This is a genomic window from Paenibacillus cymbidii, from assembly GCF_004764705.1.
GTDB lineage: Bacteria > Bacillota > Bacilli > Paenibacillales > NBRC-103111 > Paenibacillus_AN > Paenibacillus_AN cymbidii.
Map to the genome: position 1 here is coordinate 229333 of NZ_SHLX01000008.1, position 57065 is coordinate 286397.

A 57065-nucleotide genomic window follows, 5' to 3' on the forward strand; every position below is an offset into this window, starting at 1 on the left:
ACTGGTCCGGTAGACGGAAAACCGCAAGTCTGCTATCCGGGCAATGACGAACCACCAAACGGCAGCGCAAGCCGCAACACGAATGTCGAGCGGTACGCGGCGCAGCGGATGGTTATTTCGGATCGATTTTATAACCAATGCCCCACACCACCTTCAAATATTTCGGCTCTTTCGGGTTGATTTCGATTTTTTCGCGAATGTTGCGGATGTGGACGGCGACCGTATTTTCCGATAAATAAAACGGTTCATTCCATACTTTGTCATAAATTTCTTCTATGGAGAACACCCTGCCCTTGTTTTCCATCAGCAGTTCCAGTATTTTATACTCTTTGGGCGTCAATCTGACTTCATCGTCGTCTACGCTTACCATTTTCATGTCTCGGTCCAGCACGAGCCCTTTAATGACGATTCGGTCGCGCCGGGCGGACTCGGCTGCCCCCAGGTTCGTATACCTGCGAAGCTGCGAGCGCACTCTGGCAATCAACTCCATCGGGTTGAACGGTTTCGTCATGTAGTCGTCCGCACCGATATTGAGACCCATGATTTTATCGGTATCCTCGGATTTGGCGGACAGCATCATAATCGGGATGTTGCGCGTTTCCCGGATTTTGAAGGTCGCTTTAATCCCGTCCATTTGCGGCATCATGACATCCATAATAATAAGGTGGATCGTCTCGCGCTCCAAAATATCGAGCGCTTCCGCGCCGCTTGCCGCGGCGAATACATGAATGCCCTCGCTCTTCAGGTAAATGATCAGGGCTTCCCGGATTTCCGGTTCGTCGTCGACGACCAGAACGTTATTATTCGGCATCTGCGTCACCTTCTCTTTTTGAATCAGGCAGCCGCCTGCTTGCGTTTTCGCAGCAGTCTGCCGCAAACAAATCCCATGCCCAGCAGCAGCATTGCTTCGCCGCGCTGTCCGTTATCCAGCATGGCAAGCAGCGCGTCAGGCCCGCGCGACTCCTCCGTATAGAACCCGTAAGCACCGGCTTTCTGCAGCCAACGCATCATCACGGGATTGTTGACCGTATGAACGTAACTTTTGACACCGAGCTTGTTTAACCGATGAAGCAGTGTCGGGCTGACGACAGTTCGCGATACGGGCATGGCGACCGCCGTTATTTGACGATCTTTCACAAACGCCACGATGCTGTCAGCGGAAGCATGCGTCCGGTACAACGAATACAGGAAGTGCGGAAACGGAATCTCGGCCATCACGACTGTGTACATCTCAGGAGTAAAAATTTCGGGAACGACACGCTGCAAAATCGCAGGATCCACAACAGCCGCATCCGCGATCATCGTAGCGAAAAGTTGGGACAGGAGTGGAAGATCCGTTTCTTTCGCGTCGACGACGACATACACGTCCGGGTACTTGGCCATGAGGGTTATTATATCCTTCCAGGATAACGGTTGATACTTCCCATAGATTCGGGCTTGTTTGAACTGCGACAACGTCGGCGTCTCGCCGGCTCCCGCAGGCAAACCGGGCTGCATCGCGTGCGTCCAGTCGTGTCTCGCTGCGATTTCGCCATCCGACGTCATCGTCAAATCGACCTCAAACAGCCGGTAACCTCTATTATAGTTGGTCATGAACGCTTCATACGAATTTGTGTATGCTTTTCCATCGATCGATCCCATCGCATGGGCGATCATGCGATGGTTCATCCAGCCCGCTTCGTCAACGGCAGCGGCATAACCGCTGCTTTCCCCTCCGAACCCGAAACTGACGATCATGGCGAACCCGATCGCAATGAGCGCCATGCCGGCAACATAGCGGCTCCTCTTCATGACGCCATCCTCCTCTCGTTTCCCGATGAAGGCATCTTATCAACCGGTCATGAAGAGCAGGCGGGGAAAAAACGAAGGAATTTATGAAGAAAGGCCGGCATCCCTCTTTGGGACGATGATTCATCTGCTTCTTCCCGTTATAATGGAGGGAATGACTGTCCAAATCAGCCTTACGGAGGTAAGCTATGCAGCGAATGAAGCCGGGCTCATCGTCGGCCGATTGTATCCCGCCCCGCCGTTGTCTCGATCTGATGAACCGGGAATCGTATCGCCCGCTGCTGGCTCTGATCGCTCCGACCGGATATGGCAAAACGGCGCTTCTGCAAAAATGGGCTCTTTCGCCAGGTGTTGACGGCATTGTCGTTCGGCTTTTGTTGGATGAGGGAGACAACGAACCGGGCCGGTTATTTGCCAGGCTGCTGACGGAGCTGCTCTCGTCCAAAGGCGAAGCCCGGACCGTAACATCCGATACTCCGGTTCGGCGGATCCTGGACGAAATTGCGGATACGCTTCAATCGGCGGAAACCGAAGGCTGGATTCTGTTGTTCGATCGTTATGAAGCGATTGCCGAGCCTTCCGTCCATGCCGCTTTCGAGTCGCTCATTCTCCATGCAGGCCCGAACGTGCGCATCCGGATCGCCAGCAGGGAACCGCTTCCCTTCTACCCGAATCTTCACGTCCTGTATCCCGGCCCTTTCGTCTTGACGCAGGAACACTTGCGGCTGAACGCCGAGGAAACGGGGCAATTCGTGCGCAATCGTACCCGCCGTCCGCTTGCCGCCGCCGATCTGGATCGGCTGGACCGTTTGGCAAAAGGCTGGCCGCTGGCGCTGGAGCGCTACGTTTCATTGCTCGACGGCAGCCGGGCGGAGTTGATTGACGAACAAGCGGCGATAGCCGCCCTCGCGGCGGAAATGCACGTTTTTCTGCTCGACCACGTATTGCTTCAACTGCCGGAAGAGCTTCAGCGTTTTATGCAGCGAACGTCGCTCCCCGATTTTTTCGATTATGAGCTGGGGGTGCTGTTGAACGAAAATGCGCCTGCGGGCGAAATGATCGAACGGCTCCTGCGAAAAAATATGTTTCTGACGCAAGACAACAACGGCTTTTACCGCTACCATCCGCTGGTGCTGCAGTTTCTGCGCACGCGCCTCCACCAGACGGCCAGCGCCGCCGACATCGCCGGCTTGCACGTACAGATCAGCCGCTGGTCGGAGCGCAGCGGCTCCCTTGCGGAAGCGGCGCAGCACGCGCTGCAAGTGCCGGACTATGAGCGCGCTGCGGCTTTGCTGCTGGCGGATGTCGCTGCCACGGTCGTCTGCCCGGCGCCGGCACTCATCCGGCTGATGGAACAATTCCCGGCAGCGGAGTTGAACCGCCGGCCATCGCTCGCGATGTTCTATGCGTGGATATTGACGGCCGAACATCGCATCGCCGCGGCGGAGACGGTGCTGAATCAACTGGAGCCGCATCTGACGGAGGAAACCGTCGTTTTTGCTCCTACGGGCGAAAACTTGCGGGGATACTTGGCGACCATCCGTTCCCGCATCCATCTGATGCGGCGGGACTCGGAGCGCGGCATCGCGCTTATGCACGAAGCCGCTTCGTTGTTGAACGGGCCGGGGTATTTGTACGCCCACGCCAACTTATTCGATCCGTGCGGAAGCTCGCTGCTGCGAAGCAGCGTCGGTTATTGGGGGGCCATCGATCAATCGATTGAAATTTACGGTTATGCCGAACCGCTGTGGAGCGGGGTCAATCAAGGGCTTGGCATAATCCATACGTTATTGGGCGAGTGTTATTACGAACGCAATCAGTTGATCCGTGCGGAACAATCGCTGCTCAGCGGCCGCCGGATCGGCATCGATCTGCAGAATACCGGGATCGTTCTCCCGGCTTCCATCGCGCTCATTCAGTTGAAATGGTTCCGGGGCGAACATCAGGCCGCCCAAATATTGCTGGAGGAAACCCGGCGGCTGATTCCGCTGCAGATCGGGGATAAAGGACAAGCCGTGCTGGACGCATGCCAGGCTCAACTGCATATGAAGGCCGGCGAAACGAACCGGGTGAATCGGTGGCGGCAACTTGCAGCGCCAGGCGCCGACACCAGCCTCGACATTGGCCGCATGTTTGAATACGTGACGCTGATCCGCTCCTGCCGCTTCCTTGACCAGTACCGGCAAGGCATCGCGTTCGGCGAGCGGCTGCTGCATGTTGCCGAAGCGTGGTATCTGCATTATTATGTGGCCGAAATCAACATGCTGCTGGCGCTTCTCTACGAAGGGAGCGGGGACAGGGGCACCGCGCTGCTGCGGCTGGAAAATGCGACGGAAATCGGCCGAAAAGAAACGTATATGAGGCTGTTCCTGAACGATTGGGAGGATGTCGAGCCTTTGCTCCAGCTTCTGGAGAAAACGCTGCAGCTCCGGAAACCTTCCACTTTGCCGGAAACCGCTGCCTATTTGAAACAATTGTCGCGCCTGTACAACGAGCAGGAATTGTTCGCCAACAAGGACCGTTTCGCCGAGCAGAAGCTGACGGCCAAGGAATACAAGGTGCTGCAAGCGTTGATCGCGGGCAAATCGAATGCCGTCGTGGCGGCAGAGCTGTCCATCCGTTTGGAGACAGTCAAAACGCACTGCAAAAACATTTACCGCAAACTGGGGCTGAAAAGTCGCAAATCTGTGGTGCAAATGTTCGCGGCAATGGACAAGGGATAAACGGAAACAGAGCCCGGGGAGGGCTCTGTTTGATTCATTCGTTGGCGAAATCGGCGATCCCGGTTTGGACGACGGTCCCCCAGCCGAACATGCCTTCCAAATTCGTTATTTCCGCCCGAATCGTGTTTCTCCCCGCGTTCCATCGAACGGGAAACGAAGCTTGGTTCGCCCGAATTCGCCCGTCGCTCTGCGGCGGATCCCATACGGTAGTCCCCGTATAAACTTCCCGATCGTTGATCCAAAGCTTAATCCGATCGCTGTACCCGCAAGACAAAGTCGTTTCCCTTTCGTCCGCCAGTACGAACGAAGCTCTCGCCTGGACAACATTCCCCTTACTCTCGGCGGCATACAGCCGATTCAGGTTCAGGCATCCGTTTTCTTCTACGACCGCCTTCCTCCATATCCCGGTGTACTCACTGTGTTCCTCGGGATTGTAGGGCTCCGAAACTTCCCATTCCGTCACGAACGAATCGTTGACTGGCTTCCGCAAGATCGGTTCCGTATCCGGCAAGGAAGACGGTTCGATTTCCTCCACGCTCATATTGCGTATGTATCCGGGAAAATTCCCCCACGCACCGATCCGGCCGTTCGCTTTTCCATGCTGCAACTGGTTGATCGTGAGCCGGGGAACCGTCTCGTCGCCAACGAATATCGCCGCCCGATACGGATGAACTTCAATGGCGATCGTATTCCACCGGCCAGCCGGGAATGGAGCGGACGCTTGGTAAGCCGGACCATTGTAAATTTGCCACGTGCTGGACCCGTTCATGATCGGATCGTACTGAATTTCTCCGGGTTCGGTATCGGTGCCGGGCCACCAATAAACCAACTCGTAATTTTCCCTGTCGCGCGCGCCAAACGCCAGACCGATAAAACCTTCCGAACCGGGAATGCAAACTTCCGCCTGCAACCGAAAGCTGTCAAACGGAAGCGATTCGCGCAGCAAAACCGGCACGGTATGAAAGCCTTCCAGACGCAACGCCTCCTGGCCATCCCAAATTTCCAGCCTGGCCCCGGTTCCTTCCCATTCGAATTGCTCCAAATCGTCCGTCATGTTCCACTGTATCCGCTTCATACGACACCTCCATTGGAAATGGCAGGCTGATATTTTACAAGCCTTGTTAAAACATCCGGATAATATTCGGTATCCGCGTCGAAATTCCTTTAAGGTGCTGCTTCACCGGGAAAGTTGACCTTGTGAGGGAGGATCGCCTGGCATGGAGCAGACACGTTGCTTCATGCGCGCCATCCCCCCAACCGCCAATTAGCACCCTGCCAAATAAGCCATGTTTTCTAGCCTATTTCTCCAAAAACGGGCGGCCTCTTCAAAATAACCAGCGAAATCACTGGCTATTTCGCTTGAAAGGCCGATTTGAAGGCAATCTGGGGTAAATAACCAGTGTTTTCACTATTGCAGGCGGGCCGGGCAATAGGAGGCAAATAGGCCATTTTTCATGGGCTATTTTACGCTCATATTCCGAGATGTCAACGAGATAACGCTAACTTAATCGCTGCACAGAAAATAGTTGTTTAGCCGTAAGGTCCGTGTTGGTGGAAGCCGAGCAGCCGCCGCTGCCGAGGATTGAGCACATCAACAATGTGCTGCGGCATCACATAGCCCACGAACGGGTAGAACCGTTGCGACACCCATCTTCTGCCGTAGGTGACGCCTTGTACGAGCCGCGTGGTGTCGCTTTCGTTACGAGCACCGCGATGCCACAATTGAGAGCTGAAGATGACGCAATCCCCGGCCTTGGTCAACAGACTGACCGGGCCTTGACCCTTGTAGTTGGGCGGCGCATCAGCCGTCGCGTTCGGCTTCCTTCCGCTGCGATGACTGCCAGGGACTACTTGGGTCGGGCCGTTGTCCTCGTTCACATCGACGAGTGAATACAGGCAATTGAAAAAGATTGGCGGAACTTGCACACGCTCATCCCATTCCACTTCACCCGGCAAAGGGAAGATCAGCTCGTCATCAACGTGCCAGCCGTCCACCCCCGTCCCCTTCGGGGTGCGAAGCGCGTTCATCGCGATGATGTGACAGTTTGGCCCGAGCACCGCCTCGGCAAACTCGGCGATCGGCGACACTTCCGTCAGTTCCAGCAATGCTCCTCCTCGCTCGAACATGCGTGCGCGCACGATTGGGCTGTATGCCGGATCGGATTCCTCCTCGAAAGCTTGCTCCACCTGTTTCCCGACTGCCTGCAGCATGTCCTGCGAAAGCGCCTGGCGAAATACGGTATAGCCATCCTGATGAAACTGATCGATATGCGACAACAATGAGGTCATTGCAGTTCCTCCGGTTCCTGTTATCATTGTATACTGCAAATAGAGTTCGAAATTTGTACGCGAAAGGCATGTTGAACATGACCGCAATCGATAATTCTGCCTTCCCCCGCCAAAAATTGACCTCTTATTTCGAGCTCGCGCCAAGCTTGCATTTGGCTGTCCGGGCACCGCTTCCACCCGATTTTCGAATCAAACGACGCATTTACGACTTCTTCTTATGTTACGTGCTGCAAGGCGAGCTTCACGTCTCCATCGATGCGAACGAGCCGGTGGCCGTCCCCGAAAGGACGATGGTTTATTTTCCTGCGGGCGTGTGGCATGAAACTTGGGTCGCATCCCCGCAGAACGTTTACTATATCGGCATACATTTCGACTATTTTTCCGAGACGGCACCCTTTCTCCCGGAAGATATTACGGTCAACGAGAGGAATGTGCGGGATATCCGATTCGGAGCCGAGCCGATCATCGACGGTGTTGCTCCATTCCCGGCCCGAACTGCCATGTCTCTCTCCGGACAATCGGAATTGTTGTTGGACGCGATTGTGAACGAGTATCACAACCAGTCTCCTACTTATCCGATCAGCAGCCGAGGGCTGTTGCTGCAATTGTTTGCACTGCTCTGGAAGGAGCGGGATCGCCAACGACTCTTGAGCCCGAACGCCAAGTACAAGGAGCAGCTGTCCGAGCTCGCCGGCAAGATGGAGCTGTCCTATCACGAGCCCTGGACGAACGAGCGAATGGCCCGGATCTTGAACATGCATGAAGATTATGTGCCCAAGCTGTTTAAGTTGGCATTCGGAACAACACCGTTCCACTATTTGCAGCATCTTCGACTGCAGGAGGCGAAACGACTGCTTCGGGAAACCGACATGAAGGTGGAAACGATCGGCAGGCGCGTCGGTTATTGCGATCTGCACTACTTCAGCCGGCTGTTCCATAAAGCGATTGGATTATCGCCGTCGGAATACCGCAAATCGCTGCACGTGTTTTAGTAAGAGGTTGAATAACTCATGGATCGGGATAAGCAACATTCCTCTCCCGAGGGTGACCCTTATTCACCGGACTTTTACACTCCTTTCCTGCGAAGTCAACCATAATATAGCATTGCCCGGACAGCCTTGGCGTTGAACGATGCCGCGATTCGGTTGGACATTCCCGCAAAGCTTCAAGATCGCAAAAGGGTAGATAAAAGCCGCTATCGGAGTCATTTAGAGGAAACGCGACAAGTAGTGTTTAGCGGGAGTATTTCATGCGAGAAAAGCGGAGCATTTCGTGACCGCCCGGTTCCCGGACGGTCTTTTTTAATGCGCAATATTCTGGACTGTGGCTGGCTCCGGGGTTCTTGGACCTGATTTACAAGCTTTTTACATAAAGGCCCAAAAAGGGATGAGACAGGTTACTTACCCCTATTCTTTCGGTTCATACGCGCCTAATTCATTCCCAAACGGATCCACGAACTTAATTACCCAACCAAAGCCTTCATCTTGGTACATTCTGATCATCGAATTGTCCTCGGTTAATGCGGCGTGCAATGCTTCAATATTTTTGGTCAAAAACATAAAAGCAGGCATTGGAAAATCATCTTCCGATAACCATGAAACTTTCGTGTTTTTACTACTATGATGAAGCATCAGTAGCGGTCCCTGATTAAATTTTAACCATCCCGGGGCCATAACCTCCAATCCAAGCACTTTGGAGTACCACTCGGTTCCTTTTTCAATATCGTTTACAGGTAACTGAACATGATCTACGTATTCGATCAACCTATTCTCCATTCGATTAGTCACGTTGTTCATTTGCTCCGCCATATTCGCTTCCTCCTTACTTTGGTTAAAGTGAAGCAATTTGAATGCATTCGGAACAAGGCTGGGCTTATAACCTTCGGAGTTCTTCCCTCGATCGCGTTCCGTCGAACGCATTCTTGCATTTTGGCTCATGTTTATCACCCCGAACAATACACTGTTCGTGCGTTTCTACACAATTTTATCATAGGAATACATAATTCCTATGTCATTTTTTATCAACTTTGTTATCGGTTCATCATTTTCATCGCGTATTCACAGCCAACGTCGGCTCGCAAAATGTCACAAGCCCTCAACTCCGCTTTCTGCCTGTAAGCCTTGATCAGTTGCGCTAACGCATTCCTGTCGCCTGCGGCAGCATAAGCAATCAATTGGAACGCTAACAAAAGGCCTGGTGAAGCAAGGCAGCACCCTAAAGGATGAATTGGCTGGGTTGTTATTGTTTGCAAGTTGTTGGCAGTTGTTTGCTTAATGCAAGAGTTACATAAAGTTGTATGCGTTCTCATCTAAATTTGATATAATTCCACTTGATGAAGCTTATCGGTCATTGAATAGGAGATGGTTCCAAGTGGCAAACGAAAAATTCGAAACGGTTGGGGCGTATTTTACGTCTTTTTCAGAGGACATTCAGCATGGGCTAGCAAGTATCCGTGACACGATAAAAAAATCCGTGCCGCAGGCAGAAGAAGTGCTAAGCTATCAATTGCCTGCATTTAAATACCATGGCATGCTCATTTACTACTCTGCGTATAAAAGTCATTACTCTATCTCATTTCCACCCCCATTTAAGGTGTTTGAAGTGTTCAAAGAACATTTATTGCCGTATCAAATGTCCAAGACAACCGTCCAGTTTCCGATGGACAAGCCGCTCCCGTTAGAACTCATTGGCGAAATGGCAAAGTATCGGGCTAATGAAAACATCGAATCTGAAAATAAGAAAAAGAAAAAGTGACTAAAACCGTGGTACCTTAGCCCGGTGTAATGTCTATTTATGTTATGAAAATATAATTTGTCCACTTAGATTTATCGACCTTATAATATACCGCCGCATGGCGGTTTTTTGCATCCATTTTGAGTGGAGCGATCCATATTAACGGCTCCTACTCTTCTCCTGTAACAATCGGGTTATCCTTGTAGCTAATCCAATCACTCCAACTTCCCGCATACAGCTTAACGTTGCGAAAACCCGCTTCCGTCAGCGCGAGCACATTCGGGCAGGCGGAGATGCCCGAACCGCAGTAGACGATCACTTCCTCCGCGTCGGCCAGCCCCGCGAACCGCTCCTGGAGCCGCTCCGTCGGCAGCCAGCCGCCGTCTTCCGCCAGCGCATCCTTCCAGAAGTAATTCACCGCGCCGGGAATATGCCCGGCAACCGGATCGAACGGCGCCTCCGCCCCCTTGTACTGGTTCGCGTCACGCGAGTCGACGAGCGCCGTGCCGCCCGAGGCGCGGCCGGAAACCGCGCGCACGTCGTCCATGCCGACCAGCAGTTCGCTTCGCACCTGCGGCACGAACAGACGTTGCGCCGGCTCCGGCCGCTCCGCCGTCACGGGATACCCCGCCGCCACCCAAGCGCGGTAGCCGTCGTCCAACACATACACGGCCTCGTGCCCGAGGTACTTCAGCACCCACCACAACCGCGCCGCCGCCGGACCGTTGCCGTCCTCGTACACGACGACCGGCGTGGAACGGTCGATGCCAAGCGCGCCGAACCGCGCGGCCAGCCGCTCCGGCGATGGCAGCGGACTGCGCCCCCCATGCTCCTGCGCCGGGTCCGTCAGATCGCCCTTAAAATCGACAAACACCGCTCCCGGCAAATGTCCCTGCTCGTACGCCCGGATGCCATGCTGCCCATCCTTCGGCGAAAACCGGACGTCGGCCAGCACGAGATTGTCCTGCGCCAGCCGCTCGTGAACCCAAGCGGCGGATACAATATTCGAATTCGCCATGCCTCTATCAGCACCTCTCTCCCGTCATCTAAATCGTAAATTCCAAATCCTGCTGCGTTTTCACTTCATGAATCGCCGCGTAAATTTCATGCTGAATGTGCAGCAGTTCCACGTCGTCCCGCTTGCGCGGACGCTTGTGCCGCACCGGAAACACCCGGTTGATCCGCCCCGGCCGCGGCGACAGCAGTACGACCCGGTCCCCGAGGTAAACGGCTTCCGACACGTCGTGCGTGACGAAAACGACCGTCTTCCGCTCCCCCGACCAAATCGTCAGCAAGTCGTCCTGCAGCTGCAGCCGGGTCAAATGATCGACAGCGCCGAACGGCTCATCCATCAACAGCACTTCCGGCCGGTTCGCCAGCGCCCGGGCAATGCCGGCGCGCTGCCGCATGCCGCCCGACAGCTGGTGCGGATACTTGTGCTCGAAGCCGCGCAAGCCAACGAGCTCGAGATAACGCAGCGCTTCGGTTCGCCGCTCCGCCCGGGACGCGCCGCGGATTTCGAGCCCCAGCTCGACGTTCTGGGCAACCGTCCGCCACGGGTAGAGCGACGGATCCTGAAATACGACGCCGCGCTCCTTCCCCGTTCCGCGCAGAGGCTTGCCGTCGAACGTCACTTCGCCGCGGCTTGCCGTCTGCAGGCCGGCCAATATTTCCAGCAGCGTGCTTTTGCCGCAGCCGCTCGGCCCGAGGATGCAGAGAAATTCGCCATCCTCAATCGTCAGCTCGATATCGCGCAGCGTCTCGACCGCCGCGGTGCCGCCGCTGCCCGCGAACACTTTGGACACACCCATGATTGCAAATCCCGCCATAACGCGCACCTCGTCACATCGTCAGTTCTTTTTCGGAATAAAGCGCAGATCGAGGATTTTGTCCACGTCGTAAATTTGGTCCTGGAAGCCAAGATCCTTCTGAATTTGCTGCGTTTCCAGCAGCGACTGTTTGTCTACGTTCGGCACGTTCTCCCACAGCACAAGCTCGCGTTCGAACGCCTTATCCACCGCCGCCGGATCGATTTTGATTTTCGACAGGAAGTAAGCTTTGTACTCGTCCAGATGGCTCTTCGCATATTCCTGCGACTTGAAATACGCCCGCAGCAGCTTCTCGACCCCGTCCGGATGCTTCTCGATGTAATCGTTGCGCGAGATCAGCACGCCGGTGTGGAAATTCGGCAAGTAGTCCCAGCCTTTGGCCAGCAGCTTGCCTTTGCCGGTAATTTCGGCGAGCGACGCGAACGGCTCGTGAATGATCGTTGCGTCGACCTGCCCGCTCGTCAGGCTGGCGAACGCCGCGTCGTTGACGCCGTTGGCGATCAGGGTGACATCGTTTTTGCCAAGCCCGTTTTTCTTCAGAATCGTTTGGGTGTACACGTCGAGCCCGCTGCCGAAAGCGGCGGCGCCGACTTTTTTCCCCTTCAGATCGGCGATGCTGTTGATGCCCGGCGCCCCGATCAGGTAGAACGGGCCTTTCGTGCGGAACATCGACGACACGATTTTGATCGGCGCGCCTTTGCCGGCGGCGATGATCGCCGATGTGGTGGCAATATCGGCGATGTCGATATCCTTACTCGTCAACCCCGCAATCGGGTCCTGGTTGACGACGAACTCGACGTCGAGCCCTTCTTCCTTGAAAAAGCCTTTTTCATTGCCGAATTGCACCGCCAACCCGCTTACGCCGGCGAACGCCGCGTAGCGAATTTTTTGCAGCGGCTGCGCCGATTGCGCCGGTTTCGCCGAGCCGCCGGATGGGCTCGCGCTGCCACCGGCGCCGTTCGCCGGTTTATCCTTGGCGCCGCAGCCCGCCAGCACCGTCGTCAAAATAAGTGCCGCCACCGTTGTCGTTTTCCATCCCCATCGTTTCATCGCGCTTACTCCCCCGCTTCGGTCGAATTGTTCAAGATGATTTCCATTTCAGAAACACTTTTTTCTCCAGCAGGTCGATCAGCCAAATAATCAGCACCGATACGACCGTCACGATCGTGATAATGGCAAAAGCTTGCGCCGTATCGTAAAGCGACGTCGCTTTGACCAGCAAGTTGCCGAGCCCGTTTTTCGACGCGATCATTTCCCCGTACAGCGCCCCGACAAGCCCCGTTGCCGCGGATACGCGCAAACCGACGAAGATGGTCGGCGCCGCCGACGGAAGAATGACCTTCGTCACAAGCTGCAGCTGCGAGGCCTCGAATACGCGCGCCACTTTCAGATGATTGTCCTGCGTCTGTTTGACGCCGGTGATCGTGTTGTACGCCACCGTAAAGAAGCAGAACAGGATGATGATCGCCACTTTATGCGTCTGCCCGATGCCGAGCCAGAGCATCAGCAGCGGAATGATCGTTACCTTCGGAATCGCCATCAGCGAGGAGAGGAACGGCTGGAAAAACCGCTCCGCCCCGGGCACCAGCACCAGCGCCAGCCCAACGGCCACGCCGGCGACCGCCGAAATGACGTAGCCAAAAGCGAATTCCTTCAGCGTCGTCCATAAATTCGGAAAAATCGTGCCGTCCGCAAACAGCTTGACGATTTCCTCGACAATTTTGGTCGGCCGGGACAAATACAGCATGCCGACCGTGCCGCTCGCGACGAGCCATTCGCACAGGCCCAGTACGAGCAGGAGCAGCGCGATTTGCCCGGCAAGCGTCCAGCCGTAGCGCCCGGATGAGTTTTGATTGCCCATGCGTTTTCCCCGTCCCCCGTTTCCGCGTTATTTCGTCTGCAGCTCGCGCTCCTCGGCGAAACGGTTCGCCGGACGCGTCAAGCCGAAATGATCGCGAAACGTGTTTCCTTCATACTCGGTCCGGAACAGGCCGCGCCGCTGCAGCACCGGCACCACGTGCTCCGCGAACAGGTCGAGGCCGCCCGGCATGTACGGCGGGCAAATGTTGAACCCGTCTGCCGCCTCTTCCTTGAACCACAGCTCGATTTTGTCCGCGATCTGCTCGGGATCGCCAACGATGAGCAAATGCCCGCGCGCCGTCGCCGCAAAATAATGAAACAATTCCCTCACCGTGATGTCTTCGTGCCCCGACGCGTCCTGCGCCAGCCGAACGAACTTGCGCGCATCGTCAGGCCGCGACGACAGCCCCAGATCCGGCAGCGGACCGTCCAGCGGGTAACCGGACAAGTCGAGCCCGATGCGTGCCGACAGCGGCTGCAGATTGAAGTCTGTGACGAGCAGCGCCGACAGCTCCCGGTATTTCGCCCGCGCTTCCGCTTCGGTGCGTCCCACCAGCGGCACCAGGCCCGGCATGATGAACAGGTCGTCCGGCGTGCGCCCGTATTGGAACGTTTTCGCTTTGATCCCGGCGTAGAAGCGTTTTGCTTCGTCGATCACGATTTGGCCGGTGAAGATGACGTTGGAAAACCGCGCCCCCAGCTCCTGGCTGCGCTCGGACGTACCGGCGGACAGCAGCGGTATTTGCCCTTGCGGCGGCCGAGCGACGTTCAGCGGTCCGGCGACGGAAAACTGCTCGCCGACATGACGCAGCGCATGCACCTTGCTGCCGTCGACGAAGACGCCGGTCTCCTTGTTGCGTACGAACGCCTCGTCCTCCCACGAATCCCACAGCCGTTTGACGACGTCGACGAATTCGTTCGCATAGTCGTAGCGCTTCTCGTTGTCCCAATGCTTCTCCCGGCTGAAATTGTGCGCGGCGCGCGCGTCTGCGCCGGTCACAACGTTCCATGCCGTGCGCCCGCTGCTGAGATGATCGAGCGAAGCGGTTTGCCGCGCGACATGGTAAGGCTCTGCGTAAGTCGTGTTCACCGTGACGATCAGGCCGATTTTCTCCGTCACCGCCGCGATGTTCGCGATCATCGTAAACGGCTCGAGCCGCACCATCTGCGACGGGAATTGGTATTGCATGTCCGCGCTGCTGGCCAGAGCGTCGCCAAGGAAGAAGAAGTCGAACTTCGCCCGCTCCAGCGTCTGCGCCACCGAGTGCAGAAACTTGGCGTCGAATGCGCCGTCCGTGCGCGCTTCGGGCAGCCGCCACCCCGCCGGATGATACCCGGTGGAAAATAAAAACAACCCCAAATGCAACTGCCGCTTCTTTTGACTCATACTTCCCGCCTCCATGTTATGTTTTCAGATGCGAATAGTTGGTTATTGGCTAGAAAAAAAGACCGGCCGACCGCGATACCTCGTCGATCTGTTGCAGCTCTTCGTCACTCAGGCGATGATCGGCGAATTGCAGCGCATCGGTAATATGCTCCGGCCGGGATGCGCCGATAATCGCCGAGGTGATGTGCGGATGGCTAAGCACCCACGCCAGCGCCAGCTGCGCCGTCGTTAAGCTGCGCCGCAACGCCAGCGGCTTGAGCGCCTCTACCAGCGCGTACGCCGGGTTAGCCTGCAGCAGTTGCTGCAGCCGTTTCTCCCCCGCCGCGAGCCGGGATCCTTCCGGAGGCGCTTCGTCCGGCCGATACTTGCCGGTGAGAATGCCGCGTCCAAGCGGGCTGTACACGATGACGCCGACCTGCTCCGACCTCGCGAACGGCGCCAGCTCCCGCTCGATGCCGCGCGCGATCAGGCTGTACTCGGGCTGCACGCTCTCGAACCGGTGCAGTCCGTGCACAGCGCTGATGCCGTGCGCCTTGGCGATTTGCCAGGCGGCGTAGTTGGAGCAGCCGATGTAACGGATCTTCCCTTGACGGACGAGATCGTCCAGCCCGCGCAGCGTTTCGTCGAGCGGCGTTTCGGCGTCGAAGCCGTGCACCTGATACAGATCGATGTGATCGGTTTGCAGCCGCTGCAAGCTGCGATCGATCGCCCGGTACAGATGATAGCGGCTCTGACCCGCGTCGTTAACGCCAGTGCCGACCCGCGCGTGAAACTTGGTCGCAAGCACCACTTGATCGCGCCTACCCTTCAGCACTCGGCCGATGATCGCTTCGGACTCGCCGGTCAAGCTCGGATCGCCGACGTCCATGCCCCTGCCGTACACGTCGGCCGTATCGATCAGATTGATGCCGGCGTCGAGCGCCCGGTCGAGCACCGCGGCGGACGCCTTTTCGTCGATCCAGCGGCCGAACGCCATCGTGCCGAGACTGACTTCCGATACGCGCAGCCCCGTTCTTCCCAGCTTGCGATAGTTCATCTTGTTGTTCTCCCCTCCCGTTCGTACAACAAAAAACAACCGGAACACGTCATCTGCTCGGCATGAGCAGGTGTCGTCTCCAGTTGTCTGGTTGATGGCGGATATTATTATTCCCGACTAATTCTATCGGATAAAATGAATATAACACGCCGTTTGCAAAAAAGCAATCTTATTTTTATCCCTCTGCCTCGCCCTTCACCGTAAAATAAAACACGCTTCCTTGCCCGGCCCGGCTTTCCGCCCATAACTTCCCGCCGCTTTGCTCCACGAACTGCCGGCTGACGAGCAAGCCAAGTCCCGAGCCTTTTTCCCCCCAAGTGCCCGGAGATGAGTTCAGCGGCTTCTCCTCGAATAATCGTTGGACTTGCTCCGCTTCCATCCCCACCCCGTCATCGCGGACCGCAATCGTCGCCATGCCGGCGGATACCCGGGCCTCCACGCAAATGGAGCCTTCCATCCCGGTAAATTTAATCGCGTTGGACAACAAGTTGCGGAGAATCAGTCCAAGCGCTTCCCGGTCCGCATATACGCGAGTGCCGGCAGGAACTGTGTTCTCCACGCCGATCCGTTTGGCTTCGCTTAACGCATGCAGCACCTGGCAACAATCGTCCGCGACTTCGGACAAAACCAGCCATTCCGGACGAAGCGCCATATCCTCCCGCTGGCTGCGAAACCATTCCAGCAAATTATTCGTCATGCCCAAGGTTTGCCGGATCTGGCCACCCAGCATAGCGATGATTTCCCGATGCTCCTCGCCGAACCGGTCCCGATCCTCCTCCAGCATCGCAATCAGTTGATACTGCGCCGCGAGCGGACTGCGGATATCGTGCGACACGGTCGTAAACAACTGATCCTTCATCCGATTCAGATGGGCAATCTGCTCGAGATGCTTCTCTTTCTCCGTCATGTCGACGATCAGGGAAACACTGCCTTGATTGCGCAAATGACGAATGGGAGACACATTCACGTGATAAATTTTTCGTTCCCCGTCCAGCCCGGCCTCGATTACAACTCGTCCCTCTTGCATCGACTCGCACAAACGATGCCATACCGGCCAAGGCCGCAGCAGCTCTTTCACGTCCCGACCGGAAATGGCCGTATGCCCCATCTCCGCGAACCACCGGGCAGCCTGTTGGTTGCTGTCGATAATTTTCCCCGAGCTATTGGCGATGACGATGCTTTCCTGTATCGTATCGAGCACAATATTGCGGGCAATGGGAACAATCGCAAAAAACTTGATCCGCAGCGTAATCGCCAGCATCAACGTTCCCGTAAGGCCGCAATAAACCGACAACGGCTGCAGCCAGGGCGTTCCGTCGGGTTTTACGAGTTTGGCGATCTCGAGAAGGAACGGAAACGTGCTCAGAAACAGCACCCACATGCCGGGCTTGCGAAAATCATTGCGAATATTCCGTATGTAGTGAAACAGAAAATAAAGACACGCCGCGATAATGCCGAAGCAAACAAGACCAAACAAGATGGAATAAGCCGTTCTCGCCGTGACCAGCTGGCCGTTTACGAGCGCGGCGGAGCGATAGATCACATGAAGCTCGGCATCGAACCAGGACAGCAGCGACCAAAACACGAATACCGCAATCAGCGCAATCTTCCACCCTAGTTTGACCGGCTTCTCTCTACCGACCAGCTGATAGACGAAGAGGAGAAAGAAGGGTACGATCAAATTAATCGCTGTGACCTGCATATGGCGAAAGATCAGCTTGTCGGCAATCACATCACTGCTTTTCTCCATAATAATACTGCCGGAGTAAATCATCCGGCAGACGATTACGCCGAGGAGATAGCGTACTCCCCGCTCTTTTCTGTATCCGTAGACGAACCATAAAATGATGCCTGACAAGACCACCGAAACGACCATCAGGACAAGTTCCAACGTGGCATTCATATTTTCAGTATACCTGACATTTCGAGGACCGGCAAAAGGCCAATGGTGCTGACTATCTGTCTATTCTGACCAGCGCATCCGCCCCCTGCTCATAGTGAAATTCGCTAACGGCAGCTTCCCCTTCTGCAGCATTGACATGCAGCGCAAATATGCCCTTGGCAGGGTCATACTGTATGCTATCGTCCTGTTTTGCCCCCAAAGCCTCTCTTACGCTCGCCCAGAGGAGTTGCCCCGCCTTTTCTTTGAAGATGTAAATATTGTTTTGCTTATGGGTAACAACCACCGCCTCTTCTTTTCCGTCACCATCCAAATCAAATTCATAGCTGGCGGCGTCAAGATCCATGTAAGAGGAGACCTGTCCACCAGCATCCTTCTTCAAATACCAAACGCACGTTTCTCCGTCCGTTCTGCAAACCGGTTGTTCGATCCTTAGCGCCTCTTGTCCGAACAGTCGCGTCATGCCAAACTGCAGGCCGTACATATGCCCCGTGCCATAATGGTACAACGTTCCCGGCTGGGAGGAACCGTCTACGGTAAATCCGAAGTAATCCGGATCCCCTTTTATTTCATGAGGGGTCACCGAATCGGGCTTCAAGGTGTAATGCAAGGCCATGCCAAAACCATCGATTCGTTTTTCGCCAATCAATTGGATATCGCTGAACGGAATCTGCGCGATATACCCGTTGGTTTTATTTTTCAACGGATTGTACTTATTGGATAAACCCGGAAGAATATCCGGATCCGCATCGGCGATAACTTGCCCCAATTCCCACGTTCTTGCCTGCAGCGGCGTGAATGCAACAGGCAGCTTCATCTCGTCCGATAAACCGGTGGCTGCTTGGTGGCTGGAGTCGAAGGGCCAATTTATCATCAGAATCGCCGATAGGATGCTTAGGACGATCGCTCCCGCAAGCGGCTTCCATAACCGAAAGAAATCACTGGCGTGACGATCTGCAGCTTCCATTACCGCTCGCTTCATTTCTCCTGTGAACACTTCCTCCGGAAACAATCCTTGTTTCACTTTGCTTTCCCAACCCATCGATCGTTCGTTCACGGCTCTATCCCCCTCCACTTCTTGCCGACGATTTTTCGCGCCCGGTGCAATCTCGATTTAACCGTTCCTTCCGATACGTTCATCAGGGTGGCGATCTCATTCATCGTCAGTTCATGTTCCAGGGTCAATAGAAGAACTTCCCGCAGCTTGGTCGGCAAACTCATGACGATCGCCCGAATCTCTCGAACCGATTGTTCCGCAAAATAATTCGTCTCCGCCGACCGTTCACTCTCTTGCGGTTTTACCCAACCGAACAGCACGATGCGACGCACATAGCCGGATTTCAATTCGTTGATGGCCAGGTTTCTTGTAATGGCGAATAGCCATGTTTTCAGCGAGGACTGGCCTTTGAACGAGCCTACGCTGCGGAATGCTTTCAGAAACACTTCCTGGGCAATATCTTTGGACTGTTCCCTGTTTCTGGTGATGGCATAAGCGTATTTCCTTACATCGTCGCCATATGCGGTCATCATACGGTGCAGCTCCGCCTTGTCCATCCGATCCGTATTCACCAGATATTGAAACTCCATACGGGATTCCATGTATTCACCTCCACCCTATTAGACAAGATTGATGGCGAATCGTTCCCTGTAAATTAAAAAGCAGGGCATCAAGCTTCTTCTGCGTTAAGCCACGCTTCCAATTCCAAGATCGTATCCGCATAGCGGGTTATGGAATGAATCGTCGCGATTGCTTGTGAAGTCCCCATGCTTTGTTCCGCTTCGTCCGTGCATTCGATCCATAAGGAACGTTTCAGATTATATTCCAGCCAATCCAACTTCCCCAGAAACCCGCTCGCCAAGATCATGGACCAATTTGCTTGCAATGGTGCCCGCGACTTTCGGTAACCTGCCATAAAAGCGAAAAATTTCTCTTTATCAATCTTCCCCAACTCATTTTCAGACCAGTAGATCGCCGTTTCAAGTAAATCTTGCTTGGGGTTTCGGTAGCCGGCCGATTCCCAGTCAATAAGAGCGGGAGTATGTTGATGCCACATCACATTTTTAGGGTCCAAATCCCCGTGACTGATAACCCATTCAGCGGATAACCGCTTCGTCGATTCAATCGCCGTAACATTCCACTCATTCAGCTTGTCGATGATTTCCAGCAGCAGGTTTGCCCATTCCGACTGACTTTCCTGCCCCTTCTCCAAATAGTGTTGCCAGTTGGTTGGCCGGCTGTCATTTGTCCAATGATTTGCTATTGCCGGCTCTGCAAAATCGATCTTATGCAAATCCGAAAGAATGCCGCCTATTTTTTCGCAATGGACCGTGTCAATTTCACTTGGCCGCAGCACTTCGCCATCGATCCAATCAAAAACGAGGTAATATTGCTCGTCTACTTTATGAATCGAATCCCCGTTGAACACTTTAGCCGGCAGGGCAGGCACATAGCGTGCGGCAACATTGGCAATCCGCTCCGAATCGATAAAGTTTCTCATGGCGGTAGGCCTGCGCATGATCTCGGGGTTCAGCGCTTTGACCGCGTATCTCCCGAGAGTGGTTTGCAGCGCATACATTCGATGCATAAACCCGCCGCTTACCGCTACAGGCCCTTCTACGATCTCGCCGAGCCTTAAATACTCGCATAACTTGCCAAATTGTACGATCTCGCCCAAGTTTGCAGCTCCTTTTATCCGAATCGTTCGGCTCCGGGCAAAATAGGCCATAAAAAATGGCCTATTCCCCCGATTTCGGGGGCTTCATCGAAAATAGCCAGTGAAAACACTGGTTATTTCCGCCAAACAGCCCTAATCACCGCAGATTGACACGAATAGCCAGTGAAATCATTGGCTATTTTGTGGTGACTGCCTATTTTAGACCCAATAGGCCATAAAACATGGCCTATTTCGCTATCCCCTTGCGGTTCCACGTTCAGTTGACAACATTGCCTCAGCGAATTCGACCTGATCGATCATCATCTACCTCTGATAATCCCATCGCGTTAGCCCATTTCCCTTTTAAATCCAGTCTTTCACTATTTCTACGACCTCAATTTTTCCATTTAGCAAAGTTTCGACCAATCGCTCTTTACCGAGTTTATTTGGTCGGTTGCTCCAATAATAATCTGCGTTTCTTTCATTTTCTAGAGCATCTTTGGTTCCATCAAAAACATTGTACGCATCGCCATCAAAAACACTGCCATCCGCCCGCAATTTAACGATCTGATACACGTTTCTGCCGCTAGTTTGGAATGAATTAGCCCACATCTCTGCATCCGATAAAGTTCTTGAAGTGTACAAGCAGGACATTCGGGAAGGAAAACTTGCATATTTCTCCCTTCTGACCTTCTCCAAAGCTAGTTCCCGCCATGTTCTAATAGCCCAATATTCCAAATTCGAATAAATAAATTTCGAAAAGTCATCAGCCGGCGCATCGCCATCCAACATTTTTTTACAGGCCATAACTCGATTGTAAACGCCATTATGATGATCATCGTCATAAATAATCATCTGTCCCAGTTCCATTGGTTTTTCAGTAACTACATGGTACACGTAAGTGTCGGTCATTAAAGTCTACTCCTTGCGCAACAGCATCAACGATACATTTGAACAAACCACATGGTAAACCCATGCTTTTCATAAAACCCAACGATTTTTTGCCACTGCTTGCTTGCAGAATATACAATAGAACGAGTTACGCCATTACCTTCTGCTGTCTGAAGAAGCTTATCCACCAACAAATGACCGATATTTCCGTTCCGATGCTGGGGATGGACGTACACCTCATCAACCTCGAGGTAACGTTCGCCTTTTGCAATGACCGCCAACCCGTCGCTTACGTGGATCTTGCCAGTGATATACCCAACTATGTCCGAACCGACCTCTGCCACCCAAAAATATTCTCCGATATAACTCTGCAAGAGTTCCTCGGTGTTCGCTCCCAACCCGTAGGTAATACATTCAGCGACCCATAGCTCGGATAACTCAACCACTTTACGGAGGTCAACTTCTCTCGCTTTTCTCACATTGATCATAAGAATATTCCTTCATCCTTTGGCGGATTTGCTCTGATTTCCGTTACCAGCCGTTGCTTCTCCTGCTCGGATATTCCGTCAGCGCCAAGCTTTCGTGCTGCAATAGGAACCATCCATACTCACTGATTTTCTTTGGTTGAGACAATGTCCAACAGATTTTGCACACAAGCGATACCTCGCACTTGCTCAACCAGTGTATTGTCAATGTATCGAAGCGATTGAAGAGCAATTTCTTTAGCTTGCGCAACATTATGTTTATCAAGCTCCGATACCACTTCGCGAACGATATTCAAGGAATACACTGCTCTTTGAACAATTCGGATAATAAGCACTTTGCGAATATCGGAAGAGCTATACATACGGAAACCGCTCTCTTGTTGACGCTCGGGCTTGAGTAACCCCTCCTTCTCCCAATGCCGAATCGCAGAAGCAGATACTTTCGCTTCTTCCGCTACCTCGCCAATCGTAAACGAGTTTTTATTGCGGTACTTCGGCAGGTCGTTCAGTTCTTTCAAATCAAGCATGTCAACTGTTCGTTGTACGGTTTCCTTTTCTGCATGCAAGTTTACTTGTGCCTTGTTAATTAGCCATAAGGCTTCAAGATGCTCGCCGCGAATGATGCGCGGCATCACCTCTCGAATCAAATCCATTCCAAAACCGGCATACATCGCTCGTATGCATTGGAAATACGCCTCATGTTCCTTTGTATAAACGCGATAGCCATTTGCCGCTCTGCCGACATGAGGAACAATTCCCCAAGCTTCATAATGCCTCAATGCGCTCGTGCTTATAGTTAATTTTTTGGCGATCTCAATCCCTTTCATCTCGCCCCCCTGGTTTAAGCCTATCATTTATCATTAAAGTATATGACGAGTTTATATCTCCCAGTCATTCTAACACAATAGTGTATTTCAATTAACCTTATCATTTGCATTAATGTGTTACGCTTGAGGCGTAGCTGAATTCACTTAAAAAGAGGTGGCTAGTAATGGTTAAAATGATACCGATTTTGCCGTGTCCATCCATAAAGGAACAGGTATCCTTTTATGAGAGTTTGGGGTTCGATGCCATTCAAATTTATACCCGACCAAATCCATATGCAGTTGTGGGTTATCGTACACTTGAATTGCACTTTTATGGAACCAAAAAAATAATGCCTAATGAAAATCCCCAGATGTGCTATATCCAAGTTGATGATGTAAACCGGGTGTATGAGGAGTTCACTACCAAATTGAAACGACACCTCGGGAAAATCCCTCGTTCCGGCATACCGCGAATATCGAAATTGAAACATTTAGTAGAAGATCGAAGGTTTTTGATGACAGATGTGGGTGGAAACACGTTTTACATTGGAACACCGAATGCCGATCCTGCTTTTTACAGAACCATCGAAAGCGTGGAGTATGCAAAACATTTCGAGACACTCTACGATTTACTCCATTCAAAAGAGGACAGCAAGTCAGCGTTCACTATGTTGGAAAAATTCTTTCATGCAGATGATTTGAATTCGATAAAAGTAGGAGATCTGGATCTGGCAAAAATATTGCTGGTTGCATTGGATATTCATTTACAACGGGATCAAGCAGTGAACCCAATCATTAACGATAAACTGCAAAAGTTGGTTAGCATTTACAACACGGAAAGCCCCGATTGGCATAAAATCGCGAAACAGTATCACGAAATTATTGGCGGTGAATAGTAAACTGGCGGGGCGATAGGTAATTTTTGAATAGCGAATCCTTTGGTATGGGAGTTACGCTATCCTTGATTTCCAGAATTTATGTATTCGTTAATCCCTCGGGGATATTTCCGTTAATATGGTATCATTCATGGGCAACGATCTCCCTTAACTACACTTAGGAGGACTTTTGGAGCAAGAAACCCGGGAAGACAGGGCTTGAGCGGCAATTTGGTTTGAGCCGGGGCAAGTCATCCATCTGTGGCTGGGTCAAGCCGAACGGCTGGGCTTCCCCAATATCAAAAAATATGTACAATGTATTTCCATCGCACATAAATTGCTTTACAATGTAAATAATATCGATAAAGGGGTGATGAGGGATGGCGCAAACCAATATCAATATTCGGATGGATGAAGAACTTAAAAAAGAAGCGGAATCTCTTTTTGCGGATTTAGGGCTAAACATGACGACGGCGGTAAATATCTTTGTTCGGCAGTCGGTACGACAAGGTGGAATTCCTTTTGAAATCACAACTCAAACCGATGCCTTTTATAACCCGTACAACCTCAAAAGGATAAAGCAATCGATTCAACAAATGGAGCAGGGAAAAATGATTGCCAAAACAATGAACGACTTAGTGCAAATGGCTGATGAGTAATCTTTTTTTTACAAGCATTTCCTGGGAAGACTACGTATATTGGCAAACCGAGGATAGAAAAACATTGAGAAGGATCAATCAACTCAATTAATGACATTGTGCGCAACGGCTATGAGCGGATTGGAAAGCCGGAGCCGCTGCGAGGGGATCTCACGGGATATTGGAGCCGCCGCATAGATGATACAAACCGCCTAGTTTACCGCCTTCATAATGGAATGATTGAATTTTATGCTTTTCGAACGCATTATGGCGATGAACGCATTATGGCGTAAATGAAACAAAGTGTTCTCAAGGTGTTCAAGCTCCTGCTACGCACAAAAGGTTACTGCACGCCTGTCTGTGGATGGCCGTAAGTATACTCAGTATGCCGTTCAATAACAACCTGCCCACCGGAAACCTGCCACGACCCCAAACCCGCGTCCGATGCGACTTCTTGGCTTTTACCGGAAACGATATATGAGCATTATGGGCTAAATGTGTCGCAACTTAAACCACAACCAGGAGGCTGGTCCTCACTTGCCTACAAGATGATTGCGGACAACCACTCATACTTTTTAAAAATTTACGAGAAAAACAGAGAATCCACCCCGAAATGGACTGCCTTGATAAACGAATATGCTCCCATCCCGATCTGGCTCCATCATTATAGCAGGTTAAATAGAAAAATCCCTGTTCCCCTTACGACAAGGGATGGCGATTACCAATGCACTAACTCTGATCGCATTTTTCTGCTCTATGATTACATTGACGGAGAAACAATTGGGCCTCGAGATTTAACAGAAAATCAGGTGGTACAACTATCGGAGGGTCGGTTGACATTCTGGAAATATCCATTATATAATTAGGATGCTAGTAATATCGACACGATCTCAGAATGGAGTCATACCGCATGTCTCAATCCATCCTTTACTTGAAAAGAACCTATATTATTATGCGCAAAGAGCTTGACGTGCGGTTAAGCGCATTCAATCTGACGACTTCGCAATTCGAGATCTTGGGCTATTTGGCTCAATCCGGGGGATTGGAGCAGCAGAAGCTCCAGCATCATAGTGGAATTACATCCGCGACTTTGACCGGAATATTAGATAAGCTGGAGGCTCGGGGATACATCTCCCGCAAGCCTAGCCATACGGACGGAAGGGCTAACGTTGTGACGCTCACGCAGCAGGGCAACGAGGTGTTCGGAAAGCTGGTCGGTCTTATTCTGGAATTCGAGAACGAGATGCTTAAAGGGTTCACGCAAGCCGAGAGAGATTTGCTGGGACAATGGCTGCAACGAGTGGCCAAGAATCTAGGGGATAAGGAATATTATTAAGAAGGGCTTTTCGCCTACGCCTATATCTAGGATCCTAACGATTAAAGAGGGGGTGAGTGCGATGGTGCGTTTATAAGAATGAAGATGAATAACGTTTGTTTTATAGCTAGCATCCTAATTAATACTGGGAGGCATTATGCGAATCGTAGTTACTGGAGGAACAAGCGGAATCGGTTACGGGACGGCGCGCTTTGCCGCGGAACGCGGTTGGGAGGTAACGATCGTCGGGCGTAATCGAACCCAAGGCGAGAAGATTGCCGCCGAGCTGGGGGCGGACTACCTCTATGCAGATCTGTCCAAGATGTCGGATGTACTTCGATTAGCGGAACAGCTAGAAGGACCGATTAATGCGTTGGCGCTGTGTGCGGGAGTAATATATACCGACAAAGAGGCACGGCTGACCAATGAAGGGTTGGAGACGACTTTCGCAACCAACTATTTGAGTAAATTCGCGTTATCGGAGATCCTTCTTCAGCAGAACAAGATCGTACCTGACGGATGCATCGTTATGGTAGGAGGTAATGGCGTCCACAAGAATGCTTCGACCTCTTGGGCTGAACCACAAGCCGGTCTATCATCCGCGATGAAGGCAGCGCTTGCGGTCGATCTCTATGCTTCCGAGCTCGCCAATCGATATCCGCAGTTGCGCGTGCACACCTGCTATCCGGGAATCGTTCGAACGAATTTGTTCCAAGAGGCATCGTTGCTGTTCCGATTGTTGTCTCGAATGTTCGGCCAGCCGATAGCTAAAGGCAGCGCTTATCTGGGGCGGCTGATCTTGGAGAAGCATTCGGGGGTGCATTGGAAGCAGGATCGCCCAATGCGTTTCCGCGTTCCTTTGCCCGTAGGCCATGAATCTGAGGCGCTATGGGCATATAGTCGACAATATATTTGACCACATAACAAAGGGGAGTTAAGCATGCGTTATAAAGCAGGGTGGCTGGTGCAAAATCATATTTTGGCTTTGACGCATTTTGAACCGGTGGTAACGATGGAGGATTTCCGGGATATCGCTGCGGATGCGCACATGGCTTTGCAAGAGGCGACGCAGCCACTTCACCTTCTGATCGATAATCGGATTATCGCTGAAAGGACGGTCGCCACTCTGGACTCGATGTTGAACGCTCTGCCTATCCTCCAACATGCGCACCTGCGATGGATTGTTGTCGTGCTGCCCGAAACCGTCAAAGAGACTGCAGCAGCTAGACAAGTCGAACGACATGGATCGATTCAATTAAAATTTACGGACAGTCTGGCTTCCGCATTCCAGCATCTTGCCCGTGAAGATGACCGTTTAGACGGGGCGGCCGGCATGGAATCTAGCTGGAGCGATTGGATCTCGTACGCGGACAATCCGGTAGCGACGGGGGAAGAGTAAAAGCCGAGAGGCCGTGTCGGACGCGGGTTTGGGGGCTGTGACAGGTCACTCGCTTCTAACCTGTCACAGCCCTAAGCCCGCATCAAACGCGGGTTCTCAGCTCTTACTCTTCGCCCGTAGCGATCTGGTTGTCCGCATAGCTAATCCAATCGCTCCAACTCCCCGCATACAGCTTGACGGAGTTGAAACCCGCCTCGGTCAACGCCAGAACGTTCGAGCAAGCCGTCACGCCGGAGCCGCAGTACACGATGAACTCCTCGGCTCCTTCAGCGTATACTGCGAACCGCTCGCGCAGCTGGTCGGCGGATTTCCAGGTGCCGTCGGCAGCGATGTTATCTTTCCAGAACAAATTCACCGCACCCGGAATGTGTCCGGCGACCGCATCGATGGGCTCCGTTTCGCCGCGATAGCGCGGCGCTTCCCGCGAATCGATCAGGACGACGCCTTGCTGATGCAGCTTCGCTTGCACTTGCGCAACGTCTGCGACCAGATCCGGCCGCAGCCGCGGTTCAAAATAAGCGGGCACTACGACCTTGCGATCGGCGGTAACCGGGAATCCGGCTTCTTGCCACGACTGGAATCCTTCGTCCAACACAAATACCGCTTCGTGCCCCAAATAACGCAGCATCCACCAAAACCGCGCAGCCATCGCTCCGCCTTGATCGTCATACGCGACAACTCGCGAGTCGTTGCCGATGCCCGCCTTGCGCACCGTTTGGACGAATGCATCGCGATCCGGTAGCGGTTGCCGTCCACCGAATGGACCAACCGGCCCGGATAGATCCCGCTCCAGGTCCAAGTAGACCGCACCCGGTATATGCGCCTCCAGATACGCCTCATATCCGGCTTCCCGCTCGCCAAGCTGAAACCGGCAATCGACGATGACGATATCCGGTTCAAACATTCGTGCAAGCAGCCATCTTTTCGAAACGATTGCTCCCATGTTCCATTACCTCGCTTCAGTCTGAAGGTTCTCCCTTGACCATATCATCTCGTTTTTCAATCATCACTTGAAAAAATTTCAGGGTGGCCTGGATTTCTGACTCCGACAATGAATTTAAAACCGTTATAAATCTTTCCTCTATCAATTTATGCATGGTGACATGCAATTCAAAAATCTTTTTGCCCTTGGGAGAGAGGGTAAAATAGACCTCTTTTTTATTATCAATCATCTGGCTTCGCTTGATAAAACCCTGTTGAAGTAGCTTATGGCTAATTTTTGAAATGCTGGCTTTGGATAAATTCATTTTTTCAGCGATCGACGTATTGTTAATCGGTTCATTGTTACCAATGCAGTCGATCACATGTACGCTTGTCAGATTGCTCGGAATGGCTGTTATGCCATGCAACTGCGCCAAGTCAGTAAACTCGCTGCTTTCTGCTGTAAACATTTGCTCGGTTAGATGGGCAAAGTGAAGGAAACGTTCGTACAACGTTCGCTTTAACCCCTCGGACATGATGATAACATCCCCTTTATATATTGTTCATCAGTAAATTATTTTATCATGCCCTTCCATAGGGATCAACCTTTAAATACCCGGTTTAAAAAGAAGTTGACAGCCACTACAATTGTATATTATAGTTTCAACGTTAACAATAATGCACGATGTGATCCGCATTACTCTTTTTAAGGCCAAAGCCTGTTTATTCTGCCACGGGAGGTAGGACTGTGAATTTTGCCAAAACGATAGCAGAACGCCGAACCATTCGCAAGTTTAAAGACGAGACCGTTCCATTCGAATTGTTGAATACCTTACTCAAGCAAGCTTCGAGCTTGTGGAAATCGGAGGAGCAGTCGCATTGGCGTTGCGTTTATTATGAGTCCGCAGCATCACGCTTGCGACTGGCAGAGAGTATGTTTGCCAAAGTAACAGGCAGCCAGCTTGGTAAATTTATTCCGTCAAAGCTAACGGACTTTCTTACAAAATCCGTTCTGAGCACGCCGGTTCACCTGGTTTTTATTGCGGAATCTGCAGCCAATCGGCGACAGTGTGACGAAAATTATGCCGCCGTCTGCAGCATCATGCAGAACCTTCAATTGCTTGGCTGGGAAAACGGTTTGGGGATGCTCTGGTACACGGATCCCATGCTGAACTATCCGTCATTTTTTAATGAGATCGGCCTGAAGGTTGGGGAAAAGTTTGCCGGCATCTTAAATATCGGCTACTTTGACAGGTCGCCTAAAGCCCGAAAAAGGACACCAGCGGAACAAAACTGGACAGAATTCATGACCGATACCAAACCGCGTATAAATACGAATGACCATTATGTATCTTCTCCAGACATCTTGGAAATAGTAAATATCGCTGTTTGGGCACCAAATGACGGCCTTCGTGAACCATGGCGTTTTATTTATGTAACCGATCCAGAATCAGTAGCCAAACTCCAGCCTTCACCTGCCAATACTTCGCCGTCATTTCTGATCGTAGTGGCAAAAAAAGAAGCTGACCCGCACAAACAGGAAGAAGATTATGCAGCAGTATGCTGCTTGATACAAAACTTTCAATTGTTGGCCAGCTGTAAAGGCTGGTATGTTCGTCGCACCATTCCGGAATGGGTATATGAGCGAAGGCTGCCTATCCCACTTAATTTAGATCCGCAAGAGCGAACGTTAGCTGTGCTGGAAGTTGGGACAGCGGAGCAAATTCCATCTTCGTCCTCCACTCCCTCAACATTAAATGTAATACGCCTTTGAAAAAAATGAAAAACACCGCTCCTTTACTGGTTTGCGAAAACCAATAAATAAGCGGTGTTCGTTACCTTCCCCTTATCCCGTCAGCACTTTCCCCCGTCTCAGCTCACCTTATGCTCGATCCGCAGCTTGTCCGCAACCATCGCGATAAACTCGCTATTCGTGGGTTTCGACTTCGAGATGTTGATCGTATACCCGAACAGATGCGAAATGCTGTCGATGTTGCCGCGCGTCCAAGCGACTTCGATCGCGTGGCGGATGGCGCGTTCGACGCGGCTCGGCGTCGTTTTGTAATGTTCGGCGATCGACGGGTACAGCGTCTTCGTAATCGCGCCAAGTATTTCGATGTTGTTGTAAACCATCGTAATCGCTTCGCGCAAATATTGATATCCTTTGATATGCGCCGGCACGCCGATTTCGTGGATGATGCTCGTAATATTCGCGTCCAGGTTGCGCCCCTTCGACAGCGGCACGACATTGGCTTTGTGCGACGATGAGAAAGACGACGAAGCGACCGACTGCGCACCGCCGCCAACCAACTGGCGGATCCGGTTCGTCAGTACTTCCATATCGAACGGCTTTAATATGTAATATGCGGCACCGAGCTGTACGGCTTTCTGCGTGATCGTTTCCTGCCCGAAAGCAGTCAGCATGATGATCTTCGGCTGCGGCGACAGGTTCATCTCGCGGAGGCGCTCCAGCACGCCCAAACCGTCAAGGTGCGGCATGATGATGTCGAGGATCAGAACATCGGGTACACGCTTGCTCTGCTCGATAAAACGCAGCACTTCATTGCCGTTATAAGCTACCCCCATTACTTCCATGTCCGTTTGATCATCGATAAACTCCGATAATAAGCTCGTAAATTCTCGGTTGTCATCGGCAAGCAAGACTTCGATTTTCTGCAATTTCATATCCTCCTTGAACGGGTTGTTGACTTCCTGATGTTTCCTTTTCGACACCCCCTATTCGAATTCCTCCTGTCGAAAATTATTTTTCTTTATTTTTTTTTGGTTTTGTTTTATAATGAATAATTTGCCTTATGTTTCAACAATTTTCGACAAAAGCATCAAGGACTACAGTTATACACAATCCCCCAATACGAAAAGAACCGAAGGCTAACTCGCCTTCAGCTCTTTCTGCGGCTTGTCCGCCGCTAAAATGCCGGCGTCCTGCAGCATCCACTCGATAAAACAGCCATAGCCGGAGGTGGGGTCATTGACGAATACGTGCGTGACGGCACCAATCAGCTTGCCATTCTGGATAATTGGGCTGCCGCTCATGCCTTGTACGATGCCGCCCGTTTTCTCCAGCAGCCGCGGATCGGTAATTTTGATCACGAGCCCCTTGGTTGCCGGATACTCCTGTTTGGCGATATGCGTAATTTCGATCGTAAACTTCTCGACTTTCTGCCCGCCAATCACCGTGTAAATTTCCGCCGGACCTTCCTTCACTTCTTCTGCAAAAGCGACCGGGATCGCCTGTCCGTCCACGCCGTGCTCCGGCGCTTCGGGCATGCGTCCGAATATGCCGAACGGGGTGTTCTTTTCAATATTGCCCAGCACGCCTTTGTTGAACTGCGCCCGCTTCTCGCCGGGTTCGCCGTTTTGGCTTTTGGAAATGGAAGTAACATTGGAATGAACGATTTCGCCGCTGCCGACAACGATCGGCGTTTGGGTGTCCATATCGGTAATGATATGACCGAGGGCGCCGTACATGCCTTGCTCGGGGGCGTAGAACGTCAACGTACCGACGCCGGCAGCCGAGTCGCGAATGTACAGCCCGAGGCGATACATCTTGTCCGTCTTGTCGTAAGCAGGCCTCAGCTGCAGCTTCAGCTTCTGATCGCCGCGCATAATGGACAATTCCAGCGCTCTTCCCTGTTCGCCCGCCTTGGCCGCAAGCTCGGACACTTTGGATACATCATTCAACGGTTTTCCGTCAATGCTTACAATAAGGTCGCCCACTTGCACCCGCGCCTCTTCGCCGGGCGATGTTTTGCGATCGTCCTGGACGGTGACCATATGATGGCCAACGACGAGAATACCCGCCGATTTCAATTTGACGCCGATCGTTTGCCCGCCGGGAACAACTTTCAAATCGGGCATGACGCTGACTTTTACAGTCTTGTACGGAATTTTGCCGAACAGCTTCACTTTCATTTCCGTCTGTCCCGACTGTTCGCTCTGCAGCGCGATCGGATGCTTCAAGTTGATTTTGAAGGTCGGATCGGCCGAACCGTTCACATGGACAATGTCCGGATCCTTCACCGTCACGCTGGCTCCTACCGGCATGGACAGCTGCAGCAGCTTGCCTTGTCCGGAAAACAGGCGCAATTCGTGCGGGAAAGTGGCAAAACAACGAAACGGCGCGGAGAAACAGGCCAAACAAAGAAAGAAGACGAGCATTAGGCCAATCCATCGTTTGCGGTTCTCGGAGGTCAAGCCATTCACGCTCCCTTAGCTGCTGTGCCCGACGAAAAAGTTCGTCAAAAGCGTACCTTTACGTTACCCCCGCCCGTTTTGTTTTATGACAGTAAATCATGTCACGCTTCGGCCTTATTACGCGGGAAAAGCTTTCTTTTCCTTGGCCAAATCGAGCATTTCCTCCGCATGGCGCCGCGTGGTGCCGGTTACTTCGACGCCCCCCAGCATCCGCGCCAACTCGGCGATACGTTCCGCTTCGTCCAGATCCTCGACCCGCGTAAACGTACGACCGTCCTCAACTTGCTTGCGGATGGCGTAATGCGTGTCCGCCATGCAGGCCACCTGAGGCAAATGGGTGATCGAAAACACCTGGCACGATGCGGACAACCGCGACAGCTTCTCGGCGATCGCTTGTGCGGCGCGGCCGCTGACTCCCGTATCGACTTCGTCGAATACGAGCACCGGAATCCGGTCCACCTTGGCGAAGATCGCCTTCATCGCCAGCATGATGCGCGACAGTTCGCCGCCGGAGGCGATTTTCGCCAACGGACGAAGCGGTTCGCCCGGGTTCGGCGAAATCAGAAACTCCACCTGGTCGCAGCCGTTCTTCGTCAGTTTGGCCGGTACGCCGCCGATTTCCGGTCCGCGGCTGTCGACGATCGTATCGACCTGCACGACCAGCCTTGTCCGCTCCATGTGCAAATCGCGCAGCTCGCGTTCAATTGAAGCGCCCAGTTCGGCGGCGCATTCGCGGCGAAGCGCGGACAGCTTGGCCGCCGCCGCGGCAAGAAGCTCGCGTTCGACAGCCGCTTCCTGTTCGAGTTGCTTCAATAAATCGTCCTTGTTGTCGATCAACGCAAGCTCCTGCTCGATCGTTTGCAAGTACGCCAAAATATCGGCTACCGTCTCCCCGTATTTGCGGCGGAAGCCGGCCAACACGTCAAGCCGCCGTTCGATCGCATCGAGGCGTGCCGGATTAAATTCGATCTGCTCCTGGTAATCGCGCAGTTGAAACGCCGCGTCCTCCAGCTGGTAAAAAGCCGACTGCATCTGCTCGGCAAGCGGCTGCAGCACGCCCGGGTCGTAATTCGCCACATCGCGAAGGCGCTGCGTCGCCTTATTGATCGAGTCGAGCCCCTTGCCGCCGTCGAACAAGGCACGATAAGCGCCGTCCACGTTTCCGGCCAGTTTTTCCGCATTGGCTAGTTTGCGCCGTTCTTCCAGAAGCGATTCATCTTCGTTCGGCTTTAATTTCGCCGCGGCGATTTCGTCCGCCTGGAAGCGGTACAAGTCGACTTTCTGCAGCGCTTGTTTGCTCGTCTCCTGCAGCTCCTGCAGCCGCTTCTGCACGGCGGAATACCGCTCGAACACGCCGTCGTATTCGCGCCTTGCTTCGGCAATACGCACGCCGCCGTACAGGTCGAGCCAATGCAGATGCTCTTCGGGTCGCAGCAGCGACTGGTGCTCATGCTGGCCGTGGATGTTGACGAGCCGCTCGCCAACTTCGCGCAGCATCGTCAAATTGACGATTTGGCCGTTGATGCGGCATGTGCTTTTTCCTTGCGCCGTCATTTCGCGGCGGATGACGAGCTGGTCGCCTTCCGCAGCGGAGATGCCGAGCCCGGCTAGCGTCTCCCCCACAGGATGGCCGACCGGCACATCGAACAGTGCCTCGATTTCCGCCTTGTCGCAGCCGTGGCGCACCAACTCCGACGAACCTCTGCCCCCGATCACAAGACCGAGCGCGTCGATAATAATCGACTTGCCCGCTCCGGTTTCCCCGGTCAACACGTGAAAGCCGCTGCGCATCGACAAGCGCACCGACTCGATGACCGCCAAGTGGCGGATTGCCAATTCAACCAACATGAATGTTCCCCCCATTCATTCGCTGCTGTGCGATAAAGTTCATGACTTAAGCGATCATCGCCATAATTTGTTCCACGACCTGCTCGCTGTTCTGCTTGGTACGGCAAATAATCAGGATCGTATCGTCGCCGCAAATGGTACCCATCACTTCCGGCCATTCCAGATTGTCGATCAGCGCGCCGATCGCGTTCGCCGTGCCGGGCATACATTTCATCACGATCAAATTGTCCGTGTAATCGATGCTGATAAAATGGTCGCTGAGCGCCCGCTTCAGCCGGTGCACCGGATTGAACCGTTGCTCCGCGGGCAAGGCGTATTTGTAGCGCCCGTCCGCTAGCGGCGTCTTGATCAGATGAAGCTCTTTAATATCGCGCGACACGGTCGCCTGGGTCACATGAAAACCGGCGCTGCGCAGCGCGTCAACCAGCTCGTCCTGTGTTTCGATTTCGCCGGCGGTCAGTATTTCCCTGATTTTGATATGGCGTTGCCCTTTCATCGAATCGACACCTCACCTTGAATGTGAAACCGGTACGTATGGATCGTCCGCAACAGCGGATCGACATAAACGATGCCGGCTGCGTCCGGATACAGCAAATGATAGACGAGCAGGTGGTCGCGCACGCCGCTGCCCGTCATGTCGAGCGGCTTGCGTTCGCGCGCCACTTTGACGACGTACACGCCGTCCTCCCGGGAGGCAAAATGGTCGACGAACAACCGGCTCTGCAGCTCGTCTTCCTCGTTAACGGTGATGCGAATCGACACTTTGCGCTTCTGCGTCAGCACCTCGAAGCCCGACTCCTCCAGCAACGCCACCGCGTCGGTGACGACGATTTCGCTGTCGGGACGCACGCTGAGCCGAAGCGTCGGAGGCTTGAGCAGCCATTTGCGCACGTAATAGCCGCCCCAAAATACGCTTGCCACAATAAGCAGAACCATGACCAAATTGTCGCCGTACTGCATATCCGCATCACCCCGGGTATAACTTCGCGCCGGAGGCAAAAAAATCCTTTTTACGGGGATAGATTCAAACCGATCCGCCGCTGAATGTGCGAGAAGCTTCTTTCACAACCGCTTCAATCGCTCCGTTATCGGGAGTGGCGAGCTCGCCATCCGGCGTACCGACCGTCCAGCAGGCGAGAAATTCGATATTGCCTTCGCCGCCGGTAATCGGCGAAAACGTCAAACCGCGGAGAACAAGACCGATTTCGCCGGCAAAAGCAAGCACGCTCCGCAGCACTTCACGATGCACGGCATGGTCGCGCACGACGCCGGACTTGCCGACCTTGTCCCGCCCGGCTTCGAACTGCGGCTTGATCAGCGCCACGATGGCGCTTCCCGGAGCAAGCAGCGGCAGCAGCGGCGGCAAAATGAGCTGCAGCGAAATAAACGACACGTCGATCGACGCCAGCGTCGGCACCGGTCCTTGCAGATCGGCCGGCTGCAAATAGCGGAAATTCGTCCGCTCCATCACGCAGACGCGCGGATCGCTCCGCAGCGACCAGTCGAGCTGGTTGTAGCCGACATCGATCGCATATATATAAGAAGCGCCGTGCTGCAGAGCGCAATCGGTGAACCCGCCCGTCGAAGCGCCGATGTCGACCATCACCGCTCCCGCCGCATCGATGGCAAAATGCTTCAACGCCTTCTCCAGCTTCAGTCCGCCGCGGCTGACATACGGATGCGGCGCTCCCTTGACGGAAAGCGCCGCGGTGCGGGGAAGCTTCGTCCCCGGTTTATCGATTTGTTCGGTGCCGGCATAAACGAGCCCCGCCATAATTGCGGCCTTCGCTTTCTCCCGGCTTTCGTAATAGCCTTGCTCCACCAGCATGACGTCGATCCGTTCTTTCTCCATCGCCGCCATCCGCTACGCCCGCTGCCGCTGCTTGCGGGTCGCCAGCAGCATCGCCTGCAGCTCCGCCGCCACCCGTTCGGCGGTAAGGCCGACTTCCGCGCGCTGCTCCTTGATGCTGCCATGCTCGACAAAATAATCCGGCACGGCCATCGGCTTGATGGCAAGGCCATAAACACCCTGCTGCGCGTAAAACTCCAGCACTGCACTGCCGAATCCGCCCGCCAGAGCGCCTTCCTCCAGCGTGACGATCGGCATGCGTTTCTCCCCGATCTCCGTCAGCATCCGCTCGTCCAGCGGCTTGATGAAACGGGCATTGACGATGCGCACACTGACGCCGTGAGGCCTCAGCATATCCGCCGCCTCTTCCGCTAGCTGAACCATCGGTCCAACCGCCATAATGACGCAGCGGTCGCCTTCGCGTACGGTTTCCCAGGTGCCGATCGGAATCGGCTTCAGCTCCGAATCCAGCTTGACGCCGGTTCCGTTGATGCGCGGGTAACGAACCGCTATCGGCCCGTCGTTGTATGCCGTCGCCGTCAGCAGCATGTGCCGCAACTCGTTTTCGTCCTTCGGCATCATCAGCGTCATGTTCGGAATGCTGCGCAAAAAGGCGATGTCGTAAACGCCCTGATGCGTTTCGCCGTCCGCTCCGACGAAACCGGCACGGTCGATCGCAAACGCGACATTCAGGTTTTGCCGGCAAATGTCATGCACGACTTGATCGTAAGCGCGCTGCAGGAAGGTGGAATAAACGGCAAATACGGGCTTCCTTCCTTCGACGGCAAGCGCGGCGCAAAGCGTCGCGGCATGCTGCTCGGCGATGCCGACGTCGATCATGCGATCCGGGAACTGTTCGGCGAATTTGAGCAAGCCGGAGCCTCCCGGCATGGCCGGCGTCACGGCAACGATGCGGGAATCGTGTTTGGCCAGCTCGATCAGCGTGTCGCCGAAAACTTCGGTGTACATAGGGGCGCCGACCGATTTGATCATTTTGCCGGACTCGATCTTGTACGGACTGGCGCCGTGCCAGGCGTAGGAGTCGGCCTCCGCAGGCGTATAACCTTTGCCTTTGACCGTCAATACGTGAAGCAGCACCGGACCTTGCGTCTTGTCCGCTTGTTTGAAAGCGTTGATGAGTTGTTCCGTGTCGTGGCCGTCAATCGGGCCTAGGTACGTAAAACCGAACTCCTCGAACAGAACGCCGGAGACAAGCAAATATTTCAAGCTGTCTTTGACCCGCTCCGCCGTTTTGGCAAGCGTGCCGCCGATCGCTGGAATTTTCTTCAGCAGGTGTTCGACTTCTTCTTTCATTTTGCGGTAATGCTTGTCTGTCCGGATTTTGTTCAAATAATTGTGCAAGGCGCCGACGTTCGGCGAAATCGACATCTCGTTGTCGTTCAGCACGACGAGCAGGTTCTTCTTCTCATGGCCGATATGGTTCATCGCTTCCAGCGCCATGCCGCCGGTAAGCGCGCCGTCGCCGATGACGGCGATGACCCGGTTGTTTTCGCCTTTCAAGTCGCGCGCCATCGCCATGCCCATCGCCGCCGACAGCGACGTGCTGCTGTGCCCCGCTTCCCAGACGTCGTGCTCGCTTTCCGCGCTTTTGACGAAGCCGCACAACCCTTTGTACTTGCGCAGCGTATCGAACCGGTCTTTGCGTCCGGTCAAAATTTTATGTACGTAGGACTGGTGTCCGACGTCGAAAATCAGTTTGTCCTCGGGACTGCGGAACAAATAATGAAGCACGATGGTGAGCTCGACTACCCCTAAATTGGAAGAAAGATGGCCGCCGGTTACCGACAGCTTCTCGATCAAAAACTTGCGGATGTCGGCGGCCAGAACATCGAGTTCCTGGACGCTAAGCTGCTTCAGGTCTTCAGGCCGGTTGATTCGTTCGAGCACGTTTGTTCCCTCGCTTTACGCTGTTCGTTTTTTGCTTGCGTTTCGTGCGGAGCAATCGCAGCTTGAACCGGCGCTCCAGAAAATAGAAGAGCTTGCCGATATAAAGAACGATATCCGTCGCATGATGGATCGAAAACGATTTGCCAAGCGCCTTCCCGCCCACCGTCATCGCCGATACGAGCGCCGTGAACACGACGCTGACCGCCGTGCTAAGCGCGCCGTTGCCGTCGCCGACCGTGCTCATCAGCTTGATTACAACGGCCGCGGTGGCCGCTCCGCTGATGACGCTGGCGACGTCGCCAACCACATCGTTGCAGAAGTTGGAAAAGCGGTCGGCGTTGCGCACGATCTGGATCGCCTGTTTGGCGCCGCGGACGCGCTCGGAAGCCATGCCGTGGAATGGCGCTTCGCTGGCGGCGGCAGCCGCAAGTCCCATCATATCGAACACGATACCGGTAATAACCAGAAAAATGACAATCAGCATGCCCACGCCCCAGCTAACCCCGACCAGAATGGACGTCGAAGCAACCGTGAACAGGCACGCCAACACGAAAGTGACGATTGATATGAAAATGCTCCAGCGAAACGAATTTCGCAGCGAAAATTTCATGCAGCAGATCACCCTTCAGCTAACGCATACTCCGCCTGGCCTTGACATGGCGGATGGCAACAGATCAATCAAATGAGTGGCAGCTTCCTGAGTAAACGCTGTGGCTTAGGTCCAGTAGGTTTTCCCAAGCGAGACACCCTAGCGTCGCCGGAAGGGCGGTTTCCCTTTACGCTCGCCTTGTTGCCGTCTCCGGACATCAGACTGGATTACCACTTAGTCCACACTATAATCCCCAAGAAGCCTCACGGCACGCGAACAGTCTAGGAGTTTTCCTCGGACAGCCCTTGAACCATTCCTTAGCCTCTTTTGCAGGACACGTTTCATGCGGCATCCGGCAACCGTCTTATTGGCCGATAATCCGGTTCCCTACCATCCGCAATCCCCGGTGCCCCACTCAAGGCAGGCTACGCTGCACACAGGTCGTTTTAGTATAAAGAGGATGTCCTTATACAGGTGAGATCCGCGCTTGCAGGTTCATACCCCAAGCCGTAACCGGGCGCTCGGTGGCGCAAAAGCTACGCACTTGGGCCTCCGCGGAAGCAGGGTCAACGCCCACATGCCATTGTGGATCGCCCTACAACCTTAACTCCCAGCATCAGCCCCCGACTGGGCGTCAGAAGCCAACACCAGGAACTTCATCGATGTGCCCTTTGGCGAATTTTTAGGCCCGCCTTCAGAATGGTAGGCCGACTAGAATACTGCGCCACTCAAAGATGGTTCCATTATAACACACGGGACAAAACGTTCTCAATGAAACTTCTTCCGCCCTTGTACCGGGCAGCTGCGATTGCATGTCACCGGTCGCGGTTCACCAGGTAACCGGCAAGCTCCAGCAAACGCCGCGGCTCGCGGAAACCGGCCGCCGCAATCGCATCCGTCGCCTCCTGCGTCAGCTTGCGCACCTTCTCCCGCGAGGTTTCGAGACCGATCAAATACGGATAAGTCACTTTTTTCTGGCGCTCGTCGCTCTTAACTGGCTTGCCGAGCTTGATTTCGTCGCCGACCAGGTCGAGAATGTCGTCCTGAATCTGGAACGCCAGCCCGATGCAACGGCCGAACGTCTCCAGCGCCGCCAGCTGCGCTTCGTTCGCCCCGGCGATATGGCCGCCGGCACGCAGCGAAAAGACGATGAGATCAGCCGTTTTGTGCAGATGGATGAATTCCAGCTCCTCCGGCCTCGTGATGCCTTGCTCGCCGAGCATGTCGGCCGCTTGTCCGCCGACCATGCCGGCGAATCCGGCGCGAACGGCAAGCTCTTCGACGATGGCCAGGCCGCGCTCCGCCGGCAGCCCGCTCTCGCGGAACGCCCGCGCGATCGCGAAGAAGGCGTGCGTCAGCAAACCGTCGCCGGCCAGAATCGCCATCGCTTCGCCGTATACCTTATGGTTCGTTGGCTTGCCGCGGCGGAAGTCGTCGTTGTCCATCGCCGGCAAGTCATCGTGGATGAGCGAATACGTATGCACCATCTCGATCGCGCATGCGACCGGCATGGCCGCCATCTTGCTGCCGCCAAGCGCTTCCGCCGCGGCGATGACAAGAATCGGCCGCAGCCGTTTGCCGCCGGCCATCAGGGAATAGTCCGCCGCGGCGCGCAAAGAGGCGGGAATGTCCCACGAGGCCGGCAAGGCGCCGGCCAGCTCGCGTTCGATTTCCGCCGCCGTATCCGCTATATAGGTTGCTATCGTATCGATGCCGATCCCGTCTTTCACCCTTCGTCCGTCCCCGCTGTAAATGGTTTTTTCGTATAAGTGCCGTTTTCTTCGATCAGCATTTCGATCTTGCGTTCGACGTTCTCCAGCTTGCCGCTGCACAGCTGGGACAGCCGCATGCCTTCCTGGAACAGCTCGATCGCCTGCTCGAGCGGAATGTCGCCGCTCTCGAGCTTGGACACGATCGTCTCCAGCTTGTCCATCGCCTGCTCGAAGCTAAGCTCCTCCGCCTTGGTTTCCTTCGTCACCGGCATTCTCCTCCATTTCCCACACGTGGCAACCGATCATTCCGTCGGTCACGCGCACTCGCACCATATCCCCGATCTGCACGTCGCCAAGCGATTTGATCAGCTTCTTGCGATTGTCGTCGTAGACGAGGCTGTAGCCGCGCTGCATCACCTTCAGCGGGCTGAGCGCGTCGAGCTGGCGCATGCGCGTATCCAGCGCGCTGCCGCTCGCCCGCAGCGCCGCCTGCATCGCCTGCACAAGCTGGCGGCGGTTCGTCTGCGTGCGCTGTCTTGCGGCGGCCAGTTGCTCCTTCGGGCTGTATGCCGACAGGCTGCGCTCGAGCCGCAGCTTGCGCTCCTTGCCGCGCACGTATAACGTCTGCATGCGGTAGCCGAGCTGCTCGCGCAGCCGGTCAAGCCGCTGCGACGGCTGCTGCACGAGCCGCCGCGGCTGGGCCAGCGCCGGCGAACGCACGAGCCGCGCCAGCCGCTCGCGCTGCAGCTGCGCCAGCTTCGCCAGGCTGCGGCGGCTGCGCTGGGCCAGCTGCGCCACTTGCAGGCGCAGCTCGGCCGCGTGCGGCACGGCCAGCTCCGCGGCAGCGGTTGGCGTGGCGGCGCGCAGGTCGGCAACGAAGTCGGCGATCGTGAAGTCGGTCTCGTGGCCAACGGCCGAGATGACGGGGATCGCCGAATGGTAGATCGCGCGCGCCACCGCTTCCTCGTTGAACGCCCACAGCTCTTCGAGCGAGCCGCCGCCGCGGCCGACGATCAGCACGTCGACTTCGGCGCGCTCGTTCATCGTGCGGATCGCCCGCGCGATCGCTGGCGCCGCTTGCGTGCCTTGCACGAGCACCGGATGCAGCAGCACCGGCACGGAAGGAAACCGCCGCTGCAGCGTAATGATGATGTCGCGCACGGCTGCGCCGGTAGGTGACGTAATGACGCCAATCGCCCGCGGGAAGCGCGGAATCGGCCGTTTGCGGTATTCGGCGAACAGTCCCTCCTCGTCGAGCTTCTTCTTCAGTTGCTCATAGGCGAGGTAGAGACTGCCGATGCCGTCCGGCTGCATGTGCGTTACATAAAACTGGTACGCCCCGTCGCGCTCGTACACCGAAATGTTGCCCCGGGCGATCACCTTCGTGCCTTCCTTCGGCAGGAAAGCGAGCCGCTGGTTGTGCGAAGCGAACATAATGCTTTTGACCCGGCTCGCTTCGTCCTTCAGCGTAAAATAGAAGTGGCCGCTCGTATGCCGCGTGAAATTGGAAATTTCCCCGCGCACCCAAACGTCCTGCAAGGTTGCGTCATTTTCAAGTCGGGCCTTGATGTAGCGGGTCAGCTGCTTGACCGACAACACATCCGCATCGTTCACGCGCATGGCGTTCTACCGGTTCGCCGCGCGGCGCGCCGATTGCAGCGTGTTGTTCAGCAGCATCGTAATCGTCATCGGACCGACGCAGCCCGGTACCGGCGTAATAAGGCCGGCTACCTCCGCCGCATCGGCGAAATCGACGTCGCCGCACAGCTTGCCGTCCGCACCGCGGTTCATGCCGACGTCGATGACGACGGCGCCCGGCTTCACATGCTCGCGCTTCACCAGACCGGCGCGGCCGACGGCGCTGATCAGAATATCCGCCTGGCGCGTGATATCCGCCAGGTTCGGCGTGCGCGAATGGCACACCGTTACCGTCGCATGCTCGCGCAACAGCAGCAGCGCCATCGGTTTGCCGACGATGTTGCTGCGGCCGATGACAACGGCATGTTTGCCGGCGAGCGGCACGCCGCACGTATGCAAAATTTCGATCACGCCGGCGGGCGTGCACGGCAGAAACCCTTCCTTGCCCAGCACCAGATTGCCGACGTTAACCGGATGGAAGCAGTCGACATCCTTCTCGGCGGCAATCGTTTCGTTCACTTCTTCTTCGCTGAGCCCCTTCGGCAGCGGCGACTGCACGAGAATGCCGTGAATGCGCGGATCCTCGTTCAGCTTCACGATCAGCGCCAGCAGCTCCGCCTGGCTCGTTGTCGCCGGCAAGCGATAAGCTTCCGACAGCATGCCGGCGTCCTCGCAGGCTTTGATTTTGTTGCGCACGTACACGGCCGAAGCCGGGTCGTCGCCGACGAGAACGACCGCCAAGCCCGGCTGGACGCCGCTTTCCTTCAGCGCCGCCGTCTCCTGCTTGATTCGTTCGCGGCGGCTGGCGACGATTTCTTTTCCATTCACTACTTGTGCCGTCATGGCGTTTCCCTCCGAATAATCGTTCGATTACAGCTGCTTGCTTTTTTGTTTGATGGCATCCAGCTCGCGAATCATTTTGCCCAGGACGCCGTTAACGAACTTGCCCGATTCTTCGGTCCCAAAATGTTTGGCCAAATCGATCGCTTCGTTGACGACGACTTTTGGCGGCACATCGTCGCGGTATATCATTTCGTACGTGGCCAGCCGCAGCACTTCGCGGTCGACTTTCGACAGCCGGTCGATGCGCCAGCTTTTCAAATACTCGCTTAGCAAATCGTCGATCACCAGCTTGTGCTTCAGCGTTCCTTCCACCAGTTCTTCAATATAATGAGGCGTAATTTTTTCGTCGTTCAAGTCGAGCTCCGCCTCGTTCTCGTGCTCGGCTTCTTCGATGGCCATGGCGATCGCATCCCGCGAAGCCCCATCGTTCATTTGCAGGTGGTACAAGCTTTGCAGCGCGATTTCACGCGCCAATCTGCGTCTCATGCGGACGTCCTCCTGTTCGTATTGCGCCAAAACCCGGGGGAAAAGAAGAAGAAACGGCACAACCGTCCGATAGCCCGGACGGTTCCGTTTCCCGCGATACGATGGCCGTGACGCTGGCCGGCATATCCGCCGGTAACGGCCTATCTGAACATGCGCCACTTCTCCGATAACCGTCTCCACAGCTGTTCCGCGTCTTCCAGCAACGATTCCTTCCGGTCGAGCTTCCTTCCGATATGATACCCGATAAAGACGATAAAGGCAAAAATGAGCATGTCCCAAAAGCCGACGATCAGATACAGCAAGCCAAACAAAATGCCGCCCGCCACTCCGATCGTTTTGCCGCGATGGCGCTCCCAAAGCTCGTTCCACATGGCCGGCGCCCACCTCTATTCCACTCTGCTTTTGAACGTATGCGAAGCTTGCGCCACATTGGCCACGTATACGGACACGCTGGCAACCGGAATGCCCGTAATGTCTTCCAGATGGGCTTTCACCGCACGCTGGATTTCTTCCGTCAATTCGGGAATGGACGTTTCGCCGTCCACGAGGGAACGAATGACGATTTCGATGCCGGCGCTGCCGACATTGACGCGCGCGCGCAAATCCTTCAAGCCGCGGGTGCGGCTCGCCGCCTTAAGCGCCAGGTTCTCCACCGTTTCGATCGAGATGCGGATGTCGCCGAACTCCGTACGTTGGTCGATCGACGGCACATTCGAACCGCCGCCGACACGAACCGATATGTAGAACAGCCGGATGCCGATCAGCAGCAGCACGAATACGGCGGCGATGAAAGGAACGGCAGTGTTCATCTCGCTATAGACCTTGTGCATGAACTCCACGGACGAGTCGTAAGAAATGGCGCCGAACGCCGCGAGCAGCAAACATACCGCGCCGGCGATCACCACAACGGTAAATATAAAAAGCAGCAGCCTGTCGATCATTTTCGCCACTACGGCCTGTCCCCTTCCTAATTGGAGGAAACCCCCTGCATATGACGAAGGGGGTTTAAACTTGCGTTATTATTTTACCCGCTGCGACGCGGTTTCGTCTTCTACCAACTTCTCGCTCGTCTTGAAGTGCACGTCGTGAATATGCACGTTCACTTCGACGACGCCGAGGCCGGTCATCGTTTCGATCGCTTGTTTGACGCTGCGTTGGATGTCGCTCGAGACGCGGGGAATTTTGCTGCCGTATTCGATAATGATCGAAACGTCGACAGCCGCTTCCTTCTGCCCAACCTCCACCTTGACGCCTTTGGACAAATTTTTGCGGCCGAGCAGCTCCGCGATGCCGCCGGCGAAACCGCCGCTCATGCCGGCAACGCCTTCCACCTCGATCGTGGCCAGCCCGGCGATCACTTCGATAACTTCAGGCGCGATCTGAATGTTGCCCATGTCCGTCCTAACATAATCGGGTACGATGGTACTCATGCGATTACCTCCCAAAGTCTTCTGGTTACCGGCTGCTTAAGCCCGTACCACATCTTCTTTTCATTACTATATCATTTCGCGACTTTTATGCAAAGTTTCGTTCGGCCGATCCGAGGGAATTGCTTCCAGCCGCCAGAATCAGGAATCCGGATCGTTCACGTCGTGCTCTTCGAGAAACTTGATGTCGAAGTCGCCGCGGATAAACCGCTTGTGCTGCATCAGCTTCTGATGGAACGGAATCGTCGTAAACACGCCGTCGACGGAAAACTCGCTCAGCGCCCGGCGCATGCGGGAAATGGCGTCGTCGCGCGTTTCGCCCCAGACGATCAGCTTGGCGATCATCGAGTCGTACGAAGGCGGAATGACGTAACCGCCGTAAGCCGCGCTGTCGACGCGCACGCCCGGCCCGCCGGCCGGCAAATAAAATTGAATCAGGCCCGGCGACGGCATAAAATTGCGATCCGGATCTTCCGCGTTGATCCGGCATTCGATCGCCCAACCGTTGATGCGCACGTCTTCCTGGGAGAACGATAGCGGTTCCCCTTCGGCGACACGGATCATTTCTTTGATCAGGTCGATGCCGGTAATCATTTCTGTGACGGGATGCTCCACCTGAATGCGGGTGTTCATTTCCATGAAATAAAAGTTGTCGTCCGGGCCGAGCAAAAATTCCAGCGTGCCGGCACCCGAGTAGTCGACGGCCTTGGCCGCACGCACGGCGGCTTCGCCCATTCTGGCGCGCGTCTCCGGCTTCAGCACCGGGCACGGCGCTTCCTCGACCAGCTTCTGCCGGCGCCGCTGCACGGAGCAATCGCGTTCGCCCAGATGGACGACATTGCCGTGCTTGTCGGCGATAATCTGAATTTCAACGTGCTTCATGCCGGTCAAATATTTCTCCAAATAAACGCCGGCGTTGCCGAACGCCTTCTCGGCTTCCTGCTGCGCGGCGGTAATTTGCACGATCAGAGCTTCTTCGTTCTCGGCGATGCGGATGCCTTTGCCTCCTCCGCCAGCCGTCGCTTTAATGATGAGCGGATAACCGATTTGGCGGCCGATCGCAAGCGCATCTTCAACGCTCTCCACCAGGCCGTCCGAGCCCGGAATAACCGGAACGTCGGCTTCTTTCATCGTTTGTTTGGCGACGGACTTGTCGCCCATCCTGCTGATCGCGTCCGGCGACGGACCGATAAATTCGATGTTGCAGCGCTGGCAAATATCGGCGAAATCGGCGTTTTCGGCGAGGAAGCCGTAACCCGGATGAACGCCGTCCGATCCGGTCAGCGTCGCCACGCTCATCAAGTTCGTAAAATTAAGGTAGCTTTCCTTCGACGCGGCCGGGCCGATGCAGTACGCTTCGTCCGCCATCTTCACGTGCAGCGCATCCCGGTCGGCTTCCGAATAAACGGCTACCGTATAAATGCCCATTTCCTTGCACGCCCGGATGATCCGCACGGCGATTTCGCCGCGGTTCGCGATCAATATTTTCTGAAACTTCATCCACTTAACCTCCTGAACGATCGGGCTTGCCGGGGAAAATTAATCCATCTTGACGAGGAACAGCGTTTGGCCGTAATCGACAAGCTGGCCGTTCTCGACGAGAATGTCGACGACTTCCCCTTTTACTTCGGCGGGAATATCGTTCATCAGTTTCATCGCTTCGATGATGCAGACGACCGACTTCTCATGGATTTTGTCGCCGACGGAAACGAACGGAGGAGCGTCTGGAGACGGCGCCTGATAGAAGGTGCCGACCATCGGGGAGACGATTTTATGTAGCTTGGCGTCGTCGATCGGCTTGGCCGCGGGCGTATCCGTTTCGGCGATTGCCTGCACGGCCTGCTGGGGAATAGCCGGCATATAAGACTGCTGTATGTTCGGAACGGAGGAAACGATTACAGACTCGGTTTTGCTCGGTTTGCGAATGGACAGCCGATAGCCTTCGTTCTGAATTTCCAGTTCTTGAAGGGAGGACTGATCCACCAATTTCACCAAATCTTTTATCTCGCTCAGCTTAAACATCGATTTCCATTCACTCCTTAATAAGTTGCGTGCCCAAGGTAATGGTGTCGCGCGTGCTGCCGATCCCCGGCTTGTCCGCGCCTGATGCGGCGAAAACGCCGGGCCTGCTTCGATCGCATAAAATCATTACCGCATTGGGCCGCTCCACAGGTCCAATCGGCAATGATTTTCACCTCTAGCGCCGGGCCTGCTTCGCTGATTGGCTTCGATCGCATAAAATCATTATATCACAATCGGCATTCACACATAAACGGTATTATACCGCAGCAACGCGGAGAATTTCATCCCTTTGGCAAAAAGTTGCGGAGAAACGGGGGCAACGAGCGACCGTCGGGCGGCCGGAGCCGCAACTTTTTGCCGCCGGGCCTCGTTTACGAAAGGAAATCTTTTTGACAGCGATAAGGAGAATTCCTATGCGGAGAATACGAAAACGACCGACACCGGCACAAAAACTTCTTCCTTTGACGCTTTGCGCCGCGCTGCTCGCCCTCCCCTCGCCTTCGGCCCGCGCGCAATCCGCCGAGCTTGCCGTCGGAACGACAATCGGCAGCGTGCTGGCCACCGACATTCGCGCTTACGTGAACGGGGCGGCGATCCGTTCGATGAACATCGGCGGCCAAACGGCCGTTGTCGCGGAAGATTTGCGCCGCGCCGGCTTCGATGTCGCGTGGAACCCGTCGAAGCGGGAAGTGGACATTTATCCGCACCCGGGCAAAAGCGTGATAGCCGCCGAGCTCCCGCCAACCGACGCCATCGTTCCCGGAACGAAACTGGCCGACGTTCTGGCGACGGACATTCATACGGCGGCGCTTGGTCAAATAATCCCGTCGTTCAACATCGGCGGGCAAACGGCGGTTTATTTGCGCGATCTTGCGCCGCTGCTCGGCAAGCTGGAATGGAACGAAACGGCTCGTACGGCTTCGTTCGTTTCGGCGGCGGAAGCGGCTGCCGACCCGCGGACGGGGCTAAGCGCCGCGTATCCGTTCCAGGCGGAGCAGCGAGGGAGCACCCGCTTCTCCGTTCGGTTCGCGGACGACGGCATGTACATCGGCGACCGGCGCATCGGCTACGGGGAAGACGGCCGGCCGATGCTTTCGCTGGCGGCGATGGCCGACTTCATCGGCTACAAGCTCGACAAACGCGCGGACGGCTGGTTTGCAAGCGACGGCACGTACGGGTTCCGGGTCGGCAGCGACCTGGAAACGGCGACGCTTTATTGGTTCGGCGGAAGAAGCGGCGAAACGAAGTTGACGATTCCCGCCAAGGAGCGGGACGGCGAGCTGTATTTGTTCGAATACGACTTGAAGGAATTGTTCGGCTATACCGGCAATTGGGACGGAGACAGCCGGGTGCTGGACATCGATTACGCCGTGTTCGACGTCCGGGATTTCGGCGTGGCCGACCGGCTCGGCAACGGCTGGTACTATGCGGCAAAGGGTCGGCTGTTCGCGCCGCTTACTTCCGATATGCCGATGCTGACAGTAACCGCTTCGGCGAACGGAGGAGCGACGTATCACGGCGGTTCATCGCTGGAGTTGACGGAGCAAAAGACGCCAAGCGGCGCTCCCGTGTACCAATTCGGCTCCGCCGCCCCGATCGAAATCGGCGACAACGAAATTACGGTAGACTACCGGGTGCGCAGCCGCATTTTGTACAGCCAGACGTTTCGGCGAATCATTGCGCCGGAGTCGCTTGATCCGGTGATCAATTATGGCGATTTGCCGTACGGGTTCGGCGACTACAGCGCGATTGCGCTCGACACGCCCATCGGCGGCTTGGCAACAACCGGAGACGGCCGGGTGGAGGTAAAAGGAACGGTGGCGCACGCAGTGGGAAGCGGCTTAATTGCAGCCGTCGAACAATCAGATGGCAATGGAGGCTGGACGGTGCTGGACACGACGGCCATTCCGTTTGACGACGGGCGTTTCGACGCCGTTGTGACGCTTGGTCGCGGCAAAGGGCAGTACCGGGTGACGCTGCGCTCCGCGCTGTCGGTGCCGGCGCCGATCCGCCCCGTCGATCCGTCGATCGACGTCGCGCGGTTCTATGTCGAGTACAGGCGAGACGGCGGTTGGCCGGCAACTGCCAGTCCCCAGCGGGGCCGGGCCGATGCAAAGGAAGGCTGGCCTTGTAAGGGACCCCCCTTGCAAAATAGGCCCTATTTTCTTGTTTATTTCGCCAAAAACGGGCCGTCCATATGAAATAGCCAGTGATTTCACTGGCTATTTCGCTTGAAGTGCCTATTTGAAGACGATCTGAGGCAAATAACCAGTGATTTCACTGGATATTGCAGGCGGGCCACCCGATATGAGGAAAATAGGCCATTTTTCATGGCCTATTTTCGTTGCCGAGCAACAAATCGGACCACCAAGAGCGGCACCCGCCGGCCGGGTGCCGCTCTTCCTTACCGTTTGCCGGTCAAATCGTTGATCGCTTCGCGCGTCTTCTCCAGGTAGTCTACGGCTTGCTCGTAATTTTGGCTGGCGACGCCGAGATACAGGATGTCGATCACGTTCAGTTGGGTGATGCGCGACGACATCGCGCCGCTGCGAATCTCGTTCTCCGTCGACGTAATCAGCAGCGGAATGTCGACAATGCCGCCGAGCGACGTGTTGCCGAGCTTCGTGATGCCGATCGTCGTCGCCCCGCGCTCGCGCGCCCGCTTCATGCCGGCGATGACGTGCTCGGTTTCCCCCGAGTACGAAATGCCGACCGCCACGTCGCGCTTCGTCAGCGTAACGGCGGACGTGAGCTGCAGATGCGGATCGGGGAACGAAAAGCTCGTCTTGTTGATGCGCAGAAACTTGTGCTGCGCGTCCTGCGCGATCAGGTTCGACGCGCCGAGGCCGTAGAAGTACAACCGTTCGGCGCGATGCAGCGCCTCGACCGCCTTCGTCACCATGACAACGTCCAAAATTTTCAGCGTATCGCGAATCGATTGAATGTTGTTATTGGACACCGTCTGCATGATCGTCGCAATCGAATCGTTCGGCGTAATTTCCTGGTAGCCATGCGATTCCCCGCCCTGCTGCAAATCGCCCGCCACCTTGAGCATCAGCTCCTGGTAGCCTTTCAGTCCCATCGATTTGCACAGCCGGATGACCGCCGCCTGGCTGCCGCCGCTGTTTTTGGCCAGCTCCGACACCGACATGCCGATCATGCTTTGCGGATGCGACAAAATGTATTGCGCCACCTTCAACTCGGAAGGGGTGATGCGGTCCATCATTTCCCTCAGCCGGACAAGTCCTCCGTTCATCCCCGTTTCACCTCTCGCACCGCGCCCGGCAAGGGCGGACTGTGATTCAAGCGTGACGCGCCAAACGGCGATTCCTCCGATATGCAGCGACCGCCGGTCTTACATGAAAAATTGCAGGCGCTGGTGAACGCCGCCCGGTCCGACGGCATACGCTTGCGCGCGTTTGAAGCCGTTCACGGCGCCGCGCACGACGGTCAGCGCTTTGTAGTATTCGATGTACGGGAACCCGTACGTTTCGCCGCGGGCAAACGCGAAGCGGTTCAAGCCCTGCACCCACTTCTCGTACGCTTCCTCCGGAATGTCGATGAACACTTCCGGCTCGAAGCCGTACATGTCTTCCCAGTTCTCCGAAAAATACACGCGCTTGACGCCGTGATAAGGCAGTTCGCGGATAAAAGTCGGAATCGCCGCGTAGAAGCGCGCATCCTTGACGATATAATGCGTGTTCTGATGGTCCTTGTGCATGCTTTGCGACCAGTGCGTAATCAGGATGTCCGGCTTCAGCTCGCGGATGATGTCCGCCACCTGGAACTTCACCGTTTCGTCCAGCGGCAGCTCGCCATCCTTATAATCGAGGAAACGCGCGTCGGCGCCGATGATGTGTGCGAATTCGTTCGCCTCTTCGATTTTCTGCTTGGCGTAATCTTCGGCCGACAGCCGCGGATGGCCCTTCTCGCCCGGCGTCAAATGAAGCATCGTCACTTTGTGGCCTTCCATGACGTATTTGGCCAGCGTCGCGCCTGCCGTCAACTCCTGGTCGCCGGCGTGCGCGCCGATCGAAAGAATGTGTTGTTTCGCTTTTTCGCTCATGTAGGTTCGCTCCTGTTCAATTGTAATCGAATCGATCGGTCACTTCAAACCGGAATTCATCATGCCGCGGACGTAGTACTTTTGCAGAAAAATAAAGACGAGCAGGATCGGCACCGTCGCAATGACGAGTCCCGACATGACCAGCGGCTGCGTCAGCGTCGGATCGAGATGGCTCTTGAGCATCTGGATGCCGACCGGCAGCGTCGCCATATCGGCGTTGACGGAGTTCATCAAGAGCGCCCAGATGAATTCGTTCCACGAGCCTATGAATTCGATGATCGCCAGCGTCGACAGCGCAGGAAGCGTCATCGGCAGCACGATCTGGAAAAAAATGCGCAGCTCGCCCGCGCTGTCGATGCGCGCCGCTTCCAGGTAAGCGTCCTCGATGTTCATGATGAATTGCCGCATCAGGAAAATGCCGAAGCCGCTGACGGCGAACGGGACGATCAGCCCAAGCGGGCTTGCCGCCAAACCGCCGACGCCGCCATTGCCCGCAATATCGTTGCCGCCGATCAGCGGGAAATGCACGGTGATGTAATAGTTCGGAATAAAGAACAGAAACGCCGGGAACATCATGGTCGACAAAATGAAGCGGAACACGAGATTTTTGCCCGGGAACCGCAGCTTGGCGAGCGTGTAGCCGGCGAGCGAACTCGTCATCAGCACCAGCAGCGTAATCGACACGGAACGCAGGATGCTGTTCTTGAACAGCAACGAAAGCTTGAGCTGCTCGAACGCCATCCGGTAGTTGTCGAAGACAAAGTGCTCCGGCAGCAGCGTATACTTCAGCCTGGCGTATTCGGACGCGCTCTTGAACGAAGAAAACACCATATCCAGAAACGGGAACACCATCGCAACGGCGCCAAGCGCAATGACGAGATACGAGAGCCAGGGAATTCGGATCGGTTTCATCAGTAGCTCTCCACCCCTCCCTTGCGGAAAAACGCCAGCTGCGCCAGTGTGACGATCAGGATGCAAACGAACAAAATGAACGCTTCCGCACTGGCAAGTCCCCAATTGCCGAACGTAAACGCCTGGTTGTACATTTCCAGGGCGGCGACGTTGGTAGAATCGACCGGTCCGCCGTTTTTGGTCATGACGAGCGTCAGCGTAAACGACTGCAGGCCGCCGATGAACGACGTAATCATCACGAACAGAATCGTCGGGCGGAGCAGCGGGAAGGTGATATTGAAATATTGCCGCCACGGTCCGACGCCTTCAAGCGATGCCGCTTCGTAATAGTCGTGCGGAATCGCCTTCAGCCCGGCGCTCAAAATCAGCGTGGAGCTGCCGATGCCGAGCCAGCCGCCGACGACGATCAGCGAAGCGAGCGACAAATGCGGGTTGTCGAGAAAATTGACCGAATGAAACCCGAGCCCGGTAATGATGCCGTTGATCAGCCCGTTCTGCGGGTTGTACATGTACAGCCAGATGTTGCCGATCGCAACGATCGTCGTGACGGACGGGAGAAAATAAAGCGTGCGCCAAAATCCTTCGAAGCGCAGCCTCGAAATGACGAACGACACGAACAGCGCGCAAATAAACGAGATCGCCACCGTACAGAAGGCGAACGTAAACGTGTTGGTCAAGATCGGATGCAGAAAGTTCGATTTGGCCGAAAAAATTTTCTCGTAGTTTTTCATCCCGACCCATTTCATCGATTCCAGGTCGAAACCGCCCCAGTCGGTAAAACTGATGATCAGGGAAAACACGACGGGTATGACGAGAAAGATGGCGTAAAACAGCAGCACGGGCGACATGAAAGTATAAGCGAGCACGCTTTCCTTTCTCCATCTCCACAGCTTCATGACGATCCCCCCACCTCGGCGGAATGCAAACCGTCAAGGTGGCGCCTTGCCCGGATCGCCACCTCCGACGGTAAACAAACTACTCGTTCAATTTGGCTTCGATGCCGGTGTGCGCTTTGTTAAGCGAATCGGTCGCATTTTGCGTGTCCGTCCACATCGCCTCGATTTGTTTGTACAGAATGTCCTGTACTTCCGACCCCGTCGCCGGGCTTTGCTCTTCGCGCGCATATTGCAGCGCGTCGGTGAACACTTTGGTAATCGGATCGGCTTTCAGCTTATCTTGCACCGCTTGCGATTCCATATCCGGCTTGCGGGTCGAAATCGTGTTGAAAGCGTCGAGCAGGTAGTTGCCTTCGGCGGTCATGTTGTTTTTGATCGGTTTCGTGTTGAGCCATTCCAGGAACTTCCACGCTTCGGCCTGGTGCTTCGATTTGCTGTTGACGCCCCATGCCCAGGTGTAGGCGATCGTGCCGTTCGTTTTGCCGTCCGGCGAAGGCATTGGCGCTGCGCCGACGTTGGCGTAGTCGTCCTTCATCAGCGTTTTCAGCGAACCGGCCCACCAGCCCGCGCCGATCGTCATGCCGACCTGCCCGGCGCCAAAGCCTTTGGTCGCGTTGACGGAAATGTCGGTGATGCCGTTTTTGCCGTACACTTTGCTGTAGAAATCAAACGTCTTTTTGCCGGCGTCGCTGTTCAGGTTCGACTTTTTGAAGTCGTCGCTCAGCAGACCCGAACCGGCGGCGGCCATCATCGCGAAGAACGGCTGATCGACAAGACCGGCGTAGCCGCGCTGGAAGCCAAAGCCTTGCACGGTCGGTTTGCCGGAAGCGTCCTTCTTCTCGATTTTCTTCGCCATTGCCAGCATTTCGTCCCACGTCTTCGGCGGGTTGTCGTAGCCGGCTTCTTTCAGAAGCTTCTTATTATAGAACAATCCGTACGTTTGCACTTCCGTCGGATAACCGAACACTTTGCCGTTCAGCGAAGCGCCTTTGACGGCAGCGGACGGATAGTTCTTCTTGACGTCGTCGACGACGTTCGGCGGCGCTTCGGCGAGCACGTTGTTTTTGGACAACTGGCCGCCCCACAGCGTATAAACGTGCATGATGTCGGCGCCCTGGCCGGCCGATTGTTTCGTCATGATCGTTTTCAACAATTCGCCGAAGTCGACCGGCGTCAGTTTGATCTGGATGCCCGGGTTCTCCGAGTTCCACTGATCGATATATGGCTTGAGCGCCGTTTCGTTGACGCCGACATAGTGCGAAAGCAGCGTCAGTTCGACCGGATCTTTGCTTGTGCCTTTGTTCGAATCGGAGCCGCTCTTCGAGCCGCCGCATGCTGCCAAACTACCCGCCATAACGACGGCCATTCCAAGTGCCAGCGTTTTTTTCATTTTCCCCAACCCTCTCGTCGATTATTTCATTGCCTTGCACATGACGTGGAACGTACGCGTGATCTGGAAGCCGACGCGTTTATACAAATAACCGGCGTTGCTTTCTTCGCCCGTCCAGAGGAACCAGGCGCCGTGCAGGCTTTCCGCCCGCATCGCGGCCAGGCATTCGTAGAGCAGGATTTTGCCGAGCCCTTTGCCTTGCTGCCCCGGGTCGACGCCAAACGGGCCAAACCGCTCGCGAATGCCTTCGTAGCCGCCGTGCAGGCAGAAGCCGACAAGCTTGCCGTTGTCGCGGGCGATCAGAATTTGGCTGAGCGGCAGTCCCTGCAGCACGCCTTCGCGGATCGCACGGCCCCAATCGGCGTTGAACACGTTGTTCGCGAACTGGATCGCTTCATACAAATCGCTGTCCTCGGCACGCCTGAACGTATAGCCTTCGGCTTCCCGCTGCGCCTTCAGCGCCTTGACGTCTTCCGGCACCTCGTAGCCGACGAGCGAATAGTCCATCGCCACCGGCGAATATTGCGTCACGAAGCCAAGCTTCTGCAGCAGCCGGTACCCGTCCGGGTAAGTCGCTTCGTCGACGCCGGGCAAAATGTAATTGGGCGCGTACGAAGAGAAAAATACTTTCTCCTTGCCGTGACCGCGCAGGAACGTCAGCGCGTCCTCCAGCAGCCGGCTGCCGATGCCTTGCTTGCGATGCGCCGGGGCGACGAAGAAGTACGGAATCCAGCCGTTCGCCGGTTCCAGGTTCGTGCCGGCCATCGGAAGCTGGCGGCGAATGGCATAAGCAACGCCGACGATTCGTTCGCCGTCCGTCGCAATCCGCATGCCTTCCGGATCGAAGTTCGCGTCAAGCAGCGTCAGCTTGCGGAACCGAACCGGCGAAATCGGATCTTTGGGCGCCGATTCGTTCCACAGCGGCACGATTTGTTTCTCGTCGCCCGGTTTGTAATGCCGATAATGAATCCCCACCGCAGGTCCCTCCCCTTTGTTCATCAATGTTGGGTGTGTTCAGTCGGTTTCAGCGGTATTGCCGTTCGGCTTCTCGCGTGTTGTCGTTCCCGTCGCATCACCTCCAGCAAGAATGTTCCGTCCGCTATTATTCCCATTCCGTCACGGCGGCCGCCAGCGCGTTGTGAAAAGCGGCTCGAAGGCGCGCAACGGACTTGCTGCGCCCGTAATGGACGCGGTTCGTCAGCAGCACGGCCGTAAGCCCGAGCTCCGGATCGACGTACAGGCTCGTGCCGGTGTAGCCGGTATGGCCAAAGCTCGCCAAGCCGAGCAAGTCGCCGGAAGCGTCGAACTTGTCGCCGCGCAGCGCCCAGCCCAGCCCGCGCTTGCCCGAAGCGAGCGTCGCCGTATGGCAGCGCGTTGCGGCGCGGGCAGCCGCCGGCGACAGCAACGGCGTCGGTTTGCCGCGGCAGGCGTCCAGCCACGCGTCCGCGTACCGGGCGAGATCGCCGGCGGAGGCGAACAAGCCGGCATGCCCGCTGACGCCGCCCAGCGCCGAAGCGTTCTCGTCGTGCACGATGCCGATGCGCGGGCCGCTTTCGTAAGCGTAATGCTCCGTTGCCGCAAGGCGCGGCTTGCGTTCGGCGGCGGGCAAGTATCCGCTTTCAGCCATGCCGAGCGGCTCGAATACATCCCGCCGCGCCGCTTCCGGCAGCGCCAGGCCGGTCAGTTTCTCGATCAACCGCCCGAGCACGATGTAGCCCATGTCGCTGTATACGACCTGCGTGCCGGGTTCATACTCGAGCGGCTGCTCCATGACAAAAGCGTTGATGCGCTCCGGCGACCAGCCGTGGGAATGCATATCCGTGAAGGCCATCAAACCGGACGTGTGCGTCAGCAGTTGGCCAATAGTAACGCTTTCCTTGCCGCCGCCCGCAAATTCCGGCACATGCATCGCAACGGGATCGGATAACGTCGCCTTGCCGCGTTCGATCAGCTTCAGCAGAAGCGGCAGCGTGACGACGACCTTGGTCAGCGAAGCGCAGTCGTATACGGTGTCTTCCGTCGCCGGTATGCGGTTGCCGCCGTAGTCGACCGCAAGGCCGGCCGCATACCGGACGGTTGCCCCGCGGCGGGAGACGACGGCGACGCCGCCGGGAATTTCGCCGCTGGCGATATTGTCGTCGATCAGCCGCAGCGCGGCTTCGACGCCTTCCGGCCGCATGCCCATGCGGCGGGCAGCTTCGGCGTGCGCTTCCTTATGCATGGCCGGCTTCGCGCTCGTAGAGCAGGAACGGCTCCCGCATCTTGCGCCAGACGCGCTCGTCTTCTTCGTAGCGTTCGAGAATGGCGGCCAACCCCGCCTGCTCGTGCAGCGTGCGGCGCACGACATCGCTGCCGGACAGTATGTCGATGAAGCATTTGGCGTCGCTGTTCTCCCGTTTCTGCGGCAGCAGCCAGACGAAGTCGTCCGCATGCATGTCGATCAAATGATGCAGCAAGTGCAGCGAAGTCGCTACGGCGCGGAACGCGGAGCGGTCCGTTACAAACAGCTGCAATCCGTTGCAAAGCGCTCCCTGGTGCTTGGAGAACATCGGCGTAAACGTCACCGGATGGAAAACCGCTCCCGGCAGCTTCAGTCCATTCAGCCGCTTCGCCAGCTTCTCCGCCTGCAGCCACGGGGCGCCGACCATTTCGAACGGTTTCGTCGTGCCGCGGCCTTCGGACAAATTCGTTCCTTCAAATAAACAGTTGCCGGCATAGACGCGCACCGTATCCATCGTCGGCATATTCGGCGACGGCAGCAGCCACGGCAGCCCCGTATCCGGGTATTCCATCTTCGGCTCCCAGCCGGACAGGCGCACGACGTGCAGCCGGCACGGCTTCTCCATCTGCGCCTGCACGAGCGTGGCGAATTCGCCGATCGTCAGGCCGGTGCGATACGGCACGCGCCATGCCCCTACCATGGAATGGAACGCGTCTTCCAGGAAGCCGCCTTCCACCTCGTACCCGCCGGTCGGATTCGGCCGGTCGAGCACGATCACTTCCTTGCCATGTTCGGCGCAGGCTTGCATCACATAAACGAGTGTCGTCAAATACGTGTAGAACCGGACGCCCAAATCCTGAATATCGAATACGACGGCGTCGACACTCGCCAGCATGGAGGCCGTCGGCTTGCGATGAACGCCGTACAGGCTGTACACCGGCAGCCCCGTTCCGGCATCGGTTTCATCCTCGAACAACAGCCCCGCCTGCCGCTCGCCGCGAATGCCGTGCTCGCAGGCGAACAAGGCGGTCAGCTGCGCGTCCGGCAAGGCGGCGCAAATGTCGATCGTCGAACGAAAATCCGATGCGATGCCCGTCGGGTTGGTCAGCAGGCCGATTCGTTTGCCCGCCGCAATGCGGTCTTGCCCAAGCGCCAAGCGATCCGCGCCCGTTAATACGTTCCCCGCCATAGTTCCCTCCGCTCCGGCGCCGTTGCCAGCCTGCGCCTTTGTCGTCCAAGTTGTTGGTTCCGGCTGCTTTACACAACCTTCAAGTTTCCGTTGACCGTATTATAAGCCGACCAAAATAATATTTCAAGATAGAAATTTTTTTTGAAATATAATTTCTTATTGAACCATTGTTTCACTGTCATTCAAGGCAAAGCCAATTTCCCCATTACCGTTGCCGCAGTTGCACCCGTTACGGCAGGCAGCGTATTCGGCACGCCGTGAATCGTATCGTTCGCCAATAAGGCGAACGCTATCGCTTCCTTCGCGTCCCCCGAAATGCCCAGCT

General features: G+C 55.3%; 60 protein-coding genes (2 of these 60 only partly in view). 12 read left to right on the forward strand and 48 right to left on the reverse strand.

Annotation, left to right across the window (positions count from 1 at the left end; all coding sequences use genetic code 11):
* The 3 genes in view from EXY20_RS13505 to EXY20_RS13515 are tightly spaced (at most 23 nt apart) and all read right to left on the reverse strand, a layout consistent with a single transcriptional unit that may run on beyond the window.
* Positions 1 to 138 carry the beginning of a HAMP domain-containing sensor histidine kinase gene (locus EXY20_RS13505; protein WP_235885828.1) on the reverse strand. 1170 nt of this gene lie to the left of the window's left edge, so only the first 138 of its 1308 coding nucleotides appear in the window; it begins with the start codon at positions 136 to 138; the stop codon falls past the left edge of the window.
* Positions 113 to 811, reverse strand: coding sequence for a response regulator transcription factor (locus EXY20_RS13510; RefSeq protein ID WP_135551815.1), 699 nt, complete (start codon positions 809 to 811; stop codon positions 113 to 115). The genes EXY20_RS13505 and EXY20_RS13510 overlap by 26 nt, the downstream gene beginning before the upstream one ends.
* A gap of 23 nt (positions 812 to 834) precedes the next feature.
* Positions 835 to 1791, reverse strand: a complete 957-nt coding sequence (locus tag EXY20_RS13515; protein WP_135551817.1) for a phosphatidylinositol-specific phospholipase C/glycerophosphodiester phosphodiesterase family protein — start codon at positions 1789 to 1791, stop codon at positions 835 to 837.
* Positions 1792 to 1976: 185 nt separating this feature from the next.
* On the opposite strand from EXY20_RS13515, the gene EXY20_RS13520 reads away from it, so the two are divergent.
* Complete coding sequence (locus tag EXY20_RS13520) at positions 1977 to 4511, forward strand: LuxR C-terminal-related transcriptional regulator (protein WP_135551819.1); 2535 nt, start codon at positions 1977 to 1979, stop codon at positions 4509 to 4511.
* 34 nt (positions 4512 to 4545) lie between these two features.
* Here EXY20_RS13520 and EXY20_RS13525 read toward each other — a convergent pair whose 3' ends face one another.
* Both EXY20_RS13525 and EXY20_RS13530 read right to left on the reverse strand, forming a co-directional pair.
* Positions 4546 to 5586 carry a LamG domain-containing protein gene (locus EXY20_RS13525; protein WP_135551821.1) on the reverse strand — a complete coding sequence of 347 codons (1041 nt, stop codon included), beginning with the start codon at positions 5584 to 5586 and terminating at the stop codon, positions 4546 to 4548.
* A 455-nt stretch (positions 5587 to 6041) separates the two neighbouring features.
* Positions 6042 to 6800, reverse strand: a complete 759-nt coding sequence (locus EXY20_RS13530) for a phytanoyl-CoA dioxygenase family protein (RefSeq protein ID WP_167859211.1) — start codon at positions 6798 to 6800, stop codon at positions 6042 to 6044.
* A gap of 77 nt (positions 6801 to 6877) precedes the next feature.
* On the opposite strand from EXY20_RS13530, the gene EXY20_RS13535 reads away from it, so the two are divergent.
* A complete protein-coding gene (locus tag EXY20_RS13535) occupies positions 6878 to 7792 on the forward strand; it encodes an AraC family transcriptional regulator (RefSeq protein ID WP_167859212.1) in 915 nt (304 codons plus the stop codon).
* A 414-nt stretch (positions 7793 to 8206) separates the two neighbouring features.
* Here EXY20_RS13535 and EXY20_RS13540 read toward each other — a convergent pair whose 3' ends face one another.
* Positions 8207 to 8737, reverse strand: coding sequence for a VOC family protein (locus EXY20_RS13540; protein WP_135551827.1), 531 nt, complete (start codon positions 8735 to 8737; stop codon positions 8207 to 8209).
* Positions 8738 to 9170: 433 nt separating this feature from the next.
* Here EXY20_RS13540 and EXY20_RS13545 point away from each other — a divergent pair, with 433 nt between their 5' ends.
* A complete protein-coding gene (locus tag EXY20_RS13545; protein ID WP_135551829.1) occupies positions 9171 to 9554 on the forward strand; it encodes an iron chaperone in 384 nt (127 codons plus the stop codon).
* Positions 9555 to 9702: 148 nt separating this feature from the next.
* Here EXY20_RS13545 and EXY20_RS13550 read toward each other — a convergent pair whose 3' ends face one another.
* From EXY20_RS13550 to EXY20_RS13610, 13 genes are all read right to left on the reverse strand, one after another.
* Positions 9703 to 10551 carry a sulfurtransferase gene (locus tag EXY20_RS13550; RefSeq protein ID WP_135551831.1) on the reverse strand — a complete coding sequence of 283 codons (849 nt, stop codon included), beginning with the start codon at positions 10549 to 10551 and terminating at the stop codon, positions 9703 to 9705.
* 28 nt (positions 10552 to 10579) lie between these two features.
* Positions 10580 to 11362 carry an ABC transporter ATP-binding protein gene (locus tag EXY20_RS13555; protein ID WP_135551833.1) on the reverse strand — a complete coding sequence of 261 codons (783 nt, stop codon included), beginning with the start codon at positions 11360 to 11362 and terminating at the stop codon, positions 10580 to 10582.
* A 21-nt stretch (positions 11363 to 11383) separates the two neighbouring features.
* Positions 11384 to 12412, reverse strand: a complete 1029-nt coding sequence (locus tag EXY20_RS13560) for an ABC transporter substrate-binding protein (protein ID WP_135551836.1) — start codon at positions 12410 to 12412, stop codon at positions 11384 to 11386.
* A gap of 31 nt (positions 12413 to 12443) precedes the next feature.
* Positions 12444 to 13223 (reverse strand): ABC transporter permease, encoded by a 780-nt coding sequence (locus EXY20_RS13565; protein WP_135551838.1) that lies wholly within the window; start codon positions 13221 to 13223, stop codon positions 12444 to 12446.
* A gap of 27 nt (positions 13224 to 13250) precedes the next feature.
* Entirely contained in the window at positions 13251 to 14609 is a 1359-nt protein-coding gene (locus tag EXY20_RS13570) for an LLM class flavin-dependent oxidoreductase (protein ID WP_135551840.1), read from the reverse strand.
* Between the two features lie 49 nt (positions 14610 to 14658).
* Positions 14659 to 15645 carry an aldo/keto reductase gene (locus tag EXY20_RS13575; RefSeq protein ID WP_135551842.1) on the reverse strand — a complete coding sequence of 329 codons (987 nt, stop codon included), beginning with the start codon at positions 15643 to 15645 and terminating at the stop codon, positions 14659 to 14661.
* A gap of 175 nt (positions 15646 to 15820) precedes the next feature.
* Positions 15821 to 17548, reverse strand: coding sequence for a sensor histidine kinase (locus tag EXY20_RS13580; protein ID WP_135551844.1), 1728 nt, complete (start codon positions 17546 to 17548; stop codon positions 15821 to 15823).
* A gap of 52 nt (positions 17549 to 17600) precedes the next feature.
* Positions 17601 to 18602 carry a hypothetical protein gene (locus EXY20_RS13585; RefSeq protein WP_135551846.1) on the reverse strand — a complete coding sequence of 334 codons (1002 nt, stop codon included), beginning with the start codon at positions 18600 to 18602 and terminating at the stop codon, positions 17601 to 17603.
* A complete protein-coding gene (locus EXY20_RS13590; protein WP_235885831.1) occupies positions 18599 to 19144 on the reverse strand; it encodes an RNA polymerase sigma factor in 546 nt (181 codons plus the stop codon). The genes EXY20_RS13585 and EXY20_RS13590 overlap by 4 nt, the downstream gene beginning before the upstream one ends.
* Before the next feature lie 68 nt (positions 19145 to 19212).
* Positions 19213 to 20220 (reverse strand): aminoglycoside phosphotransferase family protein, encoded by a 1008-nt coding sequence (locus EXY20_RS13595; protein ID WP_235885834.1) that lies wholly within the window; start codon positions 20218 to 20220, stop codon positions 19213 to 19215.
* 342 nt (positions 20221 to 20562) lie between these two features.
* Complete coding sequence (locus tag EXY20_RS13600; protein WP_135551850.1) at positions 20563 to 21111, reverse strand: DUF2441 domain-containing protein; 549 nt, start codon at positions 21109 to 21111, stop codon at positions 20563 to 20565.
* 26 nt (positions 21112 to 21137) lie between these two features.
* Entirely contained in the window at positions 21138 to 21578 is a 441-nt protein-coding gene (locus tag EXY20_RS13605; protein ID WP_135551852.1) for a GNAT family N-acetyltransferase, read from the reverse strand.
* Positions 21579 to 21697: 119 nt separating this feature from the next.
* Positions 21698 to 22402 carry a MerR family transcriptional regulator gene (locus tag EXY20_RS13610; RefSeq protein WP_135551855.1) on the reverse strand — a complete coding sequence of 235 codons (705 nt, stop codon included), beginning with the start codon at positions 22400 to 22402 and terminating at the stop codon, positions 21698 to 21700.
* Between the two features lie 164 nt (positions 22403 to 22566).
* Between EXY20_RS13610 and EXY20_RS13615 the strand changes: the two genes are divergently transcribed.
* The 7 genes from EXY20_RS13615 to EXY20_RS13640 all read left to right on the forward strand — a co-directional run bounded on the left by EXY20_RS13615 (position 22567) and on the right by EXY20_RS13640 (position 26608).
* Positions 22567 to 23277 carry a VOC family protein gene (locus EXY20_RS13615; protein ID WP_135551857.1) on the forward strand — a complete coding sequence of 237 codons (711 nt, stop codon included), beginning with the start codon at positions 22567 to 22569 and terminating at the stop codon, positions 23275 to 23277.
* A 359-nt stretch (positions 23278 to 23636) separates the two neighbouring features.
* On the forward strand, positions 23637 to 23915 hold the full coding sequence (locus EXY20_RS13620) for a type II toxin-antitoxin system RelB/DinJ family antitoxin (protein WP_135551859.1): 279 nt from the start codon (positions 23637 to 23639) through the stop codon (positions 23913 to 23915).
* Positions 23908 to 24006, forward strand: coding sequence for a type II toxin-antitoxin system YoeB family toxin (locus EXY20_RS40790; protein WP_328592530.1), 99 nt, complete (start codon positions 23908 to 23910; stop codon positions 24004 to 24006). Before EXY20_RS13620 ends, EXY20_RS40790 begins: the two co-directional genes overlap by 8 nt.
* Before the next feature lie 7 nt (positions 24007 to 24013).
* Complete coding sequence (locus tag EXY20_RS40795) at positions 24014 to 24187, forward strand: Txe/YoeB family addiction module toxin (protein ID WP_328592531.1); 174 nt, start codon at positions 24014 to 24016, stop codon at positions 24185 to 24187.
* 617 nt (positions 24188 to 24804) lie between these two features.
* The gene (locus tag EXY20_RS13630) at positions 24805 to 25230 is read left to right on the forward strand and encodes a MarR family winged helix-turn-helix transcriptional regulator (RefSeq protein WP_164821447.1); all 426 of its coding nucleotides are present in this window, start codon (positions 24805 to 24807) and stop codon (positions 25228 to 25230) included.
* Positions 25231 to 25366: 136 nt separating this feature from the next.
* Positions 25367 to 26125, forward strand: coding sequence for an SDR family NAD(P)-dependent oxidoreductase (locus tag EXY20_RS13635; protein ID WP_135551863.1), 759 nt, complete (start codon positions 25367 to 25369; stop codon positions 26123 to 26125).
* Positions 26126 to 26149: 24 nt separating this feature from the next.
* The gene (locus tag EXY20_RS13640; protein WP_135551866.1) at positions 26150 to 26608 is read left to right on the forward strand and encodes a hypothetical protein; all 459 of its coding nucleotides are present in this window, start codon (positions 26150 to 26152) and stop codon (positions 26606 to 26608) included.
* A 103-nt stretch (positions 26609 to 26711) separates the two neighbouring features.
* Here the strand turns inward: EXY20_RS13640 and EXY20_RS13645 are convergent, their stop codons facing one another.
* Entirely contained in the window at positions 26712 to 27551 is an 840-nt protein-coding gene (locus EXY20_RS13645) for a sulfurtransferase (protein WP_135551868.1), read from the reverse strand.
* 16 nt (positions 27552 to 27567) lie between these two features.
* The gene (locus EXY20_RS13650) at positions 27568 to 28065 is read right to left on the reverse strand and encodes a MarR family transcriptional regulator (protein ID WP_207671264.1); all 498 of its coding nucleotides are present in this window, start codon (positions 28063 to 28065) and stop codon (positions 27568 to 27570) included.
* Positions 28066 to 28277: 212 nt separating this feature from the next.
* On the opposite strand from EXY20_RS13650, the gene EXY20_RS13655 reads away from it, so the two are divergent.
* On the forward strand, positions 28278 to 29303 hold the full coding sequence (locus EXY20_RS13655; protein WP_135551873.1) for a nitroreductase family protein: 1026 nt from the start codon (positions 28278 to 28280) through the stop codon (positions 29301 to 29303).
* A gap of 98 nt (positions 29304 to 29401) precedes the next feature.
* On the opposite strand, the gene spo0A is transcribed toward EXY20_RS13655, so the two are convergent.
* The 18 genes from spo0A to accB form a co-directional block, all read right to left on the reverse strand.
* A complete protein-coding gene (gene spo0A, locus EXY20_RS13660) occupies positions 29402 to 30208 on the reverse strand; it encodes a sporulation transcription factor Spo0A (RefSeq protein WP_135551985.1) in 807 nt (268 codons plus the stop codon).
* A gap of 210 nt (positions 30209 to 30418) precedes the next feature.
* Entirely contained in the window at positions 30419 to 31744 is a 1326-nt protein-coding gene (gene spoIVB, locus EXY20_RS13665) for a SpoIVB peptidase (RefSeq protein WP_207671265.1), read from the reverse strand.
* Positions 31745 to 31861: 117 nt separating this feature from the next.
* Positions 31862 to 33592, reverse strand: a complete 1731-nt coding sequence (gene recN, locus EXY20_RS13670) for a DNA repair protein RecN (protein WP_135551878.1) — start codon at positions 33590 to 33592, stop codon at positions 31862 to 31864.
* 46 nt (positions 33593 to 33638) lie between these two features.
* Positions 33639 to 34088, reverse strand: a complete 450-nt coding sequence (ahrC, locus tag EXY20_RS13675; protein ID WP_135551880.1) for a transcriptional regulator AhrC/ArgR — start codon at positions 34086 to 34088, stop codon at positions 33639 to 33641.
* Positions 34085 to 34552 carry a hypothetical protein gene (locus tag EXY20_RS13680; protein WP_207671266.1) on the reverse strand — a complete coding sequence of 156 codons (468 nt, stop codon included), beginning with the start codon at positions 34550 to 34552 and terminating at the stop codon, positions 34085 to 34087. The genes ahrC and EXY20_RS13680 overlap by 4 nt, the downstream gene beginning before the upstream one ends.
* Before the next feature lie 64 nt (positions 34553 to 34616).
* The gene (locus EXY20_RS13685; protein ID WP_135551883.1) at positions 34617 to 35453 is read right to left on the reverse strand and encodes a TlyA family RNA methyltransferase; all 837 of its coding nucleotides are present in this window, start codon (positions 35451 to 35453) and stop codon (positions 34617 to 34619) included.
* A gap of 3 nt (positions 35454 to 35456) precedes the next feature.
* On the reverse strand, positions 35457 to 37349 hold the full coding sequence (gene dxs / locus EXY20_RS13690; RefSeq protein WP_135551885.1) for a 1-deoxy-D-xylulose-5-phosphate synthase: 1893 nt from the start codon (positions 37347 to 37349) through the stop codon (positions 35457 to 35459).
* Entirely contained in the window at positions 37324 to 37959 is a 636-nt protein-coding gene (locus EXY20_RS13695) for a CNNM metal transporter family protein (protein WP_135551887.1), read from the reverse strand. The genes dxs and EXY20_RS13695 overlap by 26 nt, the downstream gene beginning before the upstream one ends.
* A gap of 794 nt (positions 37960 to 38753) precedes the next feature.
* The gene (locus EXY20_RS13700) at positions 38754 to 39668 is read right to left on the reverse strand and encodes a polyprenyl synthetase family protein (RefSeq protein ID WP_235885835.1); all 915 of its coding nucleotides are present in this window, start codon (positions 39666 to 39668) and stop codon (positions 38754 to 38756) included.
* Complete coding sequence (xseB, locus tag EXY20_RS13705) at positions 39665 to 39916, reverse strand: exodeoxyribonuclease VII small subunit (protein ID WP_268966377.1); 252 nt, start codon at positions 39914 to 39916, stop codon at positions 39665 to 39667. The genes EXY20_RS13700 and xseB overlap by 4 nt, the downstream gene beginning before the upstream one ends.
* Positions 39885 to 41270 carry an exodeoxyribonuclease VII large subunit gene (gene xseA, locus EXY20_RS13710; protein ID WP_135551891.1) on the reverse strand — a complete coding sequence of 462 codons (1386 nt, stop codon included), beginning with the start codon at positions 41268 to 41270 and terminating at the stop codon, positions 39885 to 39887. The genes xseB and xseA overlap by 32 nt, the downstream gene beginning before the upstream one ends.
* Before the next feature lie 6 nt (positions 41271 to 41276).
* Positions 41277 to 42131 (reverse strand): bifunctional methylenetetrahydrofolate dehydrogenase/methenyltetrahydrofolate cyclohydrolase FolD, encoded by an 855-nt coding sequence (folD, locus tag EXY20_RS13715; protein WP_135551893.1) that lies wholly within the window; start codon positions 42129 to 42131, stop codon positions 41277 to 41279.
* 27 nt (positions 42132 to 42158) lie between these two features.
* Entirely contained in the window at positions 42159 to 42617 is a 459-nt protein-coding gene (gene nusB, locus EXY20_RS13720; protein WP_135551895.1) for a transcription antitermination factor NusB, read from the reverse strand.
* Between the two features lie 140 nt (positions 42618 to 42757).
* Entirely contained in the window at positions 42758 to 42988 is a 231-nt protein-coding gene (locus EXY20_RS13725; protein ID WP_135551897.1) for a DUF2273 domain-containing protein, read from the reverse strand.
* 15 nt (positions 42989 to 43003) lie between these two features.
* Complete coding sequence (gene amaP / locus EXY20_RS13730) at positions 43004 to 43567, reverse strand: alkaline shock response membrane anchor protein AmaP (protein WP_135551899.1); 564 nt, start codon at positions 43565 to 43567, stop codon at positions 43004 to 43006.
* Between the two features lie 69 nt (positions 43568 to 43636).
* Entirely contained in the window at positions 43637 to 44047 is a 411-nt protein-coding gene (locus EXY20_RS13735; RefSeq protein WP_135551901.1) for an Asp23/Gls24 family envelope stress response protein, read from the reverse strand.
* A gap of 138 nt (positions 44048 to 44185) precedes the next feature.
* Entirely contained in the window at positions 44186 to 45544 is a 1359-nt protein-coding gene (accC, locus tag EXY20_RS13740) for an acetyl-CoA carboxylase biotin carboxylase subunit (RefSeq protein ID WP_135551903.1), read from the reverse strand.
* Positions 45545 to 45583: 39 nt separating this feature from the next.
* Positions 45584 to 46066 carry an acetyl-CoA carboxylase biotin carboxyl carrier protein gene (gene accB, locus EXY20_RS13745; protein WP_135551905.1) on the reverse strand — a complete coding sequence of 161 codons (483 nt, stop codon included), beginning with the start codon at positions 46064 to 46066 and terminating at the stop codon, positions 45584 to 45586.
* A 413-nt stretch (positions 46067 to 46479) separates the two neighbouring features.
* On the opposite strand from accB, the gene EXY20_RS13750 reads away from it, so the two are divergent.
* Positions 46480 to 48267 (forward strand): hypothetical protein, encoded by a 1788-nt coding sequence (locus EXY20_RS13750; protein WP_135551908.1) that lies wholly within the window; start codon positions 46480 to 46482, stop codon positions 48265 to 48267.
* Between the two features lie 203 nt (positions 48268 to 48470).
* Here EXY20_RS13750 and EXY20_RS13755 read toward each other — a convergent pair whose 3' ends face one another.
* The 9 genes from EXY20_RS13755 to EXY20_RS13795 form a co-directional block, all read right to left on the reverse strand.
* Complete coding sequence (locus EXY20_RS13755; protein WP_135551910.1) at positions 48471 to 49322, reverse strand: MurR/RpiR family transcriptional regulator; 852 nt, start codon at positions 49320 to 49322, stop codon at positions 48471 to 48473.
* 99 nt (positions 49323 to 49421) lie between these two features.
* Positions 49422 to 50132, reverse strand: a complete 711-nt coding sequence (locus EXY20_RS13760) for a PIG-L deacetylase family protein (protein ID WP_135551912.1) — start codon at positions 50130 to 50132, stop codon at positions 49422 to 49424.
* A gap of 39 nt (positions 50133 to 50171) precedes the next feature.
* On the reverse strand, positions 50172 to 51044 hold the full coding sequence (locus tag EXY20_RS13765; protein ID WP_135551914.1) for a carbohydrate ABC transporter permease: 873 nt from the start codon (positions 51042 to 51044) through the stop codon (positions 50172 to 50174).
* A complete protein-coding gene (locus EXY20_RS13770) occupies positions 51044 to 51940 on the reverse strand; it encodes a carbohydrate ABC transporter permease (RefSeq protein WP_135551916.1) in 897 nt (298 codons plus the stop codon). The genes EXY20_RS13765 and EXY20_RS13770 overlap by 1 nt, the downstream gene beginning before the upstream one ends.
* Positions 51941 to 52019: 79 nt before the next feature.
* The gene (locus EXY20_RS13775) at positions 52020 to 53330 is read right to left on the reverse strand and encodes an ABC transporter substrate-binding protein (RefSeq protein WP_135551918.1); all 1311 of its coding nucleotides are present in this window, start codon (positions 53328 to 53330) and stop codon (positions 52020 to 52022) included.
* A 21-nt stretch (positions 53331 to 53351) separates the two neighbouring features.
* Positions 53352 to 54305, reverse strand: coding sequence for a GNAT family N-acetyltransferase (locus EXY20_RS13780; RefSeq protein WP_235885847.1), 954 nt, complete (start codon positions 54303 to 54305; stop codon positions 53352 to 53354).
* Between the two features lie 127 nt (positions 54306 to 54432).
* Positions 54433 to 55551, reverse strand: coding sequence for a serine hydrolase domain-containing protein (locus tag EXY20_RS13785; RefSeq protein ID WP_135551922.1), 1119 nt, complete (start codon positions 55549 to 55551; stop codon positions 54433 to 54435).
* Positions 55544 to 56740, reverse strand: coding sequence for an exo-beta-N-acetylmuramidase NamZ family protein (locus EXY20_RS13790; protein WP_135551924.1), 1197 nt, complete (start codon positions 56738 to 56740; stop codon positions 55544 to 55546). Before EXY20_RS13790 ends, EXY20_RS13785 begins: the two co-directional genes overlap by 8 nt.
* Before the next feature lie 182 nt (positions 56741 to 56922).
* Positions 56923 to 57065: the end of an anhydro-N-acetylmuramic acid kinase gene (locus EXY20_RS13795; protein WP_135551926.1), read on the reverse strand. The gene runs 1054 nt beyond the window's last position; only the last 143 of its 1197 coding nucleotides appear in the window; its start codon lies off the right edge, out of view — the gene reads right to left on this strand; it ends in the stop codon at positions 56923 to 56925.

Excerpts from the sequence above, each read along its gene's own strand:
- EXY20_RS13540 (WP_135551827.1), bottom strand. The coding sequence starts at position 8,737 with ATGAGCCAAAATGCAAGAATGCGTTCGACGGAACGCGATCGAGGGAAG.
- nusB (WP_135551895.1), bottom strand. The coding sequence starts at position 42,617 with ATGAGACGCAGATTGGCGCGTGAAATCGCGCTGCAAAGCTTGTACCAC.
- EXY20_RS13515 (WP_135551817.1), bottom strand. The coding sequence starts at position 1,791 with ATGAAGAGGAGCCGCTATGTTGCCGGCATGGCGCTCATTGCGATCGGG.
- EXY20_RS13570 (WP_135551840.1), bottom strand. The coding sequence starts at position 14,609 with ATGAGTCAAAAGAAGCGGCAGTTGCATTTGGGGTTGTTTTTATTTTCC.
- EXY20_RS13680 (WP_207671266.1), bottom strand. The coding sequence starts at position 34,552 with ATGCAGTACGGCGACAATTTGGTCATGGTTCTGCTTATTGTGGCAAGC.
- recN (WP_135551878.1), bottom strand. The coding sequence starts at position 33,592 with ATGTTGGTTGAATTGGCAATCCGCCACTTGGCGGTCATCGAGTCGGTG.
- EXY20_RS13645 (WP_135551868.1), bottom strand. The coding sequence starts at position 27,551 with ATGGGAGCAATCGTTTCGAAAAGATGGCTGCTTGCACGAATGTTTGAA.
- EXY20_RS13775 (WP_135551918.1), bottom strand. The coding sequence starts at position 53,330 with ATGAAAAAAACGCTGGCACTTGGAATGGCCGTCGTTATGGCGGGTAGT.
- accB (WP_135551905.1), bottom strand. The coding sequence starts at position 46,066 with ATGTTTAAGCTGAGCGAGATAAAAGATTTGGTGAAATTGGTGGATCAG.
- EXY20_RS13635 (WP_135551863.1), top strand. The coding sequence starts at position 25,367 with ATGCGAATCGTAGTTACTGGAGGAACAAGCGGAATCGGTTACGGGACG.
- EXY20_RS13755 (WP_135551910.1), bottom strand. The coding sequence starts at position 49,322 with ATGAACGGAGGACTTGTCCGGCTGAGGGAAATGATGGACCGCATCACC.
- EXY20_RS13605 (WP_135551852.1), bottom strand. The coding sequence starts at position 21,578 with ATGATCAATGTGAGAAAAGCGAGAGAAGTTGACCTCCGTAAAGTGGTT.
- EXY20_RS13650 (WP_207671264.1), bottom strand. The coding sequence starts at position 28,065 with ATGTCCGAGGGGTTAAAGCGAACGTTGTACGAACGTTTCCTTCACTTT.
- EXY20_RS13525 (WP_135551821.1), bottom strand. The coding sequence starts at position 5,586 with ATGAAGCGGATACAGTGGAACATGACGGACGATTTGGAGCAATTCGAA.
- EXY20_RS13750 (WP_135551908.1), top strand. The coding sequence starts at position 46,480 with ATGCGGAGAATACGAAAACGACCGACACCGGCACAAAAACTTCTTCCT.
- EXY20_RS13610 (WP_135551855.1), bottom strand. The coding sequence starts at position 22,402 with ATGAAAGGGATTGAGATCGCCAAAAAATTAACTATAAGCACGAGCGCA.
- EXY20_RS13765 (WP_135551914.1), bottom strand. The coding sequence starts at position 51,044 with ATGAAACCGATCCGAATTCCCTGGCTCTCGTATCTCGTCATTGCGCTT.
- EXY20_RS13590 (WP_235885831.1), bottom strand. The coding sequence starts at position 19,144 with ATGGAATCCCGTATGGAGTTTCAATATCTGGTGAATACGGATCGGATG.
- EXY20_RS13530 (WP_167859211.1), bottom strand. The coding sequence starts at position 6,800 with ATGACCTCATTGTTGTCGCATATCGATCAGTTTCATCAGGATGGCTAT.
- EXY20_RS13565 (WP_135551838.1), bottom strand. The coding sequence starts at position 13,223 with ATGGGCAATCAAAACTCATCCGGGCGCTACGGCTGGACGCTTGCCGGG.
- EXY20_RS13770 (WP_135551916.1), bottom strand. The coding sequence starts at position 51,940 with ATGAAGCTGTGGAGATGGAGAAAGGAAAGCGTGCTCGCTTATACTTTC.
- EXY20_RS13630 (WP_164821447.1), top strand. The coding sequence starts at position 24,805 with ATGTCTCAATCCATCCTTTACTTGAAAAGAACCTATATTATTATGCGC.
- EXY20_RS13685 (WP_135551883.1), bottom strand. The coding sequence starts at position 35,453 with ATGGCGGCGATGGAGAAAGAACGGATCGACGTCATGCTGGTGGAGCAA.
- EXY20_RS13550 (WP_135551831.1), bottom strand. The coding sequence starts at position 10,551 with ATGGCGAATTCGAATATTGTATCCGCCGCTTGGGTTCACGAGCGGCTG.
- EXY20_RS13785 (WP_135551922.1), bottom strand. The coding sequence starts at position 55,551 with ATGCATAAGGAAGCGCACGCCGAAGCTGCCCGCCGCATGGGCATGCGG.
- EXY20_RS13790 (WP_135551924.1), bottom strand. The coding sequence starts at position 56,740 with ATGGCGGGGAACGTATTAACGGGCGCGGATCGCTTGGCGCTTGGGCAA.
- accC (WP_135551903.1), bottom strand. The coding sequence starts at position 45,544 with ATGAAGTTTCAGAAAATATTGATCGCGAACCGCGGCGAAATCGCCGTG.
- EXY20_RS13760 (WP_135551912.1), bottom strand. The coding sequence starts at position 50,132 with ATGAGCGAAAAAGCGAAACAACACATTCTTTCGATCGGCGCGCACGCC.
- EXY20_RS13615 (WP_135551857.1), top strand. The coding sequence starts at position 22,567 with ATGGTTAAAATGATACCGATTTTGCCGTGTCCATCCATAAAGGAACAG.
- EXY20_RS13575 (WP_135551842.1), bottom strand. The coding sequence starts at position 15,645 with ATGAACTATCGCAAGCTGGGAAGAACGGGGCTGCGCGTATCGGAAGTC.
- EXY20_RS13560 (WP_135551836.1), bottom strand. The coding sequence starts at position 12,412 with ATGAAACGATGGGGATGGAAAACGACAACGGTGGCGGCACTTATTTTG.
- EXY20_RS13620 (WP_135551859.1), top strand. The coding sequence starts at position 23,637 with ATGGCGCAAACCAATATCAATATTCGGATGGATGAAGAACTTAAAAAA.
- EXY20_RS13725 (WP_135551897.1), bottom strand. The coding sequence starts at position 42,988 with ATGTGGAACGAGCTTTGGGAGCGCCATCGCGGCAAAACGATCGGAGTG.
- xseA (WP_135551891.1), bottom strand. The coding sequence starts at position 41,270 with ATGCGCGTGAACGATGCGGATGTGTTGTCGGTCAAGCAGCTGACCCGC.
- EXY20_RS13580 (WP_135551844.1), bottom strand. The coding sequence starts at position 17,548 with ATGAATGCCACGTTGGAACTTGTCCTGATGGTCGTTTCGGTGGTCTTG.
- EXY20_RS13735 (WP_135551901.1), bottom strand. The coding sequence starts at position 44,047 with ATGAGTACCATCGTACCCGATTATGTTAGGACGGACATGGGCAACATT.
- EXY20_RS13600 (WP_135551850.1), bottom strand. The coding sequence starts at position 21,111 with ATGACCGACACTTACGTGTACCATGTAGTTACTGAAAAACCAATGGAA.
- EXY20_RS13695 (WP_135551887.1), bottom strand. The coding sequence starts at position 37,959 with ATGAAATTTTCGCTGCGAAATTCGTTTCGCTGGAGCATTTTCATATCA.
- EXY20_RS13555 (WP_135551833.1), bottom strand. The coding sequence starts at position 11,362 with ATGGCGGGATTTGCAATCATGGGTGTGTCCAAAGTGTTCGCGGGCAGC.
- ahrC (WP_135551880.1), bottom strand. The coding sequence starts at position 34,088 with ATGAAAGGGCAACGCCATATCAAAATCAGGGAAATACTGACCGCCGGC.
- EXY20_RS40790 (WP_328592530.1), top strand. The coding sequence starts at position 23,908 with ATGAGTAATCTTTTTTTTACAAGCATTTCCTGGGAAGACTACGTATAT.
- EXY20_RS13640 (WP_135551866.1), top strand. The coding sequence starts at position 26,150 with ATGCGTTATAAAGCAGGGTGGCTGGTGCAAAATCATATTTTGGCTTTG.
- EXY20_RS13520 (WP_135551819.1), top strand. The coding sequence starts at position 1,977 with ATGCAGCGAATGAAGCCGGGCTCATCGTCGGCCGATTGTATCCCGCCC.
- folD (WP_135551893.1), bottom strand. The coding sequence starts at position 42,131 with ATGACGGCACAAGTAGTGAATGGAAAAGAAATCGTCGCCAGCCGCCGC.
- EXY20_RS13535 (WP_167859212.1), top strand. The coding sequence starts at position 6,878 with ATGACCGCAATCGATAATTCTGCCTTCCCCCGCCAAAAATTGACCTCT.
- EXY20_RS13510 (WP_135551815.1), bottom strand. The coding sequence starts at position 811 with ATGCCGAATAATAACGTTCTGGTCGTCGACGACGAACCGGAAATCCGG.